Raw genomic sequence first — 50,714 nt, forward strand, 5'->3', positions numbered from 1 at the left:
CCGCTGGCGGTCGCCGACGCCCAGCTCCTCCATCAGGCGGTCCGGGTCGACCCCGAGGCCGTACTGCCCGGACAGGCGGAGGATCTCGGTGCGCGCCTTGGAGCCGATGCCGTGCAGGCGCTCGGCGCCCAGCACCACGTTCTCCAGGACGGTGAGGTTGTCGGCCAGCATGAAGTGCTGGTGCACCATGCCGATGCCGTTCTTGATGGCGTCGGACGGCGAGTTGAACTTCACCTGGACGCCGTTGACGGCGATGGTGCCCTCGTCGGGACGGTGCATCCCGTACAGGGTCTTCATCAGCGTGGACTTGCCCGCACCGTTCTCGCCGACGATGGCGTGCACGGTGCCGGGGGCCACGGAGATGTCGATGTCGTGGTTGGCCACGACCCCGGGAAAACGCTTGGTGATCCCGCGCAGCTCAACGGCGGGGGGCGCCTGGCCCCCATCGCCCGATGGCGTGCTGCTCATCTGTCTCCTTGAGGAATGCGGAGCGGCGCGGGGCCGGTCGCCACCGCCGGACGCCCTCGTCCGCGTAACGACGGCCGGGACGGCGGCCGGAGCGGGGGTCCCCCGTCCGGCGGCCGTCCCAGGCCGTGAGTCACCACGGGTCCTACCCGCGGTTCAGGTGCGCGATCGCGCGTTTACGGCTCGGTCGGAACCTCGATCTCGCCGTCGATGATCTGCTGCTTGATCTCGTCGAGCTCGGCCTGGATCGGGCTGATGAGCTCCTCGTTGGAGGTGGTGTAGTCGACACCGCCGCCCGCGAGGTCGAAGCGCTCGATGCCTGCGGCGACGTCGCCCTCGGCGGCGGACTGGATCAGCTCGAACACGGCCACATCGACCTGCTTGATCGCGGAGGTCAGCACGAACGGCTTCTGGTCGTCCTCGGCGTTCTCGTACTGGTCGCTGTCGACGCCGATGAACAGGAAGTCGTTGGCGACGGCGGCCTCCAGGACGCCGTTGCCCGAGGCGCCGGCGGCGTGGTAGATCACGTCGGCGCCGCGGTCGTACTGGGCCTGGGCCAGCTCGCGGCCGCGGGCCGGGTCGCTGAAGCCGCTGAAGTCCGGCGGCTGGCTGAGGTAGTCGACCTCGACCGTGATGTCCTCGTTGACGTGCGCGACACCGGCCGCGTAGCCCGCCTCGAACTTGTGGATCAGCGGGGTCTCGACGCCGCCGACGAAGCCGACGTGGTCCTCCTCGGTGGACAGCGCCGCGGCGGCACCGGCCAGGAAGGAGGCCTGCTCCTCGGCGAAGACCAGGCTGGTGACGTTGTCGACGTCGGCGATCTCGGAGTCGACGATCGCGAAGTCGACCTCCGGGTACTCCGGCGCGACCTCGCGGACGGCGCCGTCGTAGGCGAACCCGACCGCGATGATGACGTCGTAGCCCTCCTCGGCCATGGTGGACAGGCGCTCCACCTTGGCGGAGTCGGCCTCGCCGTCGGTGGGCTCGAACTCCTGGGCGTCGATGCCCAGCTCGTTCATCGCCTGCTCCAGGCCGCGGTAGGCCGAGTCGTTGAACGAGCGGTCGCCACGACCGCCGACGTCGTAGGCGAGTCCGACGCGGAGCTCGGAGGCCTCCTCGCCGCCGTCGCCGCCCCCTTCGCCCGATCCCTCCTGGGCCGCGTTGTCACACGCGGTGAGGGCAAGCACACCGGCCGCCGCGATGGCGGCGAACCTGAGCGTGTTGCTGCGCTTCACTTGTTAACTCCCCTTCGCCCTCTCAGCGGCCCGCTTTCAACCGGGGGCCGGGCTGAGTTCTGCGGTCGGACGATATCCGGTAGTGGAAAGTACACCCAACCGGCACACAGACTTGTTATGAAGGCGAGAGCTGAATGACACGGGGCCTTACTCGGAAGTTACCAAGCACACACCCGGACGGGGGCGACCACGTTTGCCGGGGAGGTATATTCCCGCCCCCTGCGGGGCCCCGACGAGCCACTACTACACAAGGCCCTCCGGCCGCCACAACGGGTCACAACGGCACGTGGGGCGGTGCCGGTCTAGACCGGTCTGGACTCCGGCGGGCGGTCCCGCCGGAGCCCGGACCGGCGCCCCGGGGCCCGGCGTTGGGAGCGGCGGACCGGACCGGGGCGCGACCCCGCCTCTCAGGAGGCGAGGAAGTCGAGCACGGCCTGCTTGAAGAGCCGCGAGGAGACCGCGTTGAGGTGGTCCCGCCCGGGGATCTCCACGTGGGCCCCGTCGACCGCCGCCGCCAGCTCGGCGGCGCCCGCCGCGATCGCGTCCTTGGCGCCCGTGACCAGCAGTGTCGGCACCGTGACGGGGGGCTCTGCGGAGAACGGCCGGGCCGCTTGGCCGCGGGCGCAGGCGGCCAGCGCGGCCGGGTCGTTGCCGGGCAGCGCGGCGACCGTGCGGAACACGTGGTCGAAGGGCGTCGCCCCCTCGCCGGGTGCGGACAGGTCGGTGCCGTCGAACGCGTTCACCGGGCCGAATCCCCCCAGGACCAGGCGGCGCACCCGCTCGGGCCGGGTGAGCGCCAATTCCCAGGCCAGCCGCGCGCCCATGGAGTATCCGACGGCGTCGACCCGCTCCACTCCGAGTTCGTCGAGCAGGGCGACCAGGTCGGAGACGAAGCATTCGGGGAGATAGGAGGCGTCGTCGCCGGGTTTCCCGCTGGCGCCGTGCCCTCGCAGGTCCGGGCCGAGCACGCGCAACCCCGCGGAGTCCAGCAGCCGGGGCCACCCGGCGGCCTGCCAATTCATGTCGAAGTTCGTCCCGAAACCGTGGAGCAGAAGCACGGGGACGGCGTCCGCCGGGGACTGCGGACGCAAATCCACATAGCGCATTGTCACGTCGCCGATGAGATTCGCAGACATGAATCCCTCAATCCTTGTGCGGCCGTATGTATTAACAGGAGAAGGAACGGGGTCCTTTCAGAGGTTCCGATAAACGGAAGGCGGAAAATCCGCCTCCGCTCGTGGCTTCCTCCGAACGGACCCCGTGTGCGGACCGGGTCAGTCCGACGGCGGCCTGAGCCGGACGCGGCGGGCGGGGCGGGCCTCCTCGGCGGGGACCCTGCCGACGATGCCCGCCTGCTGCTCCTGCGCCTCGACGGCGAAGGTGACCAGCGGGTCCCCCACGGGGACGACCTGGTCCTCCCGCGCGTGCAGCTCGACGATCCGCCCGGCCTTGGGCGAGGGGATGACCACGGCCGACTTGGTGGTCTCCACCTCCACGAGCGGGGCGTTGCGCTCGACGACGTCGCCGACGGACACCTGCCACTCCAGGACGGTGGCCTCGACGAGGCCCTCCCCGAGGTCGGGGAGGGTGAAGGTGACGTTCTCTTCAGCCATGGTCGTTCTAGTACTCCAGGGTTCTCTGCACCGCGAACAGGATGCGGTCGATCGTCGGCAGGTACTGCGGCTCCAGGGGACCCGCGGGATAGGGGACGTCGAAACCGGTGACGCGCTGCACGGGGGCGGCCAGGTCTCGGAAGCACTGCTCCGTGACCAGGGCCGCCACCTCCGCGCCGAGCCCGGCGGTGAGCGGGGCCTCGTGGACGACCACGGCGCGCTTGGTGCGCGCGACCGAGGCGGCCAGCCCGGCGGCGTCGATGGGCTTGAGCCAGCGCAGGTCCAGGACCTCCAGCTCGACGCCGTCCTCCGCGGCGAGCTCGGCCACCTGGACGCACCGGTGGACCATGGCGCCCCAGGCGATGAGGGTGGCGTGGCGGCCGGGCCGGAGGACTCGGCTGGTGCCGATGGGGTCGGTCGGCTCGGTGAGCCGGACCGGGCGGCGGTCCCAGTAGCGGGCCTTGGGCTCCATGTAGACGACCGGGTCGTCGGAGCGCACGGACTGCAGCAGCAGGCTGTACGCGTCGGCGGGGTCGGAGGGGGCCACGACCTTCAGCCCGGGGGTGTGGGCGAAGAGCGCCTCCAGGCTCTCCCCGTGGTGCTCGGGGGCCTGGATGCCGCCGAAGGACGGCAGGCGCAGGGTGATCGGCATGGGTGCGGCGCCGCGGGTGCGGTAGTTCATGCGCGCCACCTGGTTGACGATCTGGTCGATGGCCGGATACGCGAACCCGTCGAACTGGAGCTCGGGCACGGGGCGCCAGCCGTTCATGGCCAGGCCCACCGCCATCCCCATGATCGCCGATTCGGCCAGGGGGGTGTCGAAGACGCGCTGGTCGCCGAACTCCTTCTGGAGTCCGTCGGTGACCCGGAAGACGCCCCCCAGGGCGCCCACGTCCTCGCCGAACACCAGGACGTCCGGGTCCTCGGCCAGGAGGACGCGCAGGGCCCGGTTGATGGCCTGCTGCATGGACAGCTCTTCGAGCACGGGGGTCTCGGCGGCGGCGTCGGTGCGGTCGATGAGTTCCGTCACGGCTGGACCTCTTCCTCCCAGATGCGGCGCTGCCGGGTCAGCTCCTGGGTGGTCTCCCGGAAGACGTGCGTGAACAGTTCGGAGCCGTCGGGCTCGGGTGCGGCGGAGACGCCGTCGCGGATCTCCTCGGCGCGCTTCCTCGCCCGGGCGTCGATCGCGTCGAGCTCCTCGGCGGTGGCGTGGCCGGCCTCGAGGAGGGCGGCGCGCAGCAGCGCGACCGGGTCGCGGTGCGCCCGCCAGCGGTCGGCCTCGGTCTCGTCGCGGTAGCGGCCGGTGTCGTCGGAGGTGGAGTGGGGCTCCACCCGGTAGGTGAGGGCCTCGATGAGGGTGGGGCCCTCGCCGCGGCGGGCGCGGGCGGCGGCCTCGGTGACGGCGTCGTACACGGCGGCGGCGTCGTTGCCGTCCACCGTCACCCCGGCCATGCCGTAGCCCCGGGCCCGGGCGGCCACGGAGCCGCCGGCGACCTGGCGCTCGTTGGGCACCGACAGGGCCCAGCGGTTGTTCTGGCAGAAGAAGACGACGGGCGCGCCGTAGACCCCGGCGAAGTTCATGGCCTCGTGGACGTCTCCCTCGGAGCTGGCGCCGTCGCCGAAGTAGGCCAGGGCGACGCCCTCGCCGCCGCGCATGCGCTCGCCGACCGCCCAGCCGACGGCGTGCGGGACGGGGCCGCCGACGACGGCGTTGATGGCGCCGAAGCGGGACTCCATGACGTCGTAGAGCCCGCCGTGCCACAGCGCCCGGTGGGTGGCCATGTAGCCGACCATCTCGACCCCGTAGGCGAGCGCCGAGGCCATCTCGCGGTAGGTGGGGAAGACGAAGTCGCGCTCGGGGTCCAGCGCCGCCGCACTGGCGACCTGGGCCGCCTCCTGTCCGCGGACGGACACGTAGGCCGGGAAGACGCCCTGGCGCTGGAGGGCGACGGCCTCGGCGTCCAGGTCGCGTGCGGTCCGTATGTGCGTGTACAGCGCGCGGGTGAGGTCGGGGTCCAGGTGGTCCACGGAGACGGAGTCCCGGCCCGGCGGCTCGTGGGTCGACATGTGCAGCGGCTCCCAACATGGTCCGTCGCAAGCGCCGGACTCCTGGGTGGTCTGTTGACTGATGAGGCGATTGTCCGGATCACTCGACACTTGCGCTAGATAATCTGGAAAACTTGATACAGATGGGAACGAAAAACCACGTCTGGTTCGCCATCGTCCAACGAGTGACCCACGCCACCGGCGAAAACGACAGGTGCGCCTATACACCACTAATCGGCGCCCATCATCACAGAACGATCGCAGTTGGCCACGATGGGTGCCCCGTTCGACAGTGGAGCGCATACGTTCGGATGCACCCCAGCAGTCCGACCAGGAAAAGGCGGCGCGGCACGACAGAGACGACCGAAAGCGGCCATCCCGCGAGAACACCGGTCACCGCCGCGGAACCCGCGCGCGAGCGCCCCCGGCCACCGGGAAACCCCCGCACCGATCGCCGCGTCAACCCTGGGTACAGTCGGTTGACCCCGGCGCCGGCGCGCGCCGGGGAACGCGAGAAGAAGATTCCGCATGGTGAGACCACCCGTACGCACCCCCTGGTGATCGGGCGCATACGCAGACGGACATCGTCTCGGCGACTGAGACCCCGATGGAAGCAAACGATGTTTACCTGGTAGTTCGTTAGCCCCGGTCGACGACGATGGAAAGGGGCTTGCACTGGAACGAGAAGACACGAGGAGCACCCACATGGCCATGGGCGAGCAACGCCGGAACGGCCGGCGGCCGGATGCGACCGACCAGACGATCCTCAGCGCGCTCGCCAAGGACGCGCGGACCGGGATCACGGAGATCGCCGCGCTGGCCAACGTCTCCCGCGCCACGGCCTACAACCGGATCAAGCGCCTGACCGACGAGGGCGTCATCCGCGGCTACTCCGTGGTGACCGACCACTCCAAGATGGGCCTGGGCGTCACCGCGCTCGTGCTCATCTCCGGCAGCCAGCCGGACTGGCGGGCCAACCGGGAGATCCTCTCCTCCTACCCCGAGATCGAATACTGCTGGTACGTGGTCGGCTCGGCGGACATCGTCCTGCTGGTCCGCGTCGCCAACACCAACCAGCTGCGGGACTTGATCCTGACCCGCCTGCAATCGCTCCCCGGCGTGACGTCCACCCAGACGCTCACCGTCATCGACGAGGTCGTGCACCGTCCCGTCGTGGAGCCCGGCGACACCGAGTGAAACGGACCCCTATCCCCCCGAACCCCCCACTACCCCCGTACCACCAGGGCGACCGAGGCCATCAGTTCGGCGAGCAGCGCCGAACCCTGCGCGCGGGTGGCCGCGACCTCGCCCTCCACGTCCATCACGATCTCGGCGTACGCCTTCAGCTTGGGCTCGGTGCCCGAAGGCCGTAGCGTCACACGCCCCCGGGCCCCGCCCTCCAGACGGAAGCGCAGGGCGTCGGTCGGCGGCAGGCCCGCGTGCCCGGCGGCGAAGTCGTCGATCCCCGCGACCTTCAGGGGACCGAACGCGGCGGGCGGTTCGGCGCGCAGCCGCCGCATCGCCGTGTCGATGAGCGACAGGTCCGTCACCCGCACCGAGAGCTGGTCGCTCAGGTGCAGCCCGTACCTGCGGGCCTGGTCGTCGAGCAGGTCCGCCAGCGTCCGCCCGTCCGCCTTGGCCGCCGCGGCCAGCGCCGCCGCCGCCAGCGCAGCGCCGATGCCGTCCTTGTCCGCGACGGGGCGGCCGCCGTCTCCCCCCAGGCAGTAGCCCAGGGCCTCCTCGTAGGCGAAGACGCGCCGGGAGCCGGGCGCGCCGGCCCGGGCCAGCCACTTGAACCCGGTGAGGGTCTCCTCGTAGTGCACCCCGCGCTCGCGCGCGATCTTGCCGAGCAGGCTGGAGGAGACGATGGAGGCGGCCACCACCCGGTCGTCCCCGGTGGTGTGGTCGAGCACGTACTCGGCGAGCAGTCCGCCCACCTCGTCGCCCGTGAGCGGGCCGCGCCCGGGCAGCGCCAGCGCCAGCCGGTCGGCGTCGGGGTCGTTGGCGACCACCAGGTCGGCGCCGACCTCCGCGGCCGCGGCCAGCGCGAGGTCCAGCGCCCCGGGCTCCTCCGGGTTGGGGAAGGCCACCGTCGGGAAGTCCGGGTCGGGGTCGAACTGGGCGGCCACCCTCTCGGGCGCGGGGAACCCGGCCCGCTCCATCGCCTCCACCAGGACCGCGCCGCCGACCCCGTGCATCGCGGTGTAGACCACCGACAGCTCCCTGGGGCCGGGCGGGACCAGCGCGGTGACCGCCCGCAGGTAGCGGTCGACGGCCTCCCGGCCCAGCACCGTCCACTCGGTGCCCAGGGGCAGTGCGGAGAGCGGGCCGACCTCGTCGATGGCCGCGGAGATCTCGATGTCGGTCGGGGCGACGATCTGGGCCCCGGCGTCGTCGCGGTCCCCGCCCACGTACACCTTGTAGCCGTTGTCCTGGGGCGGGTTGTGGCTGGCGGTGACCATGATCCCGGCGTCGGCGCCCAGGTCCCGGACGGCGAAGGCCAGCACCGGCGTGGGCAGCGGGCCCGGCAGCAGGGAGACCCGGTGCCCGGCCCCGGTGAGGACGGCGGCGCTGTCGCGGGCGAAGTCCGCCGACCGGTGCCGGGCGTCGTAGCCGACGACCACGTGCCCGGCCCCGCCGCGGCCGTGCAGCCAGGCGGCGATGCCGGCCGCGGCGCGCATGACCACGGCCCGGTTCATCCGGTTGGGTCCGGCGCCCAGCGCGCCGCGCAGGCCGGCGGTGCCGAACTCCAGCCGCCCGGCGAAGCGGTCGCCCAGGTCGGCGGCGGCCTCGGCGTCTCCGGCGGCCACCCGCTCCAGCAGGGCGGACAGCTCCTCCCGGGTGGCGGGGTCGGGGTCGGCCTCCAGCCAGGCGCGGGCGCGGGCGACGGTGTCGGTGGTCATGTCGGGTCTCCTCGGGGCCGGCTCGGGTCAGATACGGGCGACGATGTCGGCGAGCAGGCGGCCCACGGTGTCGGCGGCGTCGCGACCGGCGGCCAGCACCTCCTCGTGGTCGAGGTTGGCGCCCTCCAGCCCGGCGGCGATGTTGGTCACCAGGGACATGCCCAGCACCCGCGCACCGGCCTCGCGGGCGGCGATGGCCTCCAGCACGGTGGACATGCCGACCAGGTCGGCGCCCATGGCGCGGAGCATGCGGATCTCGGCGGGGGTCTCGAAGTGCGGGCCGGGCATGGCCGCGTAGACGCCCTCGGGCAGGCGCGGGTCCACCTCGCGGGCCAGGGTGCGCAGCTCGGCCGAGTAGGTGTCGGTGAGGTCGACGAAGGTGGCCCCGGTGAGCGGCGAGCGGGCGGTCATGTTGAGGTGGTCGGCGATGAGCACCGGCGAGCCCACCGAGTAGGTGGAGTTGATGCCGCCCGCGGCGTTGGTGAGGACGATGGTCTTGGCCCCGGCGGCGACGGCGGTGCGCACGTTGTGCACGACGGCGTCGGTGCCGTGCCCCTCGTACAGGTGGGTGCGGCCCAGGAAGGCCAGGACGTTGCGGTCGCCGTCGACGATGCCGCGCACGGTGCCGCTGTGCCCCTCCACGCCGGGCGGCAGGAAGCCGGGCAGCTCGGCGGTGGGCAGCTCGTCCCTGCCCTCGCCCAGGAGGTCGGCCGCGGGCGCCCAGCCCGAGCCCATGACCAGGGCGATGTCGTAGGAGTCCACGCCGGTGCGCGAGCGCAGCGCGGCGGCGGCCTGCTCGGCGAGGGCCTCGGGTCCGGTGGTCACAGCGGGTTCTCCGTTCGTTCGGGCCGCTGGCGCGGCGCGGGGTGCGCCCCGGTGTCCAGGGGGCGCGACATCACGTGTTGCGGGCCCGTGTCACTGGAGATGACGCGCCCGGTGTCGGTGTAGCCGGCGGCCTCGTAGACCCGCCGGGCGCCGGGGTTGGCGGTGTTGACGCACAGCACCGCCTCGGCCGCGTACGGCGCGGCCTCGGCGGCCAGGCGGTCCAGCAGGGGCGCGGAACAGGCGGCCCGGCCGATGCCCCGGCCCTGCCATTGTGGCGTGACGTAGTAGGCGCGCAGGAGTACGGCGCGCTGTGGCTCGTCGACCAGCTCGCGCAGGCCGGCCCCGCCGTCCAGCACGCCGAACCCGACCGCGGCCTCCGCAGCCCCGGCCGCGTCGGCGACCGGGCCGACCGCGATGGCGAACGGCACCCGGTCGGGGTCGGCGTCCGCGGCGGGCAGGGTGGCCACCGGCAGGCCCACGAACCGGGTCTGGCCCGGGGCCAGCCGGTGGCGCAGCACGGCCGCGCGCAGCAGGGCGGCCTCCCGCGTGTCCAGGTCCAGCCGCACCAGGCGCGGCGCCGCACCGCCCGGGGTCCGCACCGTCTCCATCACATCCTCGACCGCATCGCCCACCGTGGGCTCCTCTCCCGTGTGGGGCGGACACGACCCGCCCCGCCTCACACTGGCGTTCGATCCGGGTCCGGCGCAAGCCGGGGCCGGCCGCCCGCGGACGGCGGCGGGAGGGGCCGCGAGGGCGCCCACGGGGTTCCGGGGGCCCGAAGAAGCACGGCCTCACACGCCGACGGGGTGCCAGACGGTCTTGGTCTCCAGGAAGGGCGTCATCCGCGAGGTGCCGGGGTCGGGGTCGAGCCAGGCCTCCTCGCCCGCGTCGGCGCCCGGTCCGGGGCGCACCACCCGGGTGAGGGTCTGCGCGGCGGCCTCCTCGAAGGCGACCGCGTCCGGGCCCGCCCCCGTCAGGTCCAGAGCGTCGACGTCGGCGTGCGAGGCGAGGTGCGGGCCCAGTTCCGGCACCCGCCCGGTGAGCAGGTCGACCACCCCGCCGGGCAGGTCGGAGGTGGCCAGCACCTCGGCCAGGTCCACCGCGGCCAGCGGGGCGGCCTCCGAGGCCACGACCACGGCGGTGTTGCCGGTCGCGATGACCGGGGCGACCACCGAGGTGAGGCCGAGCAGCGGCGCGTTCTGCGGGGCGAACACCACGACCACGCCGACCGGTTCGGGGGCCGAGTGGTTGTAGTACGGGCCCGAGACGGGGTTGGCCCCGCCCACGACCTGGGCGACCTTGTCGGTCCACCCGGCGTAGTACACCCACCGGTCGATGGCGGCGGAGACGACCTCCTGCGCGCGGGCCCTGCTCAGCCCCTGCGCGGCGACGGCCTGGGCGGCGAACTGGTCGCGCCGTCCCTCCAGGACCTCGGCGACCCGGTAGAGGATCTGGCCCCGGTTGTAGGCGGTGCGCCCGGACCACCCGGCGAACGCCTTGCGCGCGGCGGCCACCGCGTCGCGGGCGTCCTTGCGCGAGGCCAGTGCGGCGTTGGCCAGGTGCGTTCCGTCGTTCGAGGTCACGGGGTAGCTCCTGCCCGACTCCGAGCGCGGGAAGGCCCCGCCCAGGTAGAGCTTGTAGGTCTTGCGGACCGCCAGGCGGGCGGGGACGGCGGGCGCCTCCGCCGCCTTGACCGCCTTGGCCGCACCGGCCTTCTTGCCGCCGCGTCGTTCAGCCAACGTAGGCCTCCAATCCGTGCCGTCCGCCCTCGCGGCCGTAGCCCGACTCCTTGTAGCCGCCGAAGGGGCTGGTCGGGTCGAACTTGTTGAACGTGTTGGACCACACGACGCCGGCGCGCAGCCGCTCCGCGGTCCACAGCATGCGCGAGCCCTTCTCGGTCCACACCCCGGCCGACAGCCCGTAGGGCGTGTTGTTGGCCTTGGCCACGGCCTCGTCGGGGGTGCGGAAGGTCAGCACCGACAGGACCGGGCCGAAGATCTCCTCCCGGGCCACCCGGTGGGCCTGGGACACGCCGGTGAAGATGGTCGGCGCGAACCAGTAGCCGCTCTCGGGGATGTCGCAGGCGGGCGACCAGCGCTCGGCGCCCTCGGCCTCGCCGCTGTCGGCCAGCTCGCGGATGCGCTCCAGCTGGGCCGCGGAGTTGACGGCGCCGATGTCGGTGTTCTTGTCCAGCGGGTCGCCCAGCCGGAGCCTGGCGACGCGCTCCTTGAGCCTGGCCAGCACCTCGTCGGCGACGGACTCCTGCACCAGCAGCCGGGACCCGGCGCAGCACACGTGGCCCTGGTTGAAGAAGATGCCCGAGACGATGCCCTCGACGGCCTGGTCGATGGCGGCGTCGTCGTAGACGATGTTGGCGCCCTTGCCGCCCAGTTCCAGGGTGAGGCGCTTGTCGGTGCCCGCCACGGAGCGGGCGATCCGCCGCCCGACCTCGGTGGACCCGGTGAACGCGACCTTGTCCACGCCGGGGTGCTCGACCAGGGTGCGTCCGGTCTCGCCCGCGCCGGTGAGGATGTTGACCACGCCCGGGGGCAGGTCGGCCTCCTGGCAGATCTCGGCGAAGACCATCGCGGTCAGCGGGGTGGTCTCGGCGGGCTTGAGGACGACCGTGTTGCCGGTGGCCAGCGCCGGGGCGATCTTCCACGCCAGCATGAGCAGCGGGAAGTTCCACGGGATGACCTGGGCGGCCACGCCCAGGGGCCTGGGGTCGGGCCCCAGCCCGGCGTGGGCGAGCTTGTCGGCCCAGCCCGCGTAGTAGAAGAAGTGGGCGGCGACCAGCGGCAGGTCGACGTCGCGGGTCTCCTTGATGGGCTTGCCGTTGTCCAGCGACTCCAGCACCGCCAGCTCGCGCGAGCGCTCCTGGACGATGCGGGCGATGCGGAACAGGTACTTGCCCCGCTCGGCGCCGGACATGCGGCCCCACACGGTCTCCTGGGCGCGGCGGGCGGCGGCGACCGCCCGCTCCACGTCCTCGGGACCGGCGACGGCGACCTGCGCGAGCTTGGTCTCGTCCGCGGGGTTGAGGCTGGTCAGGTTCTCGCCGCTCGCCGCGGGGGTGAACTCCCCGTCGATGAACAGCCCGTAGGACTCGCGCAGGGTGACGACGGAGCGGGACTCCGGGGCGGGCGCGTACTCGAAGATCACGGCTAGTCCAGCGTGTAGTAGTCGGGGCCCGGGTAGGTGCCGGTGGTCAGCCTGGTCCGCTGCATGAGCAGGTCGTTGAGCAGGCTGGAGGCACCGATCCGGAACAGGTCCGGGGTGAGCCAGGCGGGTCCGGCGGTCTCGTTGACCAGGACCAGGTTGCGGATGGCGTCCTTGGTGGTGCGGATGCCGCCCGCCGGTTTGACGCCCACGTAGCGGCCGGTCTCGGCGCGGTGGTCGCGCACCGCCTCCAGCATGACGAGGACGACGGGCAGGGTGGCCGCCGGGGAGATCTTGCCGGTGGACGTCTTGATGAAGTCGGCGCCCGCGCGCATGGCCAGGTGCGAGGCCCGGCGCACGTTGTCGTAGGTGACCAGTTCCCCGGTCTCCAGGATGACCTTGAGGTGGGCGTCGCCGCAGGTCTCCTTGACGGCCCCGATCTCCTCGTACACCTTCAGGTAGTCGCCGGACAGGAAGGCGCCGCGGTCGATGACCATGTCGATCTCGGTCGCGCCGTCGGCCACCGCGCGGGCGGTGTCGGCGAGCTTGACCTCCAGGGGCGCGCGCCCGGACGGGAAGGCGGTGGCGACGGATGCGACGCCGATGCCGGTGCCGCGCAGCGCCGCGACCGCGACGGACACCATGTCGGGGTAGACGCAGACGGCGCCCACGTGCGGCACGGAGCGGTCGGCGGGGTCGGGCAGCGCGGCCTTGGCGCACAGCGAGCGCACCTTGCCGGGCGTGTCGGCCCCCTCCAGGGTGGTCAGGTCGACCATGGAGATGGCCAGGTCGATCGCCTGGGCCTTGGCGGTGGTCTTGACGGACCTGGTGGACAGGTCCTGGGCACGGGCGCGGGCGCCGACCTCGTCGACGCCCGGGAGTCCGTGCAGGAACGCCCGGAGCGCGCGGTCGGTCATCGCCTCGGGCGCGGATGCGGTGTGGGACACGGGCACCTACAGCTCGGTCGAACGATGGGACGGGCTCCTCCGCCGGGTCGGCGGGGGCGGCGCGGGAGGGATCGGCGATCCCCTCCGGGCCGTCAGGTGGTCACCATAACCCCGGGGGCGCGGGCCGCCGGTACCCCTCGACGACGCACCGTCCAAGGTTGGAGGAGAGTCCAACCGAAGCTTGACCGAACCATGGTCTTTTCCTCCAATTCCTTGGTGCGAACCCCCGGAAAGGGGACTCCCGGCCATGTCCTCGGTCACAGGAGGGCCGAGCGCGGTCTATACCGGACTGTCCCTGTGCGCCCCTCCCCCGGCCCCCGCCGCGGCGCGCCCGGGCGCCTCCCGTGCGTACCCTTGCCCCATGGCGGAGTTCCGGATCAGCAGCGAGGACGCGCAGGTCGACCTGCGCAGGTTGGCGACGGCCCTGGCGGAGTCCCAGGGGTGGGCGCGGGAGGACGTGGGCATCTGGGACAACCGGCGCGGGGAGGTCATCGTCACCGTCGACGACGCCCTGCTGCGCCGCCCCGAGCCGGACCTGCGCACCCGGCCCCTGCACACGCCGCGCGACGTGCACCGGGCCTGCGAGATGATCCACGCCGAGGACCCGACGCTGCGCGGGGTGGACTTCGCGTCGCTGCGCACGGAGGCGGCCCGGCTGTTCTCCGCCGGGTGGACCACCGAGGACGTGCTGCACGCGCTGGGCCACCGGCCCGACGGCGAGCCGTGGCCGACCGGCCCCGAGCGCCGGGGCACCGAGTGGCTGGCGGCCCGGCTGCGCGCCTGGCGCACCCCGGACGGGGACATCCGTCCCTCCCTCTCCCAGGAGGGCGCCCAGCTGCGGGTGATCGGCAGGGCCGGGCTGCCGGTGGACCTCGGCCTGCCCGAGGACGCCGAGCCCGCGCTGCGGCCGGTGGCCAGCCCGGCGGTGGCCCGGTCGGCGGCCGACGACGCCCGCCGGCTCATCCGGCAGAACGCGCGCACCACCTCCGACACGCTGGCCCACCGGGACCGGACCTCGTCCACCATCCGCCGCCCCGAGCGGTGATCCCGGGTCAGGCCCGGTCGCGCAGGGAGTCGACCAGGCGCACGGTCCCGTCGGCGGCCTCGCCCAGGAGGAACTCGGCGGGGCCCCGGTCGAACGCCAGACGCCACAAGGTGGCGAAGAGCAGCGCCCCGAGGATGAACCGCTCGGTCAGCCACGGGGTGTGGAACTCGTACCCGGCGGCCGCGACGAGCATCGCGATCACCACCAGGTGGCCCGTGTAGACGGTCAGCGGCATGCGCCCCACCGAGACCAGCGGGTACATCACCGGGCGGGCCCGTTCGCACAGCCACATGCACAGGACGAGCACCACCAGGCCCTGCCCCACCGCCTCCAGGATCTCGAAGGTCGTGCCGGTGTGCGGGGTGTTGACCGCCAGCCACCACCACGAGTCGGTGGGCACCTGTCCGGAGATCGACTCGGCCTCCTGGTCGACCGCGTAGCGCAGCTCCTCCAGCGCGACGGGATCGGTGACCGCCGACAGCGGGGCTCCGGCAAGCTCGGGGGCGCGCAGCTCCATCAGCCGCTCCATGCCGCCCAGCGGCCCCAGGGCCAGCCACGAGCCCAGGTAGCCGCAGGCCGCGGCGACGGCGCCGCCGGCGAGCAGGCGCAGGCGCACGGCGCGGTCGGTGAGGTCCAGGCGGCCCACCGCCATCCCCGCGGTCATGAAGACCATGAAGGTGATCGCCGGGTAGTAGCCGGTGAGGAAGAACTCGGTGAACGAGGTGACCGCACCGGTGCGCGGCTGGACCGGGAACAGGGTGTCGCGCAGCAGGAACGACAGCGGCGGGCCAACGACGGCCAGCGCCCCCGCGACCGTCCACAGCATCCACGAGCGCAGCCTGACCAGGGGCAGGGCGAGCAGGAAGAACCCGCCGTAGTAGGTGAGGATGATGGCGACCGGCACCGCCATCAGGTCCAGGATCAGGCCGAGCAGGGCGATGAGCACCGCGCGGGTGACGATCCGCACCACCGCCCGGAACAGCGGCTCCCCCGCGAGCGGCCGGGTGCGGCCGGTCATCATCGCCAGCGAGACCCCGGCCAGGAAGGCGAAGAGCGCCGACGAGTTGCCCCGCACGATGCCGTGCAGGTCCCAGGCGTAGTCCTCCGGGGAGAGCAGGCCCATGGAGTCCACGCCCAGGTGGACGATGAACATGCCGAAGACCGCCAGGGCCCGGGCCGCGTCGATGCCGTCGATCCTGGTCCGGGCGGGGGCCGGGCCGGAGGCCGGCGCGGTGGTGTCGTCTGGTCGCTTCTGTGCCACGCGGGCCAGGCTATGCCTCCGGCGGTAGGGCCACAATCAAGACCGTTCGCCCCGGTGTGGCCGGGTCCGGCCACACCGCCGCCGGGCGGGACCGGCGGCCGGGGCCCCGGGACGGCGCCCGGGGCCCGGCCGCTCAGTCGGCCAGCGTGCTGAAGAGGTCCAGCGCCTCGGGGTCGGCCAGGGAGTCGCGGCTGGCGACCTTGTCCGGGCTCTGGCCCATGAGGATGCGCTTGACCGGCACCTCCAGGATCTTGCCGGAGAGCGTGCGCGGCACCGCGGGGACGGCCCGCACCCGGTCGGGCACGTGGCGGGGCGAGCAGTCGGTGCGGATGCGCCGGGCGATCTCCTTGACGAGGGCGTCGTCGAGTGCGGCGCCCTCGCGCAGGACGACGAACAGCTCGATGCGCGAGGAGCCGTCACTGCGGGGCACGTCCACGACCAGGGCGTCGGTGACGTCCTCCAGGGCCAGGACGGCGCGGTAGATCTCGCTGGTGCCCATGCGGACGCCGCCGCGGTTGATGGTGGAGTCCGAGCGGCCGTAGATGATCGCGGTGCCGCGGTCGGTGATCTCGATCCAGTCGCCGTGCCGCCAGACGCCCGGGTACATGGAGAAGTAGCTGTCGCGCAGGCGCTCCCCGTCCTCGTCCCCCCAGAAGAAGACCGGCATGGACGGGGCCGGGCGGGTGACGACGAGCTCCCCGACCTCGCCGACCAGCTCCTTGCCGTCGGGGTCCCAGGCGGCGACGGCCATGCCCAGGGCCCGGGACTGGATCTCGCCCTCGTACACCGGCAGGGTGGGGGTGCCGCCCACCAGGCAGCTGCACACGTCGGTGCCGCCGCTGGTGGAGAACAGCCACAGGTCGTCGCCGAACTCCTCGTAGACCCAGGCGAACGCCTCGGGGCTGAGCGGGGAGCCGGTGGAGCCGATCGCCTTGAGGCGGGACAGGTCGCGGCCGCGGCGGGGGTGGACGCCGTCCTTCATGCAGGAGGAGAGGAACCCCGCGCTGGTGCCGAACACGGTGATCCCGGCCTCGTCGGCCAGGTCCCAGAGCGCCCCCAGGTCGGGGGCCGCGGGGCTGCCGTCGTACAGGACGATGGACGCCGGGGTCAGCAGCACGCTGACCAGGAAGTTCCACATCATCCAGCCGGTGGTGGTGAACCAGAAGACGCGGTCGTGCTCCTGCGCGTCCAGGTGCAGGTGGAGGTTCTTCAGCTGCTCCAGGAGGATGCCGCCGTGGCCCTGCACGATGGCCTTGGGCAGGCCGGTGGTACCCGAGGAGTAGAGCACCCACAGCGGGTGGTCGAAGGCGACCGGGGTGAACTCCAGGTCGGCGCCCGCCCCGGAGGCCTCCAGGGCCGACCAGGCCAGGGTGCCCTCGGCCGGCTCGGCGCCCGGGCGGAGGTGGTCGAGCACGACGGTGTGCTCGACCGTGGACAGGGCCGTGCGCAGCTCCTCGACGACGGGTCCGCGGTCGAAGTCCCTGCCGCCGTAGCGGTAGCCGTCGACGGCCAGCAGGACCTTGGGCTCGATCTGGGCGAAGCGGTCGATGACGCTGCGCACGCCGAAGTCGGGAGAGCAGGAGGACCAGATCGCGCCCAGGGAGGCGACCGCGTAGAACGCGGCGGCGGTCTCGGGCAGGTTGGGCAGGTAGGCCGCGACCCGGTCGCCGGGGCCCACGCCCAGCTCGCGCAGGCCGGCGGCGATCGCGGCGGTGCGGGCGCGCAGCTCGCCCCAGGTCCACTCGGCCAGGGGGCGCAGCTCGGTGGCGTGGCGGATCGCGACCCGGTCGGGGTCGCGGCCCTCGAACACGTGCCGGGCGTAGTTGAGGGTGGCCCCGGGGAACCAGCGGGCGCCGGGCATGGCGTCCTCGGCCAGGACGCCCTCGGCGGGGGTGTCGAAGCGGACGCCGTAGTACACGCGGATCGCGTCCCAGAAACCGTCGGTGTCGGTGACCGACCAGCGCCACAGCGCGTCGTAGTCGAAGTCGCCGTCGGCGCCGAAGGCCTCGACGCCCCTGTGCTCCTCGGCCCACCGGGCGAACGCGACGATGTTGGAGGACGCCACCGTCTCCTCGTCGGGTCGCCAGAGCACACGGGGCACGCTGCTCTCCGTCATTGGCCCGCCTTCCATTCGCGTGGCTGTGTGTTGCTGTGAGGTCCATCTAACAGCACACCATGACGGGGGCCACCCCCCGGGCTCCCCGGAACAGGGACCGGACGACGACGGGAAGTTCCCAGGTCACACCACGTTCACGGCCCCTGTGGCGGGCCCACTGCCGGGCGCCCGCACAGGGTGGGGGACCACCATTGACAGCCCTCTCCCCCGCGGTGCGGCCGGCCGGGAGAACCGGTCATGGGTTCTTTCGGCCGACCGCGGGGCGGGTCCCGCCCGCCCGGCTCAGAGGCCGCGCAGCGCGCGGACCGCCGCCACCGGGGACTCGGCCACCGGGGCGCCCGTGGCGGCCAGCCGCTCGGGCGCCATCAGGCCGGTGGACACCAGGATCGCGTGCGCGCCGGCCGCGTGGGCGGCCCGGGCGTCGTCGTCGATGTCGCCGATGAGCACGACCCGGGAGGGGTCGATGTCCTGGCCCGACAGGTGGTGCACCAGGTGCTCCGCCTTGGAGTCGACCTCGGTGTCGTACCTGCGGCCGTCGACCCGGGTGAAGTGCGCGGCCAGGCCGCGTTCGGCGATGAGCGGGACGACGTGGTCGTGCGAGGCCATCGACAGCAGCGACTGGGTGCGCCCCAGGCCCGCCCAGTCGAGCAGCACGTCCGGAACGCCCTGCGCCAGCCGGCACGCGGGCAGGTGGCGCAGGTAGTCCTCGTCGTAGAGCTTCTCCAGGCGCTCCCACTCGCCCACGGCGAGGGCGCGGCCCAGCAGCTCCTCGTAGAGGGGGACGAGCGGGCGCCGGAAGACGCTGCGCCAGTGGTCCAGCTCCACGGGGTCGACGCCGTAGGCGGCGCACACGGCGTTGACCGCGGAGAGGTTCGCGTGGTTGTCGTCCAGGAGGGTGCCGTTCCAGTCCCAGACGATGTGGGTGATGTCGTTCGGATCGAAAGTCAGCTCTGTCATCACCTGCACTTTACGCGGCCTTGATCGGCCGGCGCCGTGTGCCGGTCGCCTCAGGCGGGCGCCCCGGGGCCGGCGTCCCCGCCCCCCGCGGCGCGTTCGGCCCGCAGGCGGCGGCTGCGCCGCACCAGCAGCGCGCCCACCGCGGCCAGCGCCGGGACCACCAGAAGGATGAGGACCGGCAGCAGGATGGCCGCGAGCGAGGTGAAGAAGCTGACGACGTCCTCGATGAGGGAGACGAACGGGGCCGCGCAGCCCGCCGTGACCGAGTTCGCGGCCAGCCGGCCCAGGAACTTGAGCAGGTGGAACACCAGGGCGATGACCACGCCCGCGATGACGGGTCCCCAGGAGACCCCGTCCTGCGCCGTCGCGCCGGAGGCGGCGCCGGTGATCTCGGAGAGCTCCACCGCGGAGGCCCCGGCGCCGAAGACGATGCCGCCGGAGGTGGGGCGCACGACGGTCTGGATCACGTCGTTGATGCTGTCGATCGCCGGGAACTTGTCGGCGAGGAACTCGACCACCAGCAGCACGGTCAGCAGGACGAGGGTGACCGGGTGCTCCAGCCAGGTCCAGGAGTCGCCCAGGACCAGCAGGTCGGTGAAGCGGGCGATGAGGCCCACCAGCAGCAGGGGGATGTAGGCGTTGAGCCCGGCCGCGGTGGACAGACCGATGCCGGTGAGTGCAGTGAGCAAGAGGGGCCCTTCCGGATCCGTGGCGCGGGGCCGGTCCGGGCGCGCGGGCCGGTCCCGGCCCGCGCCGGTTCACCGTGGTTGATGCCGGCCGGGGCCCTGTGGTTGCGGCCGGCGGCGCTTCACTGGCGGTAGTTCTCGACCTCGGACACCGGCCGGACCTCGGCCTCGTCGGGGTCCTGCCCGAACTCCTCGCGGGCCCGCCGCCGGCGGAGCAGGTCCCAGCACTGGTCGAGGGCCTGCTCGACCTCCTTCATGCGGCCGCGCTCCTCGTCGGACAGGCCGCCCGGTGTGGCGCGCAGGGCGTGCTCCTCGTCCATCAGGCCCTTGATGGTGGACAGGATGTCGTTGTCGGCGCTTCGATCCATAGGGCCATGGTGGTGCGGCCCCGGGGCGGGGGCAAGCCCCCCGCCCCGGGCTTGCCCAGATCAGGCCCGACGTTTACGGGCGGCGGCCAGCACCGCGATGGCGGCGCCGATGGTGATCAGACCGCCGGAGACCAGGGCGGCCAGGCCGGGCCCGGTGACGGGCAGCGAGGGCTTGTACCCCGGCTTGGGCGGCGGGGGCGGCTCCGGCGACACGGTCGGCGACTCCGTCGGCGACGGAGACCCCGTGGGCGAGGGGCTCGGCGAGGGCGGGCCGGTCGGTGACGGACTCGGCGAAGGCGACCCCGTGGGCGAGGGGGACGGCGACGGACTCGGCGAGGGCGACTCCGTCGGCGACGGAGACGGGCTGGGAGTCGGCGAGGGCGACTCCGTCGGCGAGGGACTCGGGCTCGGCGAGGGACTCGGACTGGGCGAGGGACTGGGGCTCGGACTCGGAGAAGGCGACCCCGTGGGCGACGGGGACGGAGACGGGCTCGGGCTGGGCGAGGGACTCGGGCTCGGTGAGGGGCTGGGACTCGGGCTCGGGCTCGGAGAAGGCGACTCCGTGGGCGACGGGCTCGGCGAGGGCGACTCCGTCGGCGAGGGAGACGGGCTGGGGCTCGGGGACGGACTCGGGCTCGGAGACGGCTCCGGCGGATTGCAGTCGACCGTCACGTCGCCCAGGACGAGGTCGTACAGGGTCACCGGGTCTCCCACCGGGGCGCCCGCCGCGTCGTAGCGCTGGGCCGTCGCGGTGAAGTCGGTGTAGATGTGCCCGAAGTAGGGGTCGACGATCTCCTCGACGTGCTCGATGCGCGACGTGACCCGGACCTCGGTGGCCCCGTCGCCGTAGTCCCCGGCGAAGGTCAGCTCCGAGGTCCCGGTCCCCGCCTGGTTCGCGGGCGGGGCGTCGACCAGGCGGCCGAGGACGTAGGGCGCCGTGGTCGCCGTCTGCGCGATGACGTCGGCGGGCGGCGCGCACTGCACCCGGTTGTTCCAGGTCGAGACCTGGAGGACGGTGCTGCCGCCGCCGCTCGGGGTCCCCTGGTCGAGCAGCTGCGAGACCCAGGGGATCCCTGAGTCGGGGACCGTCAGGTTGGTGAAGGCGCCGTTGGCGTTGGTCATGGCGCTCTCCGGGTCGGTCACGACGTTCACCTCGCCGGTGGCCGTCGCGGAGGTCAGGTAGGGCGACTCCGGCAGCGTGTTCCAGGAGTCGTTGCCGTTCCCCGAGACCTCGATGGCCCGGAGGGTCTCGTTCACCGGGCTCCCGTACACGGAGCCGTCCAGCGACAGTCGGCTCCAGACACTCGACGCGTAGGGGGTCGCGGGCGCCGCCACCACGTCGCGGGCCCCGAAGACCGCGCCCGCGGCGAGGGCTCCCGAAGCCAGCAGGACCGACGTGACGGCGGCGGCCCCGGCACGCCGCCGCACCAATGAGCGATCTCTCACCGCAACCAATTCAACACTCCCCGTAGTTGATCCCGGCCGTAGGGAACACTCTAGGTAACGGATGCCCGGAGACCCGGCAGGACGCGGCACACCCTACGCCCCTGTTCGTCTGGGAAACTCCTCCTAGGGCACCCGACGGCGGAATGCTCCGCCGACCCGGGTGGTTCAATACCTCGAGGGGGTATTGTTCATGGCAATCGAGCAGGAACGACACGGAAGCGGGACCATGGCTGCGACCCACGGTTACAGCAATGACAAGCAGAGCCACATCAATCGACTCCGCCGCATCGAGGGGCAGATCCGCGGCCTGCAGCGCATGGTCGAGGACGACCAGTACTGCATCGACATCCTCACCCAGACCTCGGCCGTGAACAGCGCCCTGCGCTCCTTCGCGCTGGCCATGCTGGACGAGCACCTCAAGCACTGTGTGGCCCACGCCGTCGCCAACGGCGGCGAGGAGGCCGACGCCAAGGTCAAGGAGGCGTCGGAGGCCATCGCCCGGCTGGTCCGCTCCTGACCCGCCCGCCACGCGTCGTTCCGGGGGCGGCGGCCGCCACGGCCGCCGCCCCTCGCCGTGTCAGTCCTCGCCGTAACGGGCCCTGAGGTTCTCCAGCAGCCTCGCGCCCTCGCGTCCGGCCGATTCCGCGTCGAGGTAGTCCACGGCCTCGTTGGCCACGAAGGACGACGGCCGCCCGTCGTCGGCGAAGCCCATCCGGGACACGTCCCCGCCGATGAGGGCCCGGATGCCCCAGTTGGCCAGGATGCGCGCCCGCGCGTTGGGCGAGGGCACCGCCATCAGGTGGTAGCCGCGGGTGGCGCCCAGCGCCGGGAGCCCCGTCAGCTCCATGTCCATCACCCGGGCCAGCGCGTCCCTGCCGCTCAGGTCCACCACCAGGCCCAGGTCCCGGTGGCGGAACTCCCGGAGCGGCCGCCCCAGGATCGAGGCCACCACGTTGTCCGCCGCGGTCACCGCCTGCCGGGTCGCGTACTGGGCCGTGGGCGGGCAGTAGGGCGCGTCACCGGACAGGTTCGGCACCGCCGCGGCGTCGCCCAGGGCGAACACCTCCGGCACGCCCGGCACCCGCAGGTCGGCGTCCACCTCCAGGCGGCCGCGCTGGGTGGGCCTGCCCAGGGTCTCCACCAGCGGGCTGGGGGACACCCCCGCGGTCCAGATCAGGGTGCGGCAGGGCAGCGCCCGCCCGTCGGTGAGCACCACCTTGTCGGCGGTGACCTCGCGCACCGACACCTTGAGCTTGACCTCGATGCCCATGCGGCGGAGCAGGTCCAGGGCCTTGCGGCCGAGCCGGTCGCCGAGTTCGGGCAGCACCTTGGGCGCGATGTCCACCAGGTGCCAGCGGATCACCGAGCGCAGCTCGGGGTAGCGCTTGGCCGCCTCCTCGCACAGGCGCATCAGCGAGGCGGCGGTCTCCACCCCCGTGTAGCCGCCGCCGACCACGATGAACCGGCAGCGCTCCTCCCGCTCGACCGGGTCGGCGGTGTCGTTGGCCAGCTCCAGCTGGGCGAGCACGTGGTCGCGCAGCAGGACCGCCTCGGCCAGGGTCTTGGCCCCGTAGGCGTGCTCGGTCAGGCCGGGGATGTCGAAGGCCCGGGTGAGGCCGCCGGGGGCCAGCACCAGGCGGTCGTAGCGTACGGGGATCAGCTCGCCGGTGGGCCGGCACACCACGACGACGCGGTCGTCGGTGTCGACCCCCACGGCGTTGCCGGGGATGAGCCGGGTGTCCCGCGTCAGCCGGTGCACCGACATCGCCACGGACTGCGGTGTCAGCAGTCCGGAGGCCACCTGCGGCAGCAGCGGGCTGTAGAGCATGTAGTCGTGGGGGGCGATCAAGGCGATGTCCGCCGCCCCCGACGGGATGCGGCGTTCCAGACGACGCAGGGTGTGGATACCGCCGAACCCCGCGCCGACCACCACGATCCGAGGCCGAGCCATGTGTTGCTCCTTCTCCGTGTCGGTCGCCGTCACAGGCGGCCCTACCCGATACGGCCGAATGTAGAGCCGCGCCCGGACGCCCCCGAAACCGCAGAGCCGGTCCGTTCCCACCTCTTGGTGACCTTTTTGTCGGACTTCGCCCTGTGCGGGTGAAGGGGAGGGCCGTCCTGCGTCGGTCCTCTCCGGGGACCGGAGCGGCGGCCTGTCCGGGAAGGGCGCGGGCCGCGGTCAGCGGCCGCCGTCGGCGGAGGCGGGCCCGGCGCCGCCCGCCGGGGACTCGGGGGCCGTCAGCGCGGCGGCGCCCATGTCCAGCAGCAGGTCGGCCATGCGCGCGCGGGGCAGCTCGCCGCGGCTGTGGGGGGTGGAGTTGAGCAGGCCGAAGACGGCGTGGACCGCGGCCCGCAGCACGGGGGCCGGGGTGTGCGGGCGCATCTGGGAGAGCACGCCGACCCACTCCTCGACGTAGCCCCGCTGGAGGCGGCGGACGCGGCGCCGGTCCCCCTCGGTGAGGTGGTGCAGCTCACGGTCGTGCACGGTGATCAGCGCCGGCTCGTCCAGGGCGAACGCGATGTGCCCGCGCAGCAGGGCGGTCAGCGCGGACGCGGGGTCGGGGGCGGCGGCGACCAGTTCCCGCCCGCGGCCCGCCAGGCGTTCGCTGACGTCGATGAGGATCGCACCCAGCAGCGCCTGCTTGCCGGAGAAGTGGCGGTACAGGGCCGGACCGGTGGTGCCGACGGCCCGGCCGATGTCGTCGATGAGCACGCTCCGGTAGCCGCGTTCGGCGAACAGTTCCGCCGCCGCGCCCAGCAGCGCCGCGCGGCGGTCGCCCGTCGGTCTGGACACCATGCCCGCTCCGTTCCTCACCCCGCCCGGCGGTTCGCGGCGCCGGACTGTGGACACCCATGTTAATGGTCACTAACATCACTGATGTTAGTGAGCATTAACACCCCTCCACGAGAGGACAGCATGAGCAGGGCATCCGTACTCGGCTCGGCGGTGGACACCGCCGGCCCCGCGTTCGCCGCCAACGACGCGGCGAACCGCGCCCTCGCCTCGGAGCTGCGCGAGCGGATCGCCACCGCGGCCCTGGGCGGCCCCGAGAAGTCCCGAGCCCGCCACGTCGAGCGCGGCAAACTGCTGCCGCGCGACCGTGTCGACCACCTCCTGGACCCGGGCTCCCCGTTCCTGGAGATCGCCCCCCTGGCCGCCTACGGGCTGTACGGGGCCGACGGGCAGGACGCCCCCGGCGCCGGGATGATCGCCGGGGTGGGCCGGGTGGCCGGGCGCCCCACGGTGGTGGTCGCCAACGACGCCACCGTCAAGGGCGGCAGCTACTACCCGATGACCGTCAAGAAGCACCTGCGCGCGCAGGAGGTCGCCCTCCAGAACCGGCTGCCGTGCGTCTACCTGGCCGACTCCGGCGGCGCGTTCCTGCCCATGCAGGACGAGGTGTTCCCCGACCGCGAGCACTTCGGGCGGATCTTCTACAACCAGGCCACCATGTCGCGGCTGGGCGTCCCGCAGATCGCGGCGGTGCTCGGCTCCTGCACCGCGGGGGGCGCCTACGTCCCGGCGATGAGCGACGAGGCCGTCATCGTCCGCGATCAGGGCACCATCTTCCTGGGCGGTCCGCCGCTGGTGAAGGCCGCCACCGGCGAGGTCGTCACCGCCGAGGAGCTGGGCGGCGGCGACCTGCACTCCCGGGTGTCGGGCGTGACCGACCACCTGGCCGACGACGACGCGCACGCGCTGTCCATCGTGCGGCGCATCGCCGACACGTTCGGCCCGCAGGGCGCGCCCGCCTGGGAGACCCGCGAGCCGCGCCCGCCCGCGCTGGACCCGCAGGAGCTGTACGGGGTGGTGCCCGCCGACACCCGCACCCCCTACGACGTGCGCGAGGTCATCGGCCGCGTCGTCGACGCCAGCGAGTTCACCGAGTTCAAGGCCGAGTACGGGACCACCCTGGTCACCGGCTTCGCGCACATCCACGGGCACCCGGTGGGGATCATCGCCAACAACGGGATCCTGTTCGCCGAGTCGGCGCTCAAGGGCGCCCACTTCATCGAGCTGTGCGACCGGCGGAGCATCCCGCTGGTGTTCCTGCAGAACATCTCCGGGTTCATGGTGGGCCGCGACTACGAGGCCGGGGGCATCGCAAAGCACGGCGCCAAGATGGTCACCGCGGTGGCCTGCGCCCGCGTCCCCAAGTTCACCGTCGTCATCGGCGGCTCGTTCGGGGCGGGCAACTACTCCATGTGCGGCCGGGCGTACTCGCCCCGGTTCCTGTGGATGTGGCCCAACGCCCGCATCTCCGTCATGGGCGGCGAGCAGGCCGCGTCCGTGCTGTCGACCGTGCGCCGCGACCAGATGAGCGCGCGCGGCGAGGAGTGGTCCGCCGAGGCCGAGGAGGAGTTCAAGGCCCCCATCCGGGACCGGTACGAGGAGCAGGGCAGCCCCTACTACTCCACCGCCCGGCTGTGGGACGACGGCGTCATCGACCCCGCCGACACCCGCGACGTGCTCGCCATGGCCCTGTCCGCCGCCCGCCACGCCCCGCTGGAGCCCGTGGGCTACGGCGTCTTCCGGATGTGAGGAACCCTTGACCACGACCGTACTCGTCGCCAACCGGGGCGAGATCGCCCTGCGGGTGATGCGCACCCTGCGCCGGATGGGCCTGGGCGCGGTGGCGGTGCACACCGACGCCGACGCCGGCTCCCCGCACGTGGGGGCCGCCGACCTCGCCGTGCGCGTGCCCTCCTACCTGGACGCCGACGCCATCGTCGCCGCCGCCCTGGAGACCGGGGCCCGCCTGGTCCACCCCGGCTACGGCTTCCTGTCGGAGAACGCCGTGTTCGCCCGCGCCTGCGCGGACGCCGGGCTGGTGTTCATCGGCCCGCCGCCCGCCGCCATCGACGCCATGGGCGACAAGATCCGCGCCAAGGAGACGGTGGCCGCCGCCGGGGTGCCGGTGCTGGGCGGCTTCACCGAGGAGCCCGGGACCCCGTTGCCCGACGACGCCCTGCTGGAGCTGGCCGCCGGCACCGGCTACCCCCTGCTCATCAAGCCCTCCGCGGGCGGCGGCGGCAAGGGTATGCGCGCCGTCCACTCCCCCGCGGAGCTGCCCGACGCCGCCGCGGCCGCCCGCCGCGAGGCCCTGGCCTCGTTCGGCGACTCCACCCTGCTGGTGGAGCGCCTGGTACAGCGCCCCCGGCACATCGAGGTGCAGGTGCTGGCGGACGCCCACGGCACCGTGCTCCACCTGGGCGAGCGCGAGTGCAGCCTGCAGCGCCGTCACCAGAAGGTGGTGGAGGAGGCGCCCTCCCCGCTGCTCACGGACGGGCAGCGGGCCGCCATGGGCGAGGCCGCCGTGGCCGCCGCCCGCTCCTGCGGGTACGTGGGCGCGGGCACCGTCGAGTTCATCGCCGAGGCGGGCGAGGACGGCGGGCTGTCGTTCTCGTTCCTGGAGATGAACACCCGGCTCCAGGTGGAGCACCCGGTCACCGAGGAGGTCGTCGCGGTCCGCGGCGAGCGCGGCCTGGACCTGGTCGAGCTCCAGGTGCGGGTGGCCCTGGGGGAGCCGCTGCCCTTCGGGCAGGACGACGTGTCCTGGGTCGGGCACGCGGTGGAGGCCCGGATCTACGCCGAGGATGCCGACCGCGGGTTCCTGCCCAGCGGCGGCCCGGTGCTGGCCCTGGCCGAGCCCGCCGGCGAGGGGGTGCGGGTCGACTCGGGCATCGCCGCCGGGAGCGAGGTGACCTCGTCGTTCGACCCCATGCTCGCCAAGGTGATCGTGTGGGGCCCGAACCGCGACGCGGCGCTGCGCCGCGCCGATGACGCCCTGGGCGGGTACCTGCTGCTGGGGTGCGTGACCAACACCGCGTTCCTGCGCCGCCTGCTGCGCCACCCGCGGGTGGTCGCCGGCGACCTGAGCACCGACCTCATCGGGGCGGAACCGCCCGAGCCCGCCCCCGAGGGCGTGCCCGACGCGGTGTACGCGGCCGTCGCCCTGGACCACATGCTCGACCTGGAGCCGCCCGCGCCCACCGCCGACCGGTTCGCCGTCCCCGACGGGTGGCGGATCGGCGGGGCCGCGTGGACGCCGTGGCGGCTGCGGGCCCCCGGCGGCGAGGCCGTGACCGTCCGGGTGCGCCGCACCGGGTCCGGCTTCTCGGTGGCCGTGGGCGAGGCGGAGGCTGTGGACGCCCGCGCCCGCCGCGACGGGGACCGGCTCACGGTGTCCTACGCGGGCCGCACCCGCACCTACCTGCGGGCCGACGACCCCGCCACCGCGCACCGGTGGCTGGGCGCCGACGGCTCCGCCTGGACCCTGCACGAGGAGCCCGTCGACGCCGCCCTGCGCGGCGACGAGGCCGCCGCCGACGGCACCGTGCGCAGCCCGATGCCCGGCACGGTGCTCGCCGTGCCGGTCGCGGTCGGCGACACGGTCACCGCCGGCCAGGCGCTGGCCGTCGTCGAGGCCATGAAGATGGAGCACTCCGTCACCTCACCCGTCGACGGCACCGTGGCCACCGTCGCGGTCCGGCCCGGCGCGTCCGTACCGATGGACGCCGTCCTGGTCGTCGTCGAGCCCACCGGGTCCCCGGACACCCCCGGGGCCCCGTCCGCCCCCGCCACCAGCGAGGAGAACCAGCGTTGAACCGCCACCAGCTGTCGACCGAGCACGCCGACCTGCGGGCCTCCGTGGAGGAGTTCGCCCGGACCGAGGTCGCCCCGGTCATCGCCGAGCACTACGAGAACGGGACCTTCCCCTACGAGGTCATCGCCAAGATGGGGCGGATGGGCCTGTTCGGCCTGCCGTTCCCCGAGGAGCACGGGGGCATGGGCGGCGACTACTTCGCGCTGTGCCTGGCCCTGGAGGAGCTGGCCCGGGTGGACTCCTCGGTGGCCATCACCCTGGAGGCCGGGGTGTCGCTGGGCGCGATGCCGCTGTACCGGTTCGGCACCGAGGAGCAGAAGAAGACCTACCTGCCGCGGCTGACCTCCGGCGAGGCGCTGGGCGCGTTCGGGCTGACCGAGCCCGACGGCGGGTCCGACGCGGGGGCCACCCGCACCACGGCCCGCCTGGAGGACGGGCAGTGGGTCATCAACGGGACCAAGTCGTTCATCACCAACTCCGGCACCGACATCACCGCGCTGGTCACGGTCACCGCCGTCACGGGGCGGCGGGAGGACGGGCGGCCGGAGATCTCCTCCATCCTGGTGCCCACGGGGACCCCCGGGTTCTCGGTCGGGCAGAAGTACTCCAAGGTCGGGTGGAACGCCTCCGACACCAACGAGCTGGTGTTCGAGGACTGCCGGGTGCCCGAGGCCAACCTGGTGGGCGAGCGCGGCCGCGGGTACGCCCAGTTCCTGCGCATCCTCGACGAGGGGCGCATCGCCATCGCCGCGCTGTCGGTGGGCCTGGCCCAGGGCTGCGTGGACGAGAGCGTGCGCTACGCCCACGAGCGCAGCGCGTTCGGGAACACGATCGGCCACTACCAGGCGATCCAGTTCAAGATCGCCGAGATGGAGGCCCGCGCGCACACCGCCCGGCTGGCCTACTACGACGCCGCCTCCCGGATGCTGGCGGGCGAGCCGTTCAAGAAGGAGGCGGCGATCGCCAAGCTGGTGGCCTCCAACGCGGCCATGGACAACGCCCGCGACGCCACGCAGGTGTTCGGCGGGTACGGGTTCATGAACGACTACGCGGTGGGCCGCTTCTACCGGGACGCCAAGATCCTGGAGATCGGCGAGGGCACCAGCGAGGTCCAGAAGATGCTCATCGCCCGCGAACTGGGCCTTCCGGCCTGACGGGTGCGCGGGGCCCGGGCGCGGGACGGTCGCGCCCGGGCCGCTCGGGCGAACGGCTCCGCCACGGCGCCCCCGGCGGTGACGGGGGCGCCGACTGCCGCGCCCGGGAACGCGCCGGCGCTCTGCTCCGGGCCCCGACGCGCGGACGCCGCCCGCCCGGTCGCGGGCGGCGTCCGTGGCCGGGACCGGCCTCCGCCCGCCGTTCGGTGAAGGGCAGGGGTGACAAGTACCCACAATCGGCACAGAATGGACTCCGTACGGCCAGTGCGGGTCCCCTGCGTTCCGGACCCGGAAGACCCGGTCCGCCCACGCAGCGGCCCCCGCCACGGGTCCACGGCCGCCCGTATCCCCGGCCGGAGGAGTCACCGGATGGAAGGCGCCCTGCCCGTCCTCGCCCTGGTCGTCGTCGTGGTGACGGCCGGCGCGGTCGCGGTCTCCGCGCACTTTCGCAAGGAACGCGTCGCCGAACTCCGCGGTTGGGCGCGCGCACAGGGATGGACCTACACCGAACACCACCCCGCCCCGTTGGGCGACGCCGCCCTGCCCCGCCCCCTGGGCGGGCGCTCCCCGCGCTTCCACCACGTCCTGGACGGACGGCACGGCGGCCACCGCGTCACCTTCTTCGAGCACACCCCCCGCCCGGCCGCCCGCGGCGCGGACGAGGCCCCGCACACCTACCGGGTGGTGGCCGTGCGCACCCCCGGCACCGACACCGACCTGGAGATCCGCCGCCGCGACGACGCGGCGGCCGGCGCCACGACCGACTTCGCACGGGCCTTCCAGGTGTCGGGCGGCGACGGGTTCGCCCGCGCCGCCCTGGGACCGGAGACGGTGGAGTGGCTGCTCTCCGACCCCCGCTCGCGCTCCTTCCCGGTCCGCTTCACCGGGGAGCACGTGCTCACCTGGGCCGTCATGCGGCTGGACCCGGACCGGGCGCTCACGGCGGCCGACTACCTCATCGACCTCATCGACCGCGTCCCCGCGCAGGCCTGGGGGACGCACGCCACCGGCTCCTGACCCGGCCGTACACCGCTCACGCCGCCGGGGGGAGCGCTAGAATCCGGCTTGCCCCAACGCAGCAAGGAGTGACATCCGTCTTGAGCGACCCCAACTCGACGGCGCGCATCTCCCGCGCGGACCTGTTCCGCGACGAGGAGGCCCCCGACCCCGACTCGACGGCCCGGATCTCCCGTGCCGACCTCTTCCGCGACGAGGAGGCCCCCGACCCCGACTCGACGGCGCGCATCTCCCGCGCCGAACTGTTCCGCGACCAGGACGCCGCCCAGGCGCCCGACCCGAACTCCACCGCGCGCATCTCCCGCGCGGACCTGTTCCGCGACGACGACTGACGCGGCCCGCGACGCGAAGAGCGCCCGCCCGGCGGACCGGACGGGCGCTCTTCGCGTGCGGAGGGGCGGGCTCAGCGGCGCTCGCGGACGGCCGCGACGATCTCGGCGACCGCCTCGTCCACCGGCACCCCGTTGTTCTGGGAGCCGTCGCGGTAGCGGAAGGAGACCGCGCCCTTGCTGATGTCCTCGTCGCCCGCCAGCAGCATGAAGGGCACCTTCTGCTTCTGGGCGTTGCGGATCTTCTTCTGCATGCGGTCGTCGCCGGAGTCGACCTCCACGCGGATGCCCTGGGAGCGCAGCTTGGCGGCGACCTCCTCCAGGTACGGCACGTGCTCGTCGGCGATCGGGATGCCGACGGCCTGCACCGGGGCCAGCCAGGCCGGGAAGGCGCCCGCGTAGTGCTCCAGCAGGACGGCGAAGAACCGCTCGATGGAGCCGAACAGGGCGCGGTGGATCATCACCGGGCGCTGGCGGGAGCCGTCGGAGGCGGTGTACTCCAGGTCGAACCGCTCGGGCAGGTTGAAGTCCACCTGGATGGTCGACATCTGCCAGGTCCGGCCGATGGCGTCCTTGGCCTGGACGGAGATCTTGGGGCCGTAGAAGGCGGCGCCGCCCGGGTCCATGACCAGCTCCAGTCCCTGCTTCTGGGCGGCCTGGCGCAGGGTCTCGGTGGCCTCCTCCCAGACCTCGTCGGAGCCGATGGACTTCTCCGGGTCCTTGGTGGACAGCTCCAGGTAGAAGTCCTCGAGCCCGTAGTCGCGCAGCAGGTCCAGCACGAAGGTCAGCAGCGAGTCGAGCTCGTCCGCCATCTGCTCCTTGGTGCAGTAGATGTGCGCGTCGTCCTGGGTGAAGCCGCGGGCGCGGGTGAGCCCGTGGACCACCCCGGACTTCTCGTACCGGTACACGGTGCCGAACTCGAACAGGCGCAGCGGCAGCTCGCGGTAGGAGCGCCCGCGCGCGTCGAAGATCAGGTTGTGCATCGGGCAGTTCATCGGCTTGAGGTAGTAGTCCTGGCCGCCGTCGAGCTGCATGGGGGGGTACATGCCGTCCGCGTACCAGTCCAGGTGCCCCGACTTCTCGAACAGGGCGCTCTTGGTGGCGTGCGGGGTGTAGACGAACTGGTAGCCGCTCTCCTCGTGGCGCCGGCGCGAGTAGTCCTCCATGACGCGGCGGACGATGCCGCCGCGGGGGTGGAAGACCGCCAGGCCCGAGCCGATCTCGTCCGGGATGGAGAACAGGTCCAGCTCGGCGCCGAGCTTGCGGTGGTCGCGCTTCTCGGCCTCCTCCAGGAAGGCCAGGTACTCCTTGAGGGCGTCCTTGCTCTCCCAGGCGGTGCCGTAGATGCGCTGCAGCTGCGGGTTGGTCTCCTTGCCGCGCCAGTAGGCGGCGGCGGTGCGCATGAGCTTGAACGCCGGGACGACCCGGGTGGTGGGCAGGTGCGGACCCCGGCACAGGTCCTTCCAGCACTGCTCGCCGCTGCGCGGGTCGATGTTGTCGTAGATGGTCAGCTCGCCCGCGCCGACCTCGGCGGAGGCGCCCTCGGCGGCCTCGGCGGCGCCGCCCTTGAGGCCGATCAGCTCCAGCTTGTAGGGCTCGGTGGCCAGCTCGGCGCGGGCCTCGTCGTCACCGACGACCCGGCGGTCGAAGCGCTGCCCCTGCTTGATGATCTGCTGCATCTTCTTCTCGATGCTCTTGAGATCGGCCGGGGTGAAGGGCTCGGCGACGTCGAAGTCGTAGTAGAAGCCGTTCTCGACGGGCGGGCCGATGCCCAGCTTGGCCTCGGGGAACAGCTCCTGGACGGCCTGGGCGAGGATGTGCGCGGTGGAGTGGCGCAGGATCGCCCGGCCCTCCTCGGAGTCGATGGTGATCGGCTCGACGGCGTCGCCCTCGTGCAGCTCGCGGAACAGGTCCCGCGGCTCGCCGTTGACCAGCGCGGCGATGACGGTCCGGCCGTCCGCCTCCAGTGCCTGCCCCGCCGTAGTGGTGGCCGCCACCACACGCGGTGTTCCGGCGATGGTGATGTGCAGCTCGGGCGCGGCGGACACGGTGACTCCTCGTAAGACGCGAACAGGTGGTGACGCCGGGCGCCGCGTCCCTTGCGGGCGGCGCCGCGTCTGCGAACGATGCTATCGGCTCCGGGCGGCGGCCGCCCCGCGGTCCGCGCGGGACGGGAACGGCGTTCCACCTTGCGGTATACGGCGTATGCGCGGAAGGGGGCGGGGGTTTCCCCAGGGGAATGGGAGGCGTCGGGAACCGGTGTGCCGACACGATCGTTCCCCTGGAGATCGCATGATTCGGACCCGGGTGTCGCCGTGTCCGAGGGACCGTAACAGGAGGCCCGAGCCGGGACGACCGTGCAGGGCACTCGGTGGGGCACCCGCGGGCAAGACGAATCTGTCACGAATTGTCAGGTTTTCAGCGAGTCGTCCACAGCTTCGCCGAGGGCCATTGATCCCCTTCCGGGGATCGGTGACAATCAGCAGACATCCGACCACCGTCCCAGTCGACCCGAATGCACCCACTCGCTTCGACCGAATACCGTGAGCGCATGTCACCGAGCCCACCGAACGGACCATCGACCCCGGAGACATCCCCCAGCACGTCCCGCAGCAATCGCCGCGCCCGCGTGTGGCGGCGCACCAGGGCACGGCTCCGCCTCTTCCGCAGGCGCATGCACACCCATCCGGTGCTGCACCTGCCCTGGCGCATCCTCGTGGGCACGGCGGGAGCCGTGATCATCCTCGCCGGCCTGCTGATGATGGTGGCCCCCGGACCGGGGGTCGCGGCGGTCATCCTCGGCCTGGTGGTGCTCAGCACCGAGTTCCTGTGGGCCCGGAAGGTGGTGCGCCCGGCCCAGATCTGGTTCCACCGGGCGGAGCGGTTCGGCATGCGGCTGCGGGCCGAGGCGATGAGGCGCTACCGCGCCCGCCGGGAGCTGCGGCGCAAAAGACTCGCCGGGTGAGCGCACCCGTCCGCTGAACCGGGGCCCGCACGGGCCCTTCGCCGCGTCCGGCGCGGCCGGAGCGCCCGGAGGGGCCGCGTCCCGGCCGGGGACCGATCGCGGCCGCCGCCTCGCGCGCCGGGACCCTCTTCCGGCCCGAACGGCGAAACGGCCCCGCGCGGAGGCCGAAGCCTCCGAGCAGAGCCGTTCCGTGAAGCGAGTGGGCGATACAGGACTCGAACCTGTGACCTCATCGGTGTGAACGATGCGCTCTAACCAACTGAGCTAATCGCCCGAGAACCGCGGTGTTCCGCCGTTTCGGTGTCCGCCCTGTCGTTCGGACAAGGAAAACTCTAGCGCATCCCGGAGGGTGGTCGCTCCACCCCGGATCCCTCCCTCCGATACCCCCTGTGACCGAGGTCACATTACGCTACCGTCGGGTTCATGGCAGAGTCACCCGTCGGGCGTGCATCCCCACAGATAGAAGGAGTTCACGGCCCGATGGGCGCCCGGCGCGACCCCGTATAGCGCAGTCTTCGTGACGCGGGCCACCCGACATTGGGAAATCTTTGGTTTCTCCTGGTCATTACAGTGACGAAGGATCGCGGAGCCGCCGAGCGGCGCGCCGCGCCCGCCGGGCGGGCGGCGAGACCTCCGGTCCGATCGAAGAAAGTCCCCGTACTCACGTCATAGTCCGCGAGCGACCCCGTTGGAGCGAGTGAGACGGCACCGACCCGCACCGCCGCAGGCGAGGGCCGGACGAGAAAAGGTTTGGCGAACATGAACAGTAGCGACACCACTGCCACCGCCGAGCTGGGCCTTCGGCTCGTGGTTCCCGAGCGCACCGCGGTTCCCCTGGTCGCACGGCTCGACTACAGCGCGGAGGACCCGTACGCGATCCGCGTGGCCTTCCACACCGGCGAGGAGGACCCCGTCGAGTGGATCTTCGCCCGTGAGCTCCTGACCGTCGGCATCGTCCGCCCGGTCGGCGAGGGCGACGTCCGCGTGTGGCCCTCCAAGGACGAGCACGGCGAGCGCAACGTCTGCATCGCGCTCTCCTCCCCCTTCGGGCAGGCCGAGTTCGACACCCAGGTGTCGCCCCTGGCCGAGTTCCTCCACCGGACCTACGAGATCGTCCCGGCCGGCCAGGAGGCCCAGTTCGTGGACCTCGACGAGGAGATCCAGCAGCACCTGGCCTCCTAGGGCCCGCGGGCCACGGGGTCGCACGGTCACAGCACCGCACAGTCCAACGGCAGGGGGACGGCGCCGAGCGCCGTCCCCCTTCGTGTGTCCTGCGGGCCCGTCACGGGTCCAGGTCGGCCGCCGAGCGCTCGGCGAACACCTTCATCGCCTCCAGGGTGACCGGCCCGGGGGCCTGCGACACCTCCAGGTCGCCGATGCCGAGGACCGGCTGCACGTCGCGGCCGGTGGAGGTCAGGAACGCCTCGCTGATCTCCGGCAGGCGCTCCATCGGCACGTCCTCCTCCTCGCCGCCGTACCACTCCAGGACGAGCTCGCGGGTGATGCCCGCCAGCGGGCCCGCGGACAGCGGCGGGGTCACCAGGCGGCCGTCCAGCACCACGAAGATGTTGCTGCCGGTGCCCTCGCACAGGTTCCCCGAGATGTTGCGGAAGACCGCCTCGCTCGCCCCGCGGGCCTTGGCGTAGGCCAGGGCGCGCACGTTGTCGGCGTAGGAGGTGGTCTTGAGCCCCGCCAGGGCGCCGAACTCGTTGCGCGGCCAGGGGGCCAGGGCGACGTTCGTGTGCGGGGGGATCGGCGGGAAGGGGCCCAGCGCCACGATCATGGTCTGCTCGCCGGCGGACCGGTCCGAGCCCAGCGGGCCGGCGCCGTCCGTCACGGTGATGCGCACCCGGGCGTCGGAGAGCTCGGGGTTGGCGGCCACCGCCTGTTCCACGCCCGAGGCGACCAGCTCCAGGTCGGGCGTCTCCATGCCCAGCCCCTCGGCGGAGCGGGCCAGGCGGCGCAGGTGGCGGGTGAGCGCGAACGTGCGGCCCTGCCGCGCCCGAACGGTCTCGAAGACGCCGTCGCCCACGGTGATGCCGTGGTCGGCCACGGGAATCCGCGCCTCGGCCGCGTCGACGACGGTGCCACGGCCGTAGCCGGCCCCGGCGATCCACACCCTCATTGTCCCAACCCCCACGCTTCTCGGGTGCCCGGACGGGCCCGGGCCGCGGCACGATCCTCCCACCTCAGGGGCGGCGGCGACGCCCGGGTGCCTACCGGCAGCCCGTCGGGCTTGGCAAGGTCATGACCGGCACCGGCCGTGGTCCGGTTCTCCAGGTCCGCCCATCATCGCATCGTGACTGGTCAGGCGCACACCGAAAAAAGGCGGCCCGGTCCCCTGACGCCCGGAGGGCCGAAAAGATAAGTTACGAATGGCTATCATCTGGGCAACGCTTATGCGGGACCCGGCGGTGACCGGTCGTGCTCTCCCCCCTCGGACGACCGTCCCGCGGCGCACGGGCCCCGCAGGTCCCCTGACCGCTCCGACCCGACAGAGCAAAGAGAGACATGACCCCACCGAGCACCGCCCGCGGAGAACTCAGCTGGCTGCTGGACGACCTCCTCACCCGGGCCTCCGGAACGCAGCACGCCATCGTCCTGTCCACCGACGGACTCCTCATGGCGACCTCCAGTGGTCTGGACCGCCCGGCCGCCGAACACCTGTCGGCGATCGCCTCGGGCCTGCACAGCCTCGCCGGAGGGGCCAGCAAGCAGTTCTCCGCGGGGAACATCCGCCAGAGCATCATCGAGATGGACCGCGCGTTCCTCTTCGTCGCCGCAGCGGGCGAGGGGGCGTGCATGGCCCTGATGTCGGACTCCGACAGCGACGTGGGCCTGATCGCCTACGAGATGAACAAGGTGATCGAGAGGGTCGGCCAGTACCTCTCCGCACCGCCCCGGCCCGACATGCCCTCCACCCCGGCACACGTCGAGAAGTGACCTCCCCCGCCGCCGCGGCGGGCCGCCCGCCGGCCCTGCCACGGCAGGGGGGCCGGGCGCGTCCGGGCCGCCGATTTCGCGCTCGGCCCGGAATCCGCTAGAGTTCTTAACGCAGCGAGCGGGGCGGACCGGCACGACCGGGAGGCCCGCGGAACTCGCCGCGCGGACGTGGCTCAGCTGGTAGAGCATCACCTTGCCAAGGTGAGGGTCGCGGGTTCGAATCCCGTCGTCCGCTCCAACGGTCCGACTCGGCCGCCGCGAGGTGGCGGGGTGGGACCGGCCCCGGGACCCGGTCCCGGAGCACACGCGGACGTGGCTCAGCTGGTAGAGCATCACCTTGCCAAGGTGAGGGTCGCGGGTTCGAATCCCGTCGTCCGCTCGGAGAGGCCCGCATGGGTGTCCACAAGGCGGCTCCCCCATGTCGTTTCCTGGCGGAGTGGCCGAGTGGTTGAGGCAAGGGACTGCAAATCCCTGCACACGGGTTCGATTCCCGTCTCCGCCTCCATGCACCTCATCTCCCATGAGGGCGGTTAGCTCAGTTGGTTAGAGCGCTACCTTGACACGGTAGAGGTCACAGGTTCGAATCCTGTATCGCCCACGCCCGGCCCGCACGGACGTCGCACAGCGACACCGTGCGGGCCTTCTGCTTTTCCCGGGGGTCCTCACCGGGGCCGTCCCGGGGCCCGTTCCCGGGGCGGGGTCCGGGGCGATGACAGATGTCATCGGTGGGGGCGTGCGAATCACAGGGGAAACCGGTGATGGCCGCCTCTGCCGGGCGCGGCGGCCCCCTCGTTAGGTTCGAGGCATGAACAGCGACGACCACCTCCACCCCGCCCCGACCGCGCGGCCGACCGACGCGCCGCCCGCCCCCGCACAGGAATCCGCCCCCGTCCCGCCGCCCGCCCCGCGGCGCCGCGGACCGCGGCCGGTCCCCGAGGGGGTGCCCTACCACCGCGTCCTGGCCGGGGAGAAGCGCGGCATCTGGCGCGGCATCCTCGCGATCGTGCTGCTCGTGGTCGGGATGCTGCTGTTCAGCACCGTCCTCTCCTTCCTGGCCGTCGCCGTCGACATGCTGACGGGCAGGACCGACCCGACGTCGGGCGAGTTCGAGCTCACCCCGCTGCTCAACGCCTCGGGCCTGCTGGCGATGGCACTGCTCACCCCCTGGAGCATGCTCGTCCAGCGGTGGCTGTACGGGGTGAGGGGGGCGTCCCTGCACTCGGTCCTGGCGCACTTCCGGTCCGGGCCGTTCACCCGCTCCCTGCTGGTCATCGGCCCGATCTGGGTCGTCTACATGACCGCCTTCTCGTTCGTCACGCCCTACGAGGAGGGCGTCTGGTCGACCACCGACCTGTTCCTGAGCTTCGGCATCATCATGCTGCTGGTGCCGCTCCAGGCCGCCGGCGAGGAGTACGGCTTCCGCGGGCTGATCTTCCGGGTCGCCGGGAGCTGGAGCCGCGGCCCGCGTGCGGCCCTGGCCATCGGCGTCACCGTCTCCAGCCTGGTGTTCATGGCGGCGCACTTCGCGGCCGACCCGTGGCTCAACCTCTACTACTTCACGTTCGGCGCCACCCTGGCCCTCATCACCTGGCGCACGGGCGGGCTGGAGGTCGCGATCGTCATCCACGCGGTGAACAACACGCTCGCGTTCCTGATCTCCGTGCTCACCCACTCCGACCTCGCCGCCGGGTTCGACCGCTCGGTGGGCACCGGGTCCGCGATCATGCTCGTCCCCTGCGTCCTGCTCGTCGCGGTCACGGCGGTGGTGTGGTGGCGCACCCGGCGGACCGGGCCCGCGCTGACCCCCGCCGGGCCCCGGCCCGCCCAGGTCTCCGCGGTCTGACGCCCGGCGTCCCGGGACCGGTCGGCGGGGGCGGCACGGCGTGCCGCCCCCGCCTTCCCGGTGTCCGCGCAGGCGTCAGGGGACGCGGTGGCCCGCGGCGCGGAACAGCTCGTACCACTCCGGGCGGGTCAGGGGCAGGTCCGACCCCCGGGCCGCCCCGGTCACCCGCTCGGGGGTGGTGGTGCCCAGCACGACCTGCATGCGGGCGGGGTGGCGGGTGATCCAGGCGGTGGCGACGGCCACGGGCGGCACCCCGTACTTCCCGGCGAGCCGGTCGATGACGGCGTTCAGCTCCGGGTACTCGGGCGAACCGAGGAAGACCCCGTTGAAGAACCCGGCCTGGAACGGCGACCACGCCTGGACGGTGATGTCGTGCAGCCGGGCGTGGTCCAGGACCCCGCCGCCGTCCAGGGTGGCCGACTGCGGTTCCCCGAGCATGTTGGCGGCCACCCCCTGGGCGATGATCGGGGCGTGGGTGATCGACAGCTGGAGCTGGTTCACCACGATGGGCTGGCGCACGTACCGGCGCAGCAGGTCGATCTGGCGGGGCGTGTGGTTGGAGACCCCGAAGGCGCGGACCTTCCCGGCGGCCTCCAGTTCGTCGAACGCCCGGGCGACCTCCTCCGGCTCGACGAGGGCGTCGGGCCGGTGCAGGAGCAGGATGTCGATGCGGTCGGTGTCCAGGGCCCGCAGCGAGCCCTCGACGGACCCGACGATGTGCTCGTACGAGTAGTCGAAGTACGGCCCCTCCGGGACGATGCCGACCTTGGTCTGAATGGTGAGGGCGTCGCGCTCGGCCGGGGTGAGGCGCATCGCCTCGGCGAAGCGGCGCTCGCACTCGTGCAGGGTGCGGCCGTAGATGTCGGCGTGGTCGACGAAGTCGATGCCCGCCTCCCGGGCGGTGCGCACGAGGGTGCGGATCTCGTCGTCGGTCCTGTCCGCGATGCGCATGAGGCCGAGCACGACGTTGGGGGCGGTGATGTCCGTCCCGGGCAGGGTGAGGGTCTTCACGGGTTTCCTTTCGATCCGGCGGTCACGACGTTAGGAGCCCGGACCGGGGGAAGTCCAACGGGGGGTGTCCGGCGGCCGGGCCGCTCCGGGCGCGGCGGCTGACACGGCGGCTGACACCGCGGCGGCGCATCCTCCCGGAACGGGCGGCCGGCGTCTACCGTGGGTCCATGAGCGAATCCGAGATCGACACCTCCGTCCCGCCCAGCGGCCCCGGCTGCCAGGAGTGCCTGGCCGGCGAGGGCTGGTGGTTCCACCTGCGCCGCTGCGCGGCCTGCGGGCACGTGGGCTGCTGTGACAGCTCCCCGGGACAGCACGCCACCCGCCATTTCGAGGAGACCGGGCACCCGCTCATCCAGAGCTACGAGCCGGGCGAGGCGTGGTTCTACGACTTCCGCAGCCGGGAGGCCGGCGACGGCCCGGAGCTGGCAGAGCCCACCTCGCACCCCGCGGACCAGCCGTCCCCGGGGCCGGAGGGCCGGGTGCCCGCCGACTGGACGAGGCGGCTCCACCGCTGACCCTCAGCCGTCCCCCGGGCGCCCGCGGGCCTGGAGGCGTACGGCCACCAGGCGTACCGCGGCCGCGATGACCCCGGCGTTGAAGAGCATCTGGACGATGAGCAGTGCGCGCGCCCACTGGCCCTGCGCGTGGACGTCGCCGAAACCGATGGTGGCCAGTGTGGAGAGGGCGAAGTAGAGGGCGTCGGTCCGGGTCTCCAGTCCGCTGAACTCGCCGGGGCGGGTCAGCGCCACCCCGTGGTCGGCCAGGGCGAAGAGCGCGATCCCGCAGGCGGCGAGCAGGACCGGCGGGCGCAGGGGCAGCGCCGCCGGGTCCTCGCTCGCCTGGAGCCGGGCCGCGCGGACCACCAGCAGGGCGATCAGTCCGAGCCCGAGGACCAGCCCCGTCCAGCGCAGCCACAGCTGCCAGGCCGGGCCGGTGCCCTCCAGGGGGACGAGGTAGTACAGCGCGCCGATCAGGAGCACCTCTCCCGCGAGGGACGCGTACTCCCACCGGCGCCGGGACGGGCTCCGCCCGCTCACGAAGGCCATGACCCACAGTCATAGCACGGACACGGCGGGCTTTCCCGGTGGTCAGCGCAGGGCCGCGCGGCGCTCCAGGATCTCCAGCACCCGTTCGTACCAGCGCAGGTTCTCCTCCTCCAGGGCGATGCCGCGGAGCAGGGTGAGGTAGGGGCCGATCCGCTCGGCCCGGGCCAGGTGCTCCTCCTCGCCGCGCCCCTGGAGCAGGCGCTCGCGCAGGCGCAGGTAGTGGCCCAGGCGGGCGCTGGACCAGGCGGTGCGCTCGGTCACGGCGGTGCGCACCGCGTCGGTGTCGCCCGCGTCCACCGCCTGCACCTGGACCATGAGCTCGTCGCGGATGGCGATGTGCCGCGGCGGGCGCGCGGTGAAGGCCCGCAGCTCCGCGTGCCCGTGTCCGGTGAGGGTGAAGACGCGCTTGTCGGGTCTGCGCTCCTGGCGGACCACGGTCGCCTCGATGAGGCCCTCGCCCTCCATCCGCTCCAGCTCCCGGTAGATCTGCTGGGGGGTGGCCATCCAGAAGTTGCCCACCGAGGAGTCGAAGACCTTCGTCAGGTCGTACCCGGAGGCCGGCCCCTCCAGCAGGGCGGCCATGACGGCGTTGCGCAGTGCCATCCGGTCACTGTAGCGCCGGGCCCGCCGCCGCGCCTCCGGCCGGCCGCTCCGTGCGGCCCGCACCCGTGTACAGGCCGCGCGGGAGCTGTTAGCCTCCCGTCCACCTACTCAATTTTTTGAATAAGGAGTGTGCTCCGTGGGGACCTTCCGTGAAGCAGTCGAGGCCCGGGACCCCGACGCCGTCGCCGGCCTGCTCGCCGACGACGTCGTCTTCACCAGCCCCGTGGCGTTCAGGCCCCACCACGGCAGGGCCGTCACGGCCGCGATCCTGCGCGCGGTGCTGGAGGTGTTCGAGGACTTCCGCTACATCGGCGAGTACGCCTCCGACGACGGCCGCGAGCACGTGCTGCGGTTCCGGGCCTCGGTGTCGGGCAGGGAGGTGGAGGGCTGCGACCTGCTCCACTACGCCGACGACGGCCGGATCGACGCCCTCACCGTGATGGTCCGCCCGCTGTCGGGCCTCCAGGCCCTGGCCGACGCCATGAACGCGCGGTTCGACCGGATCCGGGAGGAGGCCGCCTCCGCCGGGTGAGGGCGGGAGGGCGTCGCCCCCGGCGGGTGCGGCGCCTACCCTCGAAGGCGTGACGAACGCACTCGCGACGACCGACCCCGCGACCGCGGCCGACCGGATCCGCCGGGTCCTGGGGGACGGCCCCGTCCTGGCCCTGACCGGGGCCGGCATCTCCACCGACTCGGGCATCCCCGACTACCGGGGGCCCGGCTCGCCGCCCCGCACCCCCATGACGTACCAGCAGTTCGTCGGCGACCCGGCCTTCCGCCGCCATTACTGGGCGCGCAACCACGTCGGCTGGCGGCACGTGCACCGCACCCGGCCCAACGACGGCCACCGCGCGCTGGCGAGGCTGGAGGCCGCGGGGGTCGTCTCGGCGGTCATCACCCAGAACGTGGACACCCTGCACGAGGCGGCGGGCAGCCGCTCGGTGATCGACCTGCACGGCCGCTACGACCGGGTGGTGTGCCTGGGGTGCGCCGCGGTGATCCCCCGCGACCGGCTCGCCGAGCGGCTGACCGCGCTCAACCCCGGCTTCACCGGCGGGGTGGACGACGTCGAGATCGCCCCCGACGCCGACGCGGCGCTGTCGGCCACCGAGGGCTTCCGGGTGGCCGACTGCGCCGACTGCGGCGGCATGCTCAAGCCCGACATCGTCTACTTCGGCGAGAACGTGCCCCCCGCGCGGGTCCGCCGCGGGTACCGGCTGGTGGAGGAGGCCGCCGCGCTCCTGGTCGTCGGCTCGTCGCTGACCGTCCTGTCGGGGCGGCGGTTCGTCAAGGCGGCCGCCGACCGCCACCTGCCGATCGTCATCGTCAACCGGGGCGCCACCCGCGGCGACGCGCTGGCCGACCTCACCGTCGACGCGGGCTGCTCGGAGGTGCTCACCGCCCTGGCCGACTCCTACACCGGCTGAGGGCGCGGCGGGGCCGGGGGCTCAGTCGAGCCCGGCGAGGAACTCCAGCAGGGCCGCGTTGACCTCCTCCGGCCGTTCCTGCTGCGTCCAGTGGCCGCAGCCCGGCAGGGTGATGTCCCCCCGCAGGTCCGGGACGATCGAGGTGAGCGCCGCACGCAGCTCCGGGACCCCGCGCATGGCCAGGACCAGGTCCATCGTGCCCACCATGTACAGCCCGGGCACGTCGATGGTGCGCCCCTGGAAGGGGGACATCAGCCCCTGGTTGGCCTCGATGTTGCGGTACCAGTTCAGCGGCCCGGTGTAGGCGTGCTCCTTGTGCAGGGCGTGCTCGCGGGCGAAGAACCGCACGGCGTCCTCGGTGAGCCAGCCGGGCAGCGACTCCGGCTCGGGCAGGCTGTCCACGGCCGTCGTCCCCTCGGGGATCATCCACACCCTCGGCTCGTCGGCGTCGGGGTCGTCGCCGGACGCACCCGCCAGGATGCGCCGCAGGAACCGGACCGGGTCGGCGGCCATCTCCGCGTCGGCCCGGCCCGGCTCCTGGAAGTAGACCTGGTAGTAGCCCTCGCCGTAGATCTTCCGCGTCACCGAGGGCGGCGGCATCATCGCCGGGGGCGCCGGCGGCACGCTCAGGCCGACCACCCCGCGCACCAGGTCCGGGCGCATGAGCGCGGTGGCCCAGGCGACCGGGGCGCCCCAGTCGTGGCCCACCACGACGGCCCGCTCCTCCCCCAGTGCGTCGATGAGCGCGACCACGTCGCCCACCAGGTGCGGCAGGGTGTAGTCCGACACCTCCTTCGGGCGGTCGCTGCGGCCGTACCCGCGCTGGTCGGGGGCGACGGCCCGGTATCCGGCCTCGGCCAGGGCCGTGAGCTGGTACCGCCAGGAGTACCAGCCCTCGGGGAATCCGTGCAGGAGCAGGACCAGCGGCCCGCTCCCCTGCTCCGCGATGTGCAGTCGGACTCCGTTGACCCGGATGTCCCTGTGCGCCATGTCCACCGTCCGTTACCCGATCGATCGGGGGTCACGGCCACGCTACTGTGCGGGCCGCCGCCCCGTCCGCCCTCCCGGGCGACACGGAGCGAACGTTCTCGGACACGTCGGCGGATACCAGAGGAAAAGGGGCCCCGGCGGTAATCCCGCCCGCCCCGCCGAGGACTACTTCCCCGAGAGTCCGATGACGGCGAAGGAGACCGATGAGGACCGACAGGGCCGATGCCCCGCCCACCGACCGGTTGGCGGATCTCTACGACCGATATCACGCCAGGATCCTCGCGTTCTGTCTCCTGCGCGCGGACGAGACGGTGGCCGAGGAGGTGGCCAGTGAGACGTTCGTGATCGCCTGGCGCAAGCTGTCCGCCATCCCGGACCCGCCGCTGCCCTGGCTGCTGGGCGTGGCCCGCAACCTGCTGCGCAAGCAGTACGGCGCCCGGATGCGCCGGGAGACCCTGCTGCGGCGGCTGGCCGAGCTGGCCGACCGGCGCGACGAGCAGGAGTGGGACGTCGCCGAGCGGTTCGTGTTGCGCGAGAGCGCCGTCCGGGCCCTGAGCGAGCTGTCCGAGAAGCACGTGGAGGCGCTGACCCTCGTCGCCTGGAACGGGCTCTCCCCCGCCGAGGCGGGCCGGGTCGTGGGCTGCTCGGCCGGGACCTTCTCGGTCCGCCTGCACCGCGCCCGCCGCGCACTACTCAAGGAACTGGAGACTCTGGAGGGCTCCGCGGCCCGCCGGGGGCGGGGGCGCGGCTCCCCCGATCCCCGGCCGCCCGGCCCCCGCACCCCCGACCACACCATCGTCCGCACCGTGCACCAGGAGGCCCGATGATCCAGGAAGACATCCTCGACACCGTGTCCGCGCTGGAGCCCCCGGCCCTGCGCGAGCGCGCCGAAGAACTGAGCCGGGCGAACCGGGAACAGGTCCTGGCGCGGGCCCGGGCGGCGGGCGGCCGGCGCGCGTTCCTGCGTGCGGCCGCCGACCGCCGCTGGCGGCTCCCGGTGACGGTGGGCGCGCTGGCCACCGCCGCCGCGGTCGCCGCCGGACTCTTCGTGTACTCCCCGGGACGGCTCGTGGTCCCCGGCGAGCCGGGCGGCGCCGACGTGCAGAACAGCGGCACGGAGGCCCCCGCCTACGCGGACGCGCGGGAGCTGCTCGCGGCCGCCGCCGAGGCGGCCGCGGCGCAGGAGGAGGAGCAGGGCGGCTTCTGGTACGTGCGCACCCGCAACCACCGCCCGGCTAGCCCGCTGGACTACGGCCAGGCCGAGTACACCGCCCTCCAGACCTTCACCGAGGAGAAATGGGTCGAAGTGGGCGGTGAGTTCCGGCTACTGAACAACCTCAACCTCCGCACGGAGACCACCTTCCCCAGCGAGGCGGACCGGAGGGCCTGGGAGGCGGCGGGATCACCCGAACTGGACCACACCACCCCGGTGAGCACCGCCTACCGGGGGGAGGGGATGGGGCGACTCGGACTGGGCGTCTCCGAACTGGAGGGGCTTCCGGGCGACGCCGAACGCCTGGAGTCCCTGCTCCGCGAAACCCTGCAGGCGGAAAGGGAACAGGGCGGCGACACGTCCCGGGTCACGGATGCGGCATTCGACTCGTTCCTGAGCGACGCCTTCTCGGGGCTGGTGACCGATCCCGTGCGGAACGACACCCGGGGGGCGCTCTTCGCCCTGGCCGGGGAGCTGGAGGGGATCCGGCTGATCGGACCGGACAAGGACCCGCTCGGGCGGGCGGGCTACAAGGTGGAGGTCCCCTACCCGCCCGACCCCCAGAACGAGGAGCTGGCCATGTACTGGGTCATCGACCCCGAGACCGGCACGCTGCTGAGCGAGCACCGCGCCGGCGGCGAGATCTGGGTGGCCTACGAGGAGGCCGGGTTCGTCCAGGAGATCGGCGAGCCGGCGGTGCCCGTCGACTACCAGGACCTGCGCGGGGAGTGACCCCCGGTCCGCCCCCGCTTCCCCGGGGGCGGACCGGGGCGTCACCGCGGGCGGGGCGTGAAGGCCACCGGGAGGCGGTCCGGGCCGCCCGCCCACGGTGAGGGCCCGCGGTCCGGTCCGGACGGGACCGCCCGCAGGTCCGGCAGGTGCTCCAGGGCGGTCTCCACCGCGGCGGCGGCGATCGCCGCCGCGACCCCGGGCGCGGGGTGCGGACAGCCGCGCTCCCCGTGGCCGAAGAAGACCCGGGGCCGCTCCCGCGCGGTGCGCGGCGCGTCGCGGCCCGCCGCCGCCAGCCCCAGCACGAGCAGGTCGCCGCGGCGGATCCGGCGGCCGCCCAGGTCGCAGTCCTGCACCGCCCAGCGGCCCGCCGTGTTGCGGGCGGGGGTGTCCCGCCACAGCGTTTCCTCGAGGAACCCGGGGACGGTGGTCCGCCCCGCGGCCAGCGCCGCCGCCGGGCCGTCGCCGGCCAGGGCCAGGCGCAGGGCGCCGGCGATCCAGTCGCCGGTGGTGGCCTGGCCGTGGACCAGTGCCAGGAGCAGGTCCAGGGCGGGCTCCCCCGGATCCGCCGGCGTCCGGCGGGCGGCCAGCAGGGAGAGCGGGTCGGCGCGCGGCAGGCGGCGGCGGTCCAGCAGCAGCTCCGTGAGGCGGGCGTGCAGGCGGCGGCGGGCCGGGGCGGCCCCCGGACCGGTGTCCGCCGCGGCGACCAGGTCCGCGAACGGGGACGGGTCGTCCCCCGGAGCGCACAGGCGGGCGAAGACGCGCGCCGGGACGTGCCGGGCGTAGTCGGCGACCAGGTCGGCGCTCCCCGCGGCGGCGAAGGCGTCGATGCGTTCCAGGCAGACCCGCACCGCCAGGTCGCGCAGGTCGGTCCCGTCGACGGCGGCCAGGGCGTCGCCGACCGCGTCGGCCCGCTCCCCGCCGTCCTCCCCGAACGGCACCGGCGCGCACAGCACGTGTTCGAGCACCGGGTGGTCGGCGCCGACCCGGTCCCAGAGGTTCCACCGGCGGTGGTCCCGGGAGAACCATTCGGGCCGCCCCATCACCTGCCGCAGTTCGCGCACGCCGGAGACGAACCAGGCGGGGACGTCCCGCTCCAGCAGGACCGGGGCGACCGGGCCGAGCGCGCGCAGCCGGGCGTACAGGCCCGGGACGTCGCTGTGGGCCCCGTCCCCGTACAGGCGGGGCGCGTCGGCGTGGTCGGGAGAGGGCGGCGGCGGGCCGCTGCTCGCCGGGTCCGGGGTGTCGGGCGCCCTCCGCCACCGGAACGGGTCGTCCGCGCTCACGAGGCGATCCCCGCGCCCGCGGTCACCGGGCCGACCGCCGCGACCAGGGTCCGCGGGACCAGGACGCCGACCCTGAGCCCGCCCTGCGCGGAGGCGCCGAAGTCCACGGAGAAGCGGTGGCGGGCCGCGATGAGGCCGACCACGGCCAGTCCGGTGCGCTCCCCGTCCAGGGTCTGGAGCCCCCCCGGGGAGTCGATGCGGGCCCGGGCGGCCTCGCGTTCGCGGCGGCGCATCCCGGGGCCGCCGTCCTCGACGCTCAGGAGGACCCCCTCCTCCCCCTCCTCGGCCCGGACGAGCACCTCGGTGTCGGGTCCGGAGAAGGAGGCGGCGTTGTCGAGCAGCTCGGTCAGGACGCGGGCCAGCGGCTCGGCGGCCTGGCCGAGGACCTCCACCCCCTCGGCGCCGCGGGCGCGCACCCGCCGGTGGGCGCCGATGCGCCGGGTCGCCCGGCGCAGGACCTCGGGCAGGGGGACGGTCCCGGTGTCGCGGCGGCCGAGGCCGCCGCCCGCGAGGGTGACCAGGGTGTCGGCGGTCCGGACGGTGCGGGCCAGGACCCGGCCCGCCTCCACCAGGTCCTCGCGGACCTCGGGCCGGTCGCCGTGGGTCTCCCGCAGGGTGTGCAGGTGCTCGGCGGCGGTCTCCAGCCCGGCGCGCAGGCGGGCTCCGCAGGCGGCGGTGGCGGCCAGCGCGGTGTCGGTGCGGCGGGCGGCGGTCAGCAGCTCGTCCCGGACGTGGTCGCTCAGCCGGGTCAGGGCGTCGTCGATGGGCTGGTGTCCGCTGGGCGGGGGCGGCGGGTCGGCGGCCTCGGCGGCGGCGCGGCGGTCGGCGCGGATGCGGGCGGTCAGCAGCGGCAGCCAGGTGCGGTCCAGGTCGGTGATCCGCCGTTCGCAGCGGGCGATGAGCGCCCGGGCGTGCTCGGCCCGGCGGGCGGCCAGGTCGAGTTCTCCCCCGGCCACGCGCAGCAGCCGGTCCAGTGCCGCGTGCCGGACCGGGGGGTGCGCGGCCAGGACCTCCCGGACGGTGCGCCCGGCGCGGACGCCCTCGGCCAGGGCGGGCAGGAGGTGGTCGGCCAGCAGCGCGGCCTCGTGTTCGAGGGTCTCGCCCGCGGTCTGGGCCCGGATGCGCCCGTCCCGGACCACGTGGACGGTGGCGGCGCGGTGGGCGGCCACGGCGACGGCCGCGCACAGGGCGGCGCCGAAAGCCCCGGCGGCCGCGGCGACCAGGGGGCGGTCCCGGACGCCGACCGCGGCCACCGTCCACGTCCAGGCGGGGACGACGAGGACGGCGGTGGCCAGGAGGGCGATGAGGGCCTGGTGGGCGGGGTGCACGGAGGTCCGGGTCCGGTCGCGGGAGTCGGTCGGCATGGGGTCCTCGGGTCGAACGGAACGGGGTCCCGCCGCGCGTTCGACGGGCCACGGCGCTCGCCGGGAACGCGCGGTCGGACGATTTTCACGTTAGACCACATTCGCGCTCGGTGCGGGGCTTACAAAAAGGAATCCCCGCCGAAAAAGCGGGATTCCCCCAGGTCGTCACGTACCTTGATCGTCGAATTCGCCATTTGTCAGGACAATGCATTCACCGGCCCAGGCGTCGTCCCGTCAGCCCGGATTCCCCTCGGGCCTTTTCAGGGCAGGAACAGGGCGAGCGCACAGACGAGCGCCACGGCCAGCGCGGTGTTGCCGATCGCCGAGGCGCGGCGGCCGGGCGCCCCGGCGTCCTGCCCGCGGGCGGGCAGGCCGGGCAGGCGCAGCACGACGAGGGCGACCGCCGCGGCGGTCAGAGCGGTCAGCAGGTACCACAGGGCGACCGGGACGGCCGTCCAGGTGACGGCGACCAGGCAGACGGGGACGAGGAAGACCAGCGAGGCCGTGCGGGACAGCGCGTCCCAGCGGTCGGCGAGACGGCGCCCGCCCGAGCCCGGGCGGGCGGCCAGGACGAGGGACACGGCGGCGACGGCCCACCAGAGGCAGAAGAAGGCGCTGATGACGACGGCGATCGATTCGGTGTTCACGACCACTCCTTTCCGGTGAGCAGCTCGACGGCCTGCCCCTCCACCTCGGCGGTGGTGTTGGAGAGCACGATGACCGCCCGGCCGGCCTCCCGGTCCAGGGCCAGCATGGAGGTGAACCCTCCGGTGCCCCCGTTGTGCCAGGTCACCTCGGTTCCGTCGACGTCGGTGGCGACCCACGCGTAGCCGATGCGGTCCTCGCCGTCCGGCCAGCGCGGTTCCAGGGCCGCCGCACCGGGCGCGGTGCCGTCCAGCAGTGCGCGGGCGAACCGCTCCATGTCGGCCGGGGTGGAGCGGACGCCGCCGGTGGGGGCGTAGGCCATGGCGAGCCAGGGGGCGGCGGTGCGGCCCTTCGCGGTGTGTCCGAGGGTCGCGCCGGCGGGCAGGTCCGCCTCGGTGCGGGGGAGGTACGTGTCGTGCATGCCGAGCGGGTCCAGCAGGCGTTCGCGCAGCAGGTCCGGGTAGTCGGCCCCGGCCGCCTCGGCCAGGGCCAGGCCCAGAAGGGCGAAGCCCAGGTTGGAGTAGCGGGACTCGCCGCGGTCGGTGAGCTCGGCGGCGCGCGCCTGGTCCAGCAGGGCGGCCTCGTCGTAGCGGTAGGGGTCGCGTCCCAGGAAGTTGGCGGCGACCGCGGCGTTCACGACGTCCCGGAACCGGGAGGGGAGCCTGGGCAGCCCGGAGCGGTGGGAGGCCAGTTCGGCCAGGGTGACGTCGGCGGCCGGGGCGTCGCCGAGGTCGAGCAGGTCGCCCAGCCGCGTCTCCTCGGCGACCTCGCCGCGCTCGATCGCGTCGGCCAGGAGCAGGGCGGTCATGGTCTTGGTGATGGAGCCGATCTCGAAGTCGGTGTCGGCCCCGCCGCCGAAGTGGGCGGCGGCGGTGTCGGCGCCGTCGACCTCGACGACGGCGAGCAGGTCGCGGGGGCCGTCGGCGTACAGGTCGCGGGCGCGGTCGAGCAGGTCCGGGTCACCGGTCCCGGCGGCGGAGAGCGTCGGGACGCGCGGGGCGACCGCGACGCCCAGGGCGATGACCAGGAGCGCGGCCAGGAGCGCGGCCAGGAGGGCCGCCACGGCGGTGCGGGTGTGCACGGGCCACCTCTCTCTCGGGTCAGACGGCCCCGCCCGCGGCGGTGAGGATCACCAGGAGCGGGACGAGGCGTTCGGGAGGGACGGCGTAGTGGCCGCGGCGGACGGTGACGAGCCATCCGGCGGCGGCCAGCAGGTTGACGTGGTGGTAGATCTGGCCGGTCGTGCCGAAGTCGGAGCGTTCGGCCAGGGCGGCGACGGTGTCGGTGCCCTGCCAGACCGCCTGGAGCAGCTGGAGGCGGACCGGGTGCCCCAGGGCGTCCAGCGCCCCGGCGCGGCGGGACCAGTCCTCCGCGGCCAGGCGTTCCGCGGGCAGGCCCTGCTGCCACTCGACGGCCTCGGGGCCCGAACCGACGACCCCGGCGAAGACCACGCCTCCGGCTCCGGTGACGCGCCGCTTCAGGGCGTCCAGGGCGAAGAACGGATCGCCCTCGGCCTCCGGCGCGGGCCCGGCCGCGCCCCGCGCCTCCAGCGCGGCGATCCTGGCCTCCAGGTCGGCCAGCCTGCGTTCGGTCGTCTCATCTGCCACACCCGGACGGTACCAGAAAATCCGTAATTACGTAATTCCGTAGAAGCACAAGGACCCGTCCGACTTTGCCGGATGCGGAACGACCGCTGGCGTTCCGCTGACCCGGACCGGCAGATCATGAAGGGGCGGAGCGCGACCCGCGTCTTCCGTGCACGTCCGAAGGGCCGGGGCCCGGACCGTCGCGCCCGGTCGGTGAGGAGACGAGATGCGTGGAGATTCACCCAACGGATGGCAGTTCTTCGCCGCGACCCTGATGATCGTGATCGGGGCGGTCAACATCATCCAGGGGCTGGTCGCCCTGTTCACGCCGGAGTTCTACGTGGTCGGCGACACGGAGATGCTCGTCATGGGCTACGGCGCCTGGGGCGTCCTGCTCGGCCTGTGGGGCGTGGTCCTGGTGGCCTCGGGGCTGTCCCTGCTGTCCGGCAGCACCTGGGCCCGGGTCTTCGCCATCGTGCTGGCCTGCCTCAACGCCCTGGCCCAGCTGGCGTTCGTCATGGCCATGCCGGTGTGGTCGATGGTGGCCATCGCCATCGACATCCTGGTGATCTACGGCCTGACCGCCGGGTGGCCGAGCAAGGCCGCCCGGGAAAACTCCGGAACGACGGCCGGGATGAGCGCCGCCGAGCAGGAGGCCTACCGGAGCGGCTACCAGGCCGCGCACGAGGCGCCCCGGCCCGCACGGGCCCCGGAGCAGACCGCCGGGCACCCGACCGAGCGCGGCCGGCCCGCCGGCTGAGCCCGGACCGACCGGACACCGGCCGGCCGAGAACAGGCCGGCCCCGCGGAACACGGACAGGAGGGGCGCCCCGTACGGGGCGCCCCACCCGCCTCTTCCAGCCGGTAGCCCCCGCGCGCCGCA

Annotated in this window: 49 protein-coding genes and 5 tRNA genes (1 of these 54 running past the window's edge); 22 read left to right on the plus strand and 32 right to left on the minus strand. The window is 73.4% G+C overall.

All coding sequences use genetic code 11. From position 1 onward, the window contains the following. From ABZ249_RS21930 to ABZ249_RS21955, 6 genes are all read right to left on the minus strand, one after another. Positions 1-468: the beginning of an ABC transporter ATP-binding protein gene (locus ABZ249_RS21930; protein WP_355265884.1), read on the minus strand. The gene continues 1,140 nt to the left of window position 1, outside the view; the window shows 468 of its 1,608 coding nt (coding positions 1-468); it begins with the start codon at positions 466-468; the stop codon falls past the left edge of the window. Positions 469-641: 173 nt separating this feature from the next. Then, positions 642-1,700, minus strand: a complete 1,059-nt coding sequence (locus ABZ249_RS21935; protein ID WP_355265887.1) for a BMP family ABC transporter substrate-binding protein — start codon at positions 1,698-1,700, stop codon at positions 642-644. A 407-nt stretch (positions 1,701-2,107) separates the two neighbouring features. Next, the gene (locus ABZ249_RS21940) at positions 2,108-2,806 is read right to left on the minus strand and encodes an alpha/beta hydrolase (RefSeq protein ID WP_355266021.1); all 699 of its coding nucleotides are present in this window, start codon (positions 2,804-2,806) and stop codon (positions 2,108-2,110) included. 168 nt (positions 2,807-2,974) lie between these two features. After that, positions 2,975-3,313 carry a biotin/lipoyl-containing protein gene (locus tag ABZ249_RS21945; protein WP_355265890.1) on the minus strand — a complete coding sequence of 113 codons (339 nt, stop codon included), beginning with the start codon at positions 3,311-3,313 and terminating at the stop codon, positions 2,975-2,977. A 7-nt stretch (positions 3,314-3,320) separates the two neighbouring features. Next, positions 3,321-4,343, minus strand: a complete 1,023-nt coding sequence (locus ABZ249_RS21950; RefSeq protein WP_355265893.1) for an alpha-ketoacid dehydrogenase subunit beta — start codon at positions 4,341-4,343, stop codon at positions 3,321-3,323. After that, positions 4,340-5,380: a thiamine pyrophosphate-dependent enzyme gene (locus ABZ249_RS21955; RefSeq protein ID WP_355265896.1), complete on the minus strand. Its 1,041-nt coding sequence runs from the start codon at positions 5,378-5,380 to the stop codon at positions 4,340-4,342. The genes ABZ249_RS21950 and ABZ249_RS21955 overlap by 4 nt, the downstream gene beginning before the upstream one ends. A gap of 684 nt (positions 5,381-6,064) precedes the next feature. Between ABZ249_RS21955 and ABZ249_RS21960 the strand changes: the two genes are divergently transcribed. Then, on the plus strand, positions 6,065-6,556 hold the full coding sequence (locus tag ABZ249_RS21960) for an Lrp/AsnC family transcriptional regulator (RefSeq protein WP_220559793.1): 492 nt from the start codon (positions 6,065-6,067) through the stop codon (positions 6,554-6,556). Positions 6,557-6,585: 29 nt separating this feature from the next. On the opposite strand, the gene ABZ249_RS21965 is transcribed toward ABZ249_RS21960, so the two are convergent. The 6 genes from ABZ249_RS21965 to deoC all read right to left on the minus strand — a co-directional run bounded on the left by ABZ249_RS21965 (position 6,586) and on the right by deoC (position 13,199). Then, the gene (locus ABZ249_RS21965) at positions 6,586-8,262 is read right to left on the minus strand and encodes a phospho-sugar mutase (RefSeq protein ID WP_355265900.1); all 1,677 of its coding nucleotides are present in this window, start codon (positions 8,260-8,262) and stop codon (positions 6,586-6,588) included. Between the two features lie 27 nt (positions 8,263-8,289). After that, complete coding sequence (locus ABZ249_RS21970; protein WP_220559791.1) at positions 8,290-9,087, minus strand: purine-nucleoside phosphorylase; 798 nt, start codon at positions 9,085-9,087, stop codon at positions 8,290-8,292. Beyond that, a complete protein-coding gene (locus ABZ249_RS21975) occupies positions 9,084-9,695 on the minus strand; it encodes a GNAT family N-acetyltransferase (protein WP_355266024.1) in 612 nt (203 codons plus the stop codon). The genes ABZ249_RS21970 and ABZ249_RS21975 overlap by 4 nt, the downstream gene beginning before the upstream one ends. A 183-nt stretch (positions 9,696-9,878) precedes the next feature. Continuing rightward, on the minus strand, positions 9,879-10,826 hold the full coding sequence (locus ABZ249_RS21980) for an aldehyde dehydrogenase family protein (protein ID WP_355265903.1): 948 nt from the start codon (positions 10,824-10,826) through the stop codon (positions 9,879-9,881). Beyond that, positions 10,819-12,249 (minus strand): aldehyde dehydrogenase family protein, encoded by a 1,431-nt coding sequence (locus ABZ249_RS21985; RefSeq protein WP_220559789.1) that lies wholly within the window; start codon positions 12,247-12,249, stop codon positions 10,819-10,821. The genes ABZ249_RS21980 and ABZ249_RS21985 overlap by 8 nt, the downstream gene beginning before the upstream one ends. Positions 12,250-12,251: 2 nt before the next feature. Continuing rightward, entirely contained in the window at positions 12,252-13,199 is a 948-nt protein-coding gene (deoC, locus tag ABZ249_RS21990) for a deoxyribose-phosphate aldolase (protein ID WP_220559787.1), read from the minus strand. A gap of 355 nt (positions 13,200-13,554) precedes the next feature. On the opposite strand from deoC, the gene ABZ249_RS21995 reads away from it, so the two are divergent. Beyond that, positions 13,555-14,238, plus strand: a complete 684-nt coding sequence (locus ABZ249_RS21995; RefSeq protein WP_220559786.1) for a hypothetical protein — start codon at positions 13,555-13,557, stop codon at positions 14,236-14,238. Positions 14,239-14,245: 7 nt separating this feature from the next. On the opposite strand, the gene ABZ249_RS22000 is transcribed toward ABZ249_RS21995, so the two are convergent. The 6 genes from ABZ249_RS22000 to ABZ249_RS22025 all read right to left on the minus strand — a co-directional run bounded on the left by ABZ249_RS22000 (position 14,246) and on the right by ABZ249_RS22025 (position 21,072). Beyond that, entirely contained in the window at positions 14,246-15,499 is a 1,254-nt protein-coding gene (locus ABZ249_RS22000; RefSeq protein WP_355265908.1) for a heparan-alpha-glucosaminide N-acetyltransferase domain-containing protein, read from the minus strand. A 133-nt stretch (positions 15,500-15,632) separates the two neighbouring features. After that, positions 15,633-17,615: an acetoacetate--CoA ligase gene (locus ABZ249_RS22005; RefSeq protein ID WP_355265911.1), complete on the minus strand. Its 1,983-nt coding sequence runs from the start codon at positions 17,613-17,615 to the stop codon at positions 15,633-15,635. 282 nt (positions 17,616-17,897) lie between these two features. Further along, entirely contained in the window at positions 17,898-18,572 is a 675-nt protein-coding gene (locus ABZ249_RS22010) for an HAD hydrolase-like protein (protein ID WP_355265914.1), read from the minus strand. 50 nt (positions 18,573-18,622) lie between these two features. Beyond that, positions 18,623-19,261 (minus strand): DUF4126 domain-containing protein, encoded by a 639-nt coding sequence (locus ABZ249_RS22015; RefSeq protein WP_355265917.1) that lies wholly within the window; start codon positions 19,259-19,261, stop codon positions 18,623-18,625. A gap of 119 nt (positions 19,262-19,380) precedes the next feature. After that, positions 19,381-19,626, minus strand: a complete 246-nt coding sequence (locus tag ABZ249_RS22020; RefSeq protein ID WP_220559781.1) for a DUF2630 family protein — start codon at positions 19,624-19,626, stop codon at positions 19,381-19,383. Positions 19,627-19,686: 60 nt separating this feature from the next. Next, positions 19,687-21,072 carry a hypothetical protein gene (locus ABZ249_RS22025; RefSeq protein WP_355265919.1) on the minus strand — a complete coding sequence of 462 codons (1,386 nt, stop codon included), beginning with the start codon at positions 21,070-21,072 and terminating at the stop codon, positions 19,687-19,689. Between the two features lie 226 nt (positions 21,073-21,298). Here ABZ249_RS22025 and ABZ249_RS22030 point away from each other — a divergent pair, with 226 nt between their 5' ends. Beyond that, a complete protein-coding gene (locus tag ABZ249_RS22030; RefSeq protein ID WP_073380305.1) occupies positions 21,299-21,589 on the plus strand; it encodes a metal-sensitive transcriptional regulator in 291 nt (96 codons plus the stop codon). A 60-nt stretch (positions 21,590-21,649) separates the two neighbouring features. Here ABZ249_RS22030 and ABZ249_RS22035 read toward each other — a convergent pair whose 3' ends face one another. After that, complete coding sequence (locus ABZ249_RS22035) at positions 21,650-23,023, minus strand: NAD(P)/FAD-dependent oxidoreductase (protein ID WP_220559779.1); 1,374 nt, start codon at positions 23,021-23,023, stop codon at positions 21,650-21,652. Positions 23,024-23,251: 228 nt separating this feature from the next. Next, complete coding sequence (locus ABZ249_RS22040; protein ID WP_355265924.1) at positions 23,252-23,869, minus strand: TetR/AcrR family transcriptional regulator; 618 nt, start codon at positions 23,867-23,869, stop codon at positions 23,252-23,254. Between the two features lie 120 nt (positions 23,870-23,989). Between ABZ249_RS22040 and ABZ249_RS22045 the strand changes: the two genes are divergently transcribed. From ABZ249_RS22045 to ABZ249_RS22065, 5 genes are all read left to right on the plus strand, one after another. Then, on the plus strand, positions 23,990-25,615 hold the full coding sequence (locus ABZ249_RS22045; protein WP_355265927.1) for a carboxyl transferase domain-containing protein: 1,626 nt from the start codon (positions 23,990-23,992) through the stop codon (positions 25,613-25,615). A 58-nt stretch (positions 25,616-25,673) separates the two neighbouring features. After that, positions 25,674-27,680 (plus strand): biotin carboxylase N-terminal domain-containing protein, encoded by a 2,007-nt coding sequence (locus ABZ249_RS22050; protein WP_355266027.1) that lies wholly within the window; start codon positions 25,674-25,676, stop codon positions 27,678-27,680. Continuing rightward, positions 27,677-28,834: an acyl-CoA dehydrogenase family protein gene (locus ABZ249_RS22055; RefSeq protein WP_355265930.1), complete on the plus strand. Its 1,158-nt coding sequence runs from the start codon at positions 27,677-27,679 to the stop codon at positions 28,832-28,834. Before ABZ249_RS22050 ends, ABZ249_RS22055 begins: the two co-directional genes overlap by 4 nt. A gap of 369 nt (positions 28,835-29,203) precedes the next feature. After that, a complete protein-coding gene (locus tag ABZ249_RS22060) occupies positions 29,204-29,851 on the plus strand; it encodes a hypothetical protein (protein ID WP_355265933.1) in 648 nt (215 codons plus the stop codon). Positions 29,852-29,931: 80 nt separating this feature from the next. Continuing rightward, entirely contained in the window at positions 29,932-30,183 is a 252-nt protein-coding gene (locus tag ABZ249_RS22065; RefSeq protein ID WP_355266030.1) for a hypothetical protein, read from the plus strand. A 71-nt stretch (positions 30,184-30,254) separates the two neighbouring features. Here ABZ249_RS22065 and thrS read toward each other — a convergent pair whose 3' ends face one another. Further along, positions 30,255-32,228 carry a threonine--tRNA ligase gene (gene thrS, locus ABZ249_RS22070; RefSeq protein ID WP_355265936.1) on the minus strand — a complete coding sequence of 658 codons (1,974 nt, stop codon included), beginning with the start codon at positions 32,226-32,228 and terminating at the stop codon, positions 30,255-30,257. Between the two features lie 626 nt (positions 32,229-32,854). Here thrS and ABZ249_RS22075 point away from each other — a divergent pair. Next, on the plus strand, positions 32,855-33,145 hold the full coding sequence (locus ABZ249_RS22075; protein ID WP_355265939.1) for a PGPGW domain-containing protein: 291 nt from the start codon (positions 32,855-32,857) through the stop codon (positions 33,143-33,145). 200 nt (positions 33,146-33,345) lie between these two features. On the opposite strand, the gene ABZ249_RS22080 is transcribed toward ABZ249_RS22075, so the two are convergent. Then, positions 33,346-33,419 (minus strand) — tRNA-Val (locus ABZ249_RS22080). A gap of 485 nt (positions 33,420-33,904) precedes the next feature. Between ABZ249_RS22080 and ABZ249_RS22085 the strand changes: the two genes are divergently transcribed. Then, positions 33,905-34,327: an SsgA family sporulation/cell division regulator gene (locus ABZ249_RS22085; protein WP_220559771.1), complete on the plus strand. Its 423-nt coding sequence runs from the start codon at positions 33,905-33,907 to the stop codon at positions 34,325-34,327. Positions 34,328-34,427: 100 nt separating this feature from the next. Here the strand turns inward: ABZ249_RS22085 and ABZ249_RS22090 are convergent, their stop codons facing one another. Then, on the minus strand, positions 34,428-35,270 hold the full coding sequence (locus ABZ249_RS22090) for an aminotransferase class IV (RefSeq protein WP_355265943.1): 843 nt from the start codon (positions 35,268-35,270) through the stop codon (positions 34,428-34,430). A gap of 386 nt (positions 35,271-35,656) precedes the next feature. Between ABZ249_RS22090 and ABZ249_RS22095 the strand changes: the two genes are divergently transcribed. The 6 genes from ABZ249_RS22095 to ABZ249_RS22120 all read left to right on the plus strand — a co-directional run bounded on the left by ABZ249_RS22095 (position 35,657) and on the right by ABZ249_RS22120 (position 37,931). Then, complete coding sequence (locus tag ABZ249_RS22095; protein ID WP_017546789.1) at positions 35,657-36,088, plus strand: roadblock/LC7 domain-containing protein; 432 nt, start codon at positions 35,657-35,659, stop codon at positions 36,086-36,088. Between the two features lie 162 nt (positions 36,089-36,250). Further along, positions 36,251-36,326, plus strand: a tRNA-Gly gene (locus tag ABZ249_RS22100). Between the two features lie 68 nt (positions 36,327-36,394). Next, a tRNA-Gly gene (locus tag ABZ249_RS22105) sits at positions 36,395-36,467 on the plus strand. A gap of 51 nt (positions 36,468-36,518) precedes the next feature. Continuing rightward, positions 36,519-36,593: transfer RNA gene (locus tag ABZ249_RS22110), tRNA-Cys, on the plus strand. Between the two features lie 19 nt (positions 36,594-36,612). Next, positions 36,613-36,686: transfer RNA gene (locus ABZ249_RS22115), tRNA-Val, on the plus strand. Positions 36,687-36,893: 207 nt separating this feature from the next. Then, positions 36,894-37,931 carry a CPBP family intramembrane glutamic endopeptidase gene (locus tag ABZ249_RS22120; protein ID WP_355265947.1) on the plus strand — a complete coding sequence of 346 codons (1,038 nt, stop codon included), beginning with the start codon at positions 36,894-36,896 and terminating at the stop codon, positions 37,929-37,931. Positions 37,932-38,006: 75 nt separating this feature from the next. Here ABZ249_RS22120 and ABZ249_RS22125 read toward each other — a convergent pair whose 3' ends face one another. After that, positions 38,007-38,942 (minus strand): aldo/keto reductase, encoded by a 936-nt coding sequence (locus ABZ249_RS22125; protein ID WP_355265950.1) that lies wholly within the window; start codon positions 38,940-38,942, stop codon positions 38,007-38,009. A gap of 167 nt (positions 38,943-39,109) precedes the next feature. Between ABZ249_RS22125 and ABZ249_RS22130 the strand changes: the two genes are divergently transcribed. Continuing rightward, positions 39,110-39,457 (plus strand): UBP-type zinc finger domain-containing protein, encoded by a 348-nt coding sequence (locus ABZ249_RS22130; RefSeq protein WP_355265953.1) that lies wholly within the window; start codon positions 39,110-39,112, stop codon positions 39,455-39,457. Between the two features lie 3 nt (positions 39,458-39,460). On the opposite strand, the gene ABZ249_RS22135 is transcribed toward ABZ249_RS22130, so the two are convergent. Both ABZ249_RS22135 and ABZ249_RS22140 read right to left on the minus strand, forming a co-directional pair. Beyond that, a complete protein-coding gene (locus tag ABZ249_RS22135) occupies positions 39,461-39,988 on the minus strand; it encodes a potassium channel family protein (protein WP_355265956.1) in 528 nt (175 codons plus the stop codon). Between the two features lie 42 nt (positions 39,989-40,030). Beyond that, positions 40,031-40,591, minus strand: a complete 561-nt coding sequence (locus tag ABZ249_RS22140; RefSeq protein ID WP_355265959.1) for a PadR family transcriptional regulator — start codon at positions 40,589-40,591, stop codon at positions 40,031-40,033. Positions 40,592-40,727: 136 nt separating this feature from the next. Here ABZ249_RS22140 and ABZ249_RS22145 point away from each other — a divergent pair, with 136 nt between their 5' ends. Further along, the gene (locus ABZ249_RS22145) at positions 40,728-41,123 is read left to right on the plus strand and encodes a nuclear transport factor 2 family protein (RefSeq protein WP_355265961.1); all 396 of its coding nucleotides are present in this window, start codon (positions 40,728-40,730) and stop codon (positions 41,121-41,123) included. 49 nt (positions 41,124-41,172) lie between these two features. Continuing rightward, positions 41,173-42,018 (plus strand): NAD-dependent protein deacetylase, encoded by an 846-nt coding sequence (locus ABZ249_RS22150; protein WP_355265964.1) that lies wholly within the window; start codon positions 41,173-41,175, stop codon positions 42,016-42,018. A 21-nt stretch (positions 42,019-42,039) separates the two neighbouring features. Here the strand turns inward: ABZ249_RS22150 and ABZ249_RS22155 are convergent, their stop codons facing one another. Further along, positions 42,040-43,014 (minus strand): alpha/beta hydrolase, encoded by a 975-nt coding sequence (locus tag ABZ249_RS22155; protein ID WP_355265967.1) that lies wholly within the window; start codon positions 43,012-43,014, stop codon positions 42,040-42,042. A gap of 197 nt (positions 43,015-43,211) precedes the next feature. Between ABZ249_RS22155 and ABZ249_RS22160 the strand changes: the two genes are divergently transcribed. Both ABZ249_RS22160 and ABZ249_RS22165 read left to right on the plus strand, forming a co-directional pair. Then, positions 43,212-43,835 (plus strand): sigma-70 family RNA polymerase sigma factor, encoded by a 624-nt coding sequence (locus ABZ249_RS22160; RefSeq protein WP_355265970.1) that lies wholly within the window; start codon positions 43,212-43,214, stop codon positions 43,833-43,835. Beyond that, positions 43,832-44,953, plus strand: a complete 1,122-nt coding sequence (locus ABZ249_RS22165) for a hypothetical protein (RefSeq protein WP_355265973.1) — start codon at positions 43,832-43,834, stop codon at positions 44,951-44,953. The genes ABZ249_RS22160 and ABZ249_RS22165 overlap by 4 nt, the downstream gene beginning before the upstream one ends. Positions 44,954-44,994: 41 nt before the next feature. Here the strand turns inward: ABZ249_RS22165 and ABZ249_RS22170 are convergent, their stop codons facing one another. From ABZ249_RS22170 to ABZ249_RS22190, 5 genes are all read right to left on the minus strand, one after another. Continuing rightward, positions 44,995-46,236 carry a cytochrome P450 gene (locus ABZ249_RS22170; RefSeq protein ID WP_355265976.1) on the minus strand — a complete coding sequence of 414 codons (1,242 nt, stop codon included), beginning with the start codon at positions 46,234-46,236 and terminating at the stop codon, positions 44,995-44,997. Further along, on the minus strand, positions 46,233-47,600 hold the full coding sequence (locus ABZ249_RS22175) for an ATP-binding protein (protein ID WP_355265979.1): 1,368 nt from the start codon (positions 47,598-47,600) through the stop codon (positions 46,233-46,235). Before ABZ249_RS22175 ends, ABZ249_RS22170 begins: the two co-directional genes overlap by 4 nt. A 260-nt stretch (positions 47,601-47,860) precedes the next feature. Further along, a complete protein-coding gene (locus ABZ249_RS22180; RefSeq protein WP_355265982.1) occupies positions 47,861-48,247 on the minus strand; it encodes a hypothetical protein in 387 nt (128 codons plus the stop codon). Next, on the minus strand, positions 48,244-49,326 hold the full coding sequence (locus ABZ249_RS22185) for a serine hydrolase domain-containing protein (protein WP_355265985.1): 1,083 nt from the start codon (positions 49,324-49,326) through the stop codon (positions 48,244-48,246). The genes ABZ249_RS22180 and ABZ249_RS22185 overlap by 4 nt, the downstream gene beginning before the upstream one ends. Positions 49,327-49,345: 19 nt before the next feature. Continuing rightward, positions 49,346-49,852, minus strand: coding sequence for a winged helix-turn-helix domain-containing protein (locus tag ABZ249_RS22190; RefSeq protein WP_355265988.1), 507 nt, complete (start codon positions 49,850-49,852; stop codon positions 49,346-49,348). A gap of 205 nt (positions 49,853-50,057) precedes the next feature. Here ABZ249_RS22190 and ABZ249_RS22195 point away from each other — a divergent pair, with 205 nt between their 5' ends. Further along, positions 50,058-50,591, plus strand: coding sequence for a hypothetical protein (locus ABZ249_RS22195; protein ID WP_355265991.1), 534 nt, complete (start codon positions 50,058-50,060; stop codon positions 50,589-50,591). Positions 50,592-50,714: the final 123 nt, after the last annotated feature.

Origin of the sequence: Nocardiopsis sp. NPDC006139, assembly GCF_040614155.1 — a bacterium.
Taxonomy (GTDB): Bacteria; Actinomycetota; Actinomycetes; order Streptosporangiales; family Streptosporangiaceae; genus Nocardiopsis; species Nocardiopsis changdeensis.

Coding starts and splice junctions, on each gene's coding strand:
- ABZ249_RS21940 (WP_355266021.1), bottom strand. CDS start 2,806: ATGCGCTATGTGGATTTGCGTCCGCAGTCCCCGGCGGACGCCGTCCCC.
- ABZ249_RS21945 (WP_355265890.1), bottom strand. CDS start 3,313: ATGGCTGAAGAGAACGTCACCTTCACCCTCCCCGACCTCGGGGAGGGC.
- ABZ249_RS21955 (WP_355265896.1), bottom strand. CDS start 5,380: ATGTCGACCCACGAGCCGCCGGGCCGGGACTCCGTCTCCGTGGACCAC.
- ABZ249_RS21960 (WP_220559793.1), top strand. CDS start 6,065: ATGGCCATGGGCGAGCAACGCCGGAACGGCCGGCGGCCGGATGCGACC.
- ABZ249_RS21965 (WP_355265900.1), bottom strand. CDS start 8,262: ATGACCACCGACACCGTCGCCCGCGCCCGCGCCTGGCTGGAGGCCGAC.
- ABZ249_RS21975 (WP_355266024.1), bottom strand. CDS start 9,695: ATGGAGACGGTGCGGACCCCGGGCGGTGCGGCGCCGCGCCTGGTGCGG.
- ABZ249_RS21995 (WP_220559786.1), top strand. CDS start 13,555: ATGGCGGAGTTCCGGATCAGCAGCGAGGACGCGCAGGTCGACCTGCGC.
- ABZ249_RS22005 (WP_355265911.1), bottom strand. CDS start 17,615: ATGACGGAGAGCAGCGTGCCCCGTGTGCTCTGGCGACCCGACGAGGAG.
- ABZ249_RS22010 (WP_355265914.1), bottom strand. CDS start 18,572: ATGACAGAGCTGACTTTCGATCCGAACGACATCACCCACATCGTCTGG.
- ABZ249_RS22020 (WP_220559781.1), bottom strand. CDS start 19,626: ATGGATCGAAGCGCCGACAACGACATCCTGTCCACCATCAAGGGCCTG.
- ABZ249_RS22030 (WP_073380305.1), top strand. CDS start 21,299: ATGGCTGCGACCCACGGTTACAGCAATGACAAGCAGAGCCACATCAAT.
- ABZ249_RS22035 (WP_220559779.1), bottom strand. CDS start 23,023: ATGGCTCGGCCTCGGATCGTGGTGGTCGGCGCGGGGTTCGGCGGTATC.
- ABZ249_RS22040 (WP_355265924.1), bottom strand. CDS start 23,869: ATGGTGTCCAGACCGACGGGCGACCGCCGCGCGGCGCTGCTGGGCGCG.
- ABZ249_RS22045 (WP_355265927.1), top strand. CDS start 23,990: ATGAGCAGGGCATCCGTACTCGGCTCGGCGGTGGACACCGCCGGCCCC.
- ABZ249_RS22050 (WP_355266027.1), top strand. CDS start 25,674: ATGCGCACCCTGCGCCGGATGGGCCTGGGCGCGGTGGCGGTGCACACC.
- ABZ249_RS22060 (WP_355265933.1), top strand. CDS start 29,204: ATGGAAGGCGCCCTGCCCGTCCTCGCCCTGGTCGTCGTCGTGGTGACG.
- ABZ249_RS22075 (WP_355265939.1), top strand. CDS start 32,855: ATGCACACCCATCCGGTGCTGCACCTGCCCTGGCGCATCCTCGTGGGC.
- ABZ249_RS22085 (WP_220559771.1), top strand. CDS start 33,905: ATGAACAGTAGCGACACCACTGCCACCGCCGAGCTGGGCCTTCGGCTC.
- ABZ249_RS22090 (WP_355265943.1), bottom strand. CDS start 35,270: ATGAGGGTGTGGATCGCCGGGGCCGGCTACGGCCGTGGCACCGTCGTC.
- ABZ249_RS22095 (WP_017546789.1), top strand. CDS start 35,657: ATGACCCCACCGAGCACCGCCCGCGGAGAACTCAGCTGGCTGCTGGAC.
- ABZ249_RS22120 (WP_355265947.1), top strand. CDS start 36,894: ATGAACAGCGACGACCACCTCCACCCCGCCCCGACCGCGCGGCCGACC.
- ABZ249_RS22130 (WP_355265953.1), top strand. CDS start 39,110: ATGAGCGAATCCGAGATCGACACCTCCGTCCCGCCCAGCGGCCCCGGC.
- ABZ249_RS22135 (WP_355265956.1), bottom strand. CDS start 39,988: ATGGCCTTCGTGAGCGGGCGGAGCCCGTCCCGGCGCCGGTGGGAGTAC.
- ABZ249_RS22140 (WP_355265959.1), bottom strand. CDS start 40,591: ATGGCACTGCGCAACGCCGTCATGGCCGCCCTGCTGGAGGGGCCGGCC.
- ABZ249_RS22160 (WP_355265970.1), top strand. CDS start 43,212: ATGAGGACCGACAGGGCCGATGCCCCGCCCACCGACCGGTTGGCGGAT.
- ABZ249_RS22165 (WP_355265973.1), top strand. CDS start 43,832: ATGATCCAGGAAGACATCCTCGACACCGTGTCCGCGCTGGAGCCCCCG.
- ABZ249_RS22175 (WP_355265979.1), bottom strand. CDS start 47,600: ATGCCGACCGACTCCCGCGACCGGACCCGGACCTCCGTGCACCCCGCC.
- ABZ249_RS22195 (WP_355265991.1), top strand. CDS start 50,058: ATGCGTGGAGATTCACCCAACGGATGGCAGTTCTTCGCCGCGACCCTG.